The following is a 57671-nucleotide window of genomic DNA, read 5'->3' as shown; positions in this document are numbered from 1 at the left end:
GGGTCAGCGAGGTCTATTCGGTGGCCGGCAACGTCGACCTGATCGCCATCGTGCGGGTGGCGAAGTTCGACGACATCGCCGAGGTCATCGCGGGGCGGATCTCCAAGACGCCGGGGGTCATCAACACCGAGTCGCACATCGCGTTCCGGGCCTATTCCAAGCACGACCTGGAGGACGCGTTCGCGATCGGTCTGCCGGACGCCGACTGAAGCTTCAGCCCGGCGGTCGCGCTGCGGCCTTGAGCGGCTGCTGCCTCGCGGCTCTGTCGTACAAGAAAAGAAAGAAAGCCCGCCGCAATGCTGCGGCGGGCTTTCCTGTGACCGTGCTCAGCGCCCGGACTTGATCTCCTCGCGCTTCTCGGCGGTGACCGCCGGCGAGACCGGGATCTCGGCCGGCTTCTCGACCGGGAAGAAGAAACCCTTGACCGCGGGCGCGAGGGCACCGAGGCGGTTCATCTTCTTCGGTACGACCCAGCCGGCGTACTCGAGCGGGATCGGGTGGCCGTGGTCGTCGACCGGGCCGAGCGGCTGGTGGACCTCGACGAACTGCCCGTTCGGCAGCCGCTTGATGATGCCGGTCTCCACACCGTGCGCCAGCACCTGGCGGTCGTGCTGCTGCAGACCGAGGCAGATCCGGACGGAGATGTAGTAGGCCAGCGGCGGCAGGATCAGCAGGCCGATCCGGCCGGCCCAGGTCATCGCGTTGAGGCTGATGTGGAACTTGTCGGCGATGACGTCGTTGCCGCCGGAGATGGTGGCGATGAAGAAGAACGTGAACGCCATCATGCCGATGCCGACCCGCTCCGGGTTGTCTCGGGGGCGTTCCAGCAGGTGGTGGGTGCGCTTGTCCTTCAGCTTGCGGGCTTCCAGCCATGGGTACGCCATCGGCAGCGTGAACAGCGCGCCGAGACCCACCACGGCCGGCCAGAACATCGGCGGGATGCTGTAGCCGTTGCCGATCGGGATGTAGATCTGCCAGTTCGGCATGAGCCGGACCAGGCCGTCCATGAACATGACATAGAAGTCCGGCTGGCTCGCCGAGGAGACCTCGGCCGCCCGGTACGGCCCGAAGAGCCAGATCGGGTTGATCTGGAACATGCCGGCCATCAGGGCGATGACCCCGAAGACGGCCATGAAGAAGCCGCCCTGCTTCATCGCGTAGCGCGGGAACATCCGCTCGCCGACCACGTTCTCGTTGGTCCGCAGCGGGCCGGGCCACTGGGTGTGCTTCTGCTTGAAGACGATGCCCAGGTGCGCGGCGATCAGGGCGAGCAGCAGGCCCGGGATCAGCAGCACGTGCGCGATGTAGAACCGGCCGATGATCAGCTCGCCGGGGAACTCGCCGCCGAAGATCGAGGCGGACAGCCAGGTGCCGATGACCGGCAGGGTCAGCATGATCGCCGAGGCGATGCGGAGACCGGTGCCGGAGAGGCCGTCGTCGGGGAGCGAGTAACCGGTGAAGCCGGCGAAGAAGCCGAGCAGGAAGAGCACGATGCCGATGACCCAGTTGATCTCACGCGGCTTGCGGAACGCGCCGGTGAAGAAGATGCGGGCCATGTGCACGATGATCGACGCCATGAACAGCAGCGCCGCCCAGTGGTGCATCTGCCGCATGAAGAGGCCGCCACGGACCTCGAACGACAGGTGCAGAGACGACTCGTACGCCGCGGACATCCAGGTGCCGCGCAGTGCGAGGTAGGAACCGTCGTACTGCACCTCCTTCATCGACGGGTCGAAGAAGAGGGTGAGGAACACACCGGTGAGCAGCAGGACGATGAACGAGAACAGGGCGATTTCGCCGAGCAGGAACGACCAGTGGTCCGGGAAGACCTTGTTCAGCAGGCCGCGCAGCGGGGTGGCGGCCTGGAACCGGTCGTCGGCCCCCTTGGCGAAATTCTTGGGGGCCTCAGCGAGGTCCAGCTTTCGGCGCTTCACGGCCGCTCCCAGAAGTCAGGTCCGACGGTGTCGCGGAAGTCGGACGCTGCCACAAAGAAACCTTCCTCGTCCACTGTAAGCGGCAGCATCGGCAGACGCCGAGTCGCGGGCCCGAAGACCGGCTGCGCATTGTCGAGGATGAGGAACTGCGACTGGTGGCACGGGCAGAGCAGACGGTTGGTCTGCTGCTCGTAGAGGCTGGCCGGGCAACCGGCGTGCGTGCAGATCTTGGAGTACGCGACGTAGTCGCCCCACATCGAACCCTTGTTGCGCGGGTCGGCGTCGGCGTTCGCCCGGGTGACCGCAGCGTCGTCGGAGCGCAGGTGGATCAGCAGCGTCGGGGAGTCGGCGTGGATGTTGGTGGCGCCGTGCGGAACGCCCGGGAACACCGTCATCTGACCACCGGTGCTCACGTCGTCGGGCCGGATCGGGCTGCCGTCCTCACGGGTCAGCCGGACCAGCTCGCCGCCGTTGGTGCCGGGATTCCAGGCGGTGTTGTACATCATCGGGAACTCGCCCTTGTGCGGGTCCTCGATGAGGCCACCGACCAGCGGCGCGGCGACGGCCAGACCGAGCGGCGCCATGCCCAGCGCGATCGCGCCCTTGAGCAGCGGCCGGCGCTGCACGCCGAGCTCGTCAGCCACGTAGATCATGGTCTGACCGGTGATCAGCCGCTCCTCGTCGGAGGACGGGTCACCGTGCCGCTGCTGGATCGAGAGCTCGTGCGGCAGCAGCTTCTTGGCCCAGGCGAGGATCGCGAAGCCGAGCGTGAGCAGGCCGATGCCGAGCGACACACCGAGCAACGGGGTGTAGTAGTCGCTCAGCGAGTGGCCGAGCTCGAACTCCCACGGCCACCAGATGTAGAAGCCCAGGAAGGCCAGCGTGGCGGCCCCGGAGATCAGGAACAGCAGGGCGATGTTGCGGACGACCCGCTTCTCCGCCTTGGAGTTCTGCCCGTGGAACTGCGACTCGTACGTGACGATCTCGATGTCGTCGCGCCGCAGGCCTTCCTTGACGATGTCGAATCGTGTCAGGTGCGGGTCGTTCACGTCGACCGGCTCGGCGCCGGCCTCGCCCGCGTGGTGGTGCACAGCCGTCATGACTTCCCCGCAATCCAGAGCGACGTGAAGACGAGGATCGTGATGCCCACCAGGAAGATGGCCACACCCTCGGTCGACGGGCCGTACCGGCCCAGGTTGAACAGGCCGCCCGGGTCCTTGTCCTCCTGGAGCTGGGTCTCGATGTAGGTGATGATCTGGCGCTTCTGCTCCGGCGTCAGCTGGTTGTCGCCGAAGACCGGCATGTTCTGCGGGCCGCTCAGCATGGCCGCGTAGATCTCCCGGGCGGTCGGGTCGTGCAGCGCCGGGGCGAACTTGCCGGACGACAGGGCGCCGCCACCGCCACCGAAGCCGTGGCAGGAGGTGCAGTTGACCCGGAACAGCTCGCCACCACGGGCCAGCGCGTCGGGGTCTTCCTCGAGGTCGACGGTGAGCGGACCGTCCGGAATCTCCGGACCGCCACCGATCTCCTGCACATACTGCGCGAGCTGCCGGGTCTGGTCGTCGTTGAACTGCGGCGCCTTCTCCTCCGCCTGGGCCTCCTGGCGGGTCATCGGCATGCGGCCGGTGCTCACCTGGAACTCGACGGAGGCGGCGCCGACGCCGATCAGGCTGGGGCCGCGGTCCTCGACACCCTGGCCACCCGTGCCGTGGCAGGAGATGCAGCTGTTGTCGAAGAGCGCCTTGCCCTCCTGCGCGGCCGCGGAGAGTTGCACGTCCTCGTCGGCGAAGGCGCCCGGCGTGAAGGCGGTGTAGACGCCTCCGGCCAGAGCAAGCGCCGCGAGCATGCGGACCGCGGCGCCGAGCCGGCGGCGTGTCCGGCTGGGCGCGGAGCGTCGCCGGGAGAACACCCGGGCACGCCTGCGGGCGGGGGTGTCAGAAGTCATGGGTTATGTCCCTCTGGTTTCTTGTTGCGATCCTCGCCGTTGGCGCGCTTACTGAAGCCAATAGATCATGGCGAACAGGGCGATCCAGACCACGTCCACGAAGTGCCAGTAGTAGGACACGACGATCGCCGATGTCGCCTGGGCGGGCGTGAACCTGCCCATGGTCGTTCGGATCATGTAGATGATGAAGGCGATCAGGCCGCCGGTCACGTGCAGACCGTGGAACCCGGTCGTCAGGTAGAACATGGAGCCGTACCCGTCGCCGTTGATCTTGACGCCGTGGTGGACCAGCTCGCGGTACTCGTTCACCTGGCCCAGCACGAAGATCAGGCCCATCACGAAGGTGATCGCGAACCAGCGCCGCAGCGCGAACACGTCACCCTTCTCCGCGGCGAAGACACCCAGCTGGCAGGTCACCGACGAGAGAACCAGGATCACCGTGAAGGTGGTGGCGTACGGAATGTTCAGTGCCTCGGTGTGCTTCTCCCACTGCTCGGGCGCTGCCGCCCGGATGGAGAAGTACATGGCGAACAATGCCGCGAAGAACATGAGCTCGCTGGAGAGCCACACGATGGTCCCGACGCTGACCATGTTCGGTCGGGTCAGCGAGTGGATCCGGCTCTTGTCGATGGCTGCCGCTGTCACGGCCTCATTATTCATCCGAACCAGGCCCAAGGTCCCCCGGGGTCCCCAATCCGGCACTGTGACCGCCCCGGAATATTCTGTGACCAGCTGGTAGGCCTAGCCTCGAGTGGTGCGACCTACCGAATTGCCCACACTGGCGGCCTCTGGCGGGGATACTGGACTTCCGCCGTTCACCCCGGCGGCGATCTTCACCGAGTTCCATGTGGTGAGCCTGATCGCGCTGGGGTTGCTGGTCTCGGCAGCGCTGTATCTGTACGGCGTGCACCGTCTGCAGCGGCGTGGCGACCACTGGCCTCCGGGCCGGACCGTGGCGTTCGTCGCGGGTGGACTCGGCTCCATCGCGGCGGTGACGGTCACCGGCATCGAGCGGTACGACACCACCCTCATCTCGGTGCACATGGTCCAGCACATGGTGCTCTCGATGATCGGCCCGATCTTCCTGGCCCTCGGCGCACCGACCACTCTGGCCCTGCGCGTCCTGCAGCCGGCCCCGCGCAAGGTCCTGCTCGCCGTCCTGCACAGCCGGTACGTCCGGGTGCTGACGTTTCCGCTGGTCGCGTTCGCCATCTTCGTGGCGAACCCGTTCGTCCTCTACTTCACGGACCTGTACCGGCAGACCCTCGAGCACGTCTGGCTGCACGAGTTCATCCACTTCCACTTCATCGTCACCGGATGCCTCTTCTTCTGGCCGCTGCTGGGCCTCGACCCGCTGCCGAACCGCTGGCCGTACCCGGGACGCGCGCTGCTGATGGTGCTCTCCGTGCCGTTCCACACGGTCCTCGGCCTGACGATCATGCAGCAGGAGCAGCTGCTCGGCGGTGATTGGTACCCGAACCTCGGCTTGAGCTGGCTGGATCCGGCGGCGGACCAGGTCACCGCGGGCGGCATCCTGTGGGCCGGCGGCGAGATCGTCAGCGTCACGATGCTGGGCATCCTGGTGGTGCAGTGGGTGCGCCAGTCCGAGCGGGAGGCCAAGCGGATCGACCGGGCCCTGGACCGGCAGGAGGCCGAGGCCGCGGCGGCCGCCGCGGCCAAGATCACAAGCCCCGGGGAGGCCGCGCGCCCGGGCCCCGACGCCGGATAACGGATTCGGTACGATCCTCAGGACCTACGACGTGAGGCGGCACACATGAGCGACGCGGCGACGCCGACCCAGTACACCGTTCTGCTCTACAGCGACGACGCCGCCGTGCGAGACCGGATCCGGCTCGCCATCGGCCCGCGTCCCGCTGCTGATCTCAAGGTCGAGTTCGCCGACGCCGCCTCCTGGGAGGACTGCCGCCGGCTGCTCGACGAGTACGAGATCGACCTGATGGTCCTCGACGGCGAGGCCACCCCGGCCGGGGGTCTCGGTCTCGCCCGCCAGGCCAAGGACGAGTATCTGACCCCACCGCCCACCTGCGTGGTCATCGCCCGTGCCGCCGACCGCTGGCTGGCGGCGTACGCCCAGGTCGACGCCACCCTGCTGGCCCCGCTGGACCCGGTGACCACCGGCCAGACCGTGGCCGGCCTGCTGCGCGCGCGCCGGGCCGGCGCCATCCCGCTGGGCACCCAGGGCACCCCCGCCCGCTGACCCCCTTTCGACGAGAGGCTCCCACCATGGGCGCGCGTACCTGGCCGAACCTGACGAGTGCCCTGCTGCGCGGCGAGGAGCTCGCCACCGCGGACACCGCCTGGGCCATGGGCGAGATCATGGCCGGCAACGCGACCCCGGCGCAGATCGCCGGCTTCGCGGTGGCGATGCGCGCCAAGGGCGAGACGCCCGCCGAGCTGGCCGGCCTGGTGGAGGCGATGCTCGCCAACGCCACGCTGGTGACGCTGCCGGAGGAGACCCGCAACCGCGCGGTCGACGTGGTGGGCACCGGCGGGGACCGGGCGAACACGGTGAACATCTCGACGATGGCGGCGGTCGTCACGGCCGCCGCCGGGGTCACCGTGGTGAAGCACGGCAACCGTTCGGCCTCGTCCACCACCGGCACCGCCGACCTGCTGGAGCACTTCGGCATCCCGCTGGACCTGGGGCCGGCCGGGGTGGCCCGGACGGTCGAGGAGGCCGGGATCGGCTTCTGCTTCGCGGCCCGCTACCACCCGGGCATGCGGCACGCCGCGGTGACCCGGCGTGAGCTGGGCGTCCCGACGTTCTTCAACATGCTCGGCCCGCTGACCAACCCGGCCCGGCCCACCTCGGCCGCGGTCGGCTGCTTCGAGCCGCGGATGGCACCGGTGATGGCCGAGGTCTTCGCCCAGCGCGGCGACTCGGCGCTGGTGATGCGCGGCGAGGACGGGCTGGACGAGTTCACCACCGCCGCGCCGACCCGGGTCTGGGTGGCCCGCCAGGGCAAGGTGGAGGAGCTGCTGATCGACTCGGTGGAGCTGGGCCTCCCCCGGAGCGCGCCGGACGCGCTGCGCGGCGGGGACGCGGCCTTCAACGCGGACGTGGCCCGGCGGACCTTCGCCGGCGAGACCGGCCCGGTGCGGGACGCGGTGGTGCTCAACGCGGCGGCCGCCTTCGCCGCGCAGAGCGGCTTCCCCGGCGACATCATGGACACGCTGCGGGCCGGAATAGCCAAGGCCCAGGAGACGATCGACTCCGGTGCCGTGACGGCTCAGCTGGAGCGCTGGGTGGCCGCAGCGCAGGCTGCCAAGGCCGCCGAGTAAGCAAAAAACCCGCCAACACGCCGAAGGCAATGCCCGACAACGTCCGATTTACGTGGCAGCGTCACTGTCTGAGAGACATTCGGGTAAATCCACCTTCCGGCGAAGGAGACACCCGTGCCAGAACGTGAACTGCGCTGTGTCATCTGCGACGGCGACATGCTCTTCGAGGTCCCGCCCTGCGGCGACGGCCACGACGAGTGTCCCGAACTCGTCTGCACCCGCTGCGGTGCGGCCGAGGTGGTGGCGCCGATCGTCGTACATCTCTGGTTGAAGCCGGACGGCGGCCGGCGCCGCGTGGCGCCGCAACAACGCCGCGCCGCCTGACAAGCACGAAGCCCGCCTCCCCTCGGGGGATGCGGGCTTCGTCGCGTCAGATACTCAATGCTCGGCGGTGTGCCGTGTGCCGCTGTAGTACTCGAACAGCAGGCCGCAGGACGCGAAGATCACGCAGATCAGGCCGAACGCGAGCAGCCACCACATCCAGAACACCAGGCCGATGCCGGCCACCGACGCGGCCAGCGCGATACCGAACGGCCAGTAGCTGCCCGGGCTGAAGAAGCCGACCTCGCCGGCGCCCTCAGCGATCTCGCCGTCCTCCCGGTCCTCCGGCCGCAGGTCGATGCGGCGGGCGACGAACCAGAAGAAGCCACCGCACATCGCGCACAGCAGGCCGGAGAGGATCAGGGCCACGGTGCCGACCCACTCGACGCCGCCCTGATATCCGTCCGCATCGGTGCCGGAGATGTTGGCGCTGCCGGCCGTGTAGAAGCCGTAGACGGTGGCCGCGCCGAAGAGGAACACGGCGACGCCGAGGAAGATCTTGTATTCGGTCCGCACGTCGTGGCTCCTACTTCCCTGCGGCTTGGTTCTCGGGCTGGTTCCAGCTGCTCGACTGGCGCCGGGTGTCGAACGGCTGCGTGGTCGTCGCGTACGCCTGGTCGCCGGTGAAACCGATGGCTTCCATGGCCTGCTGCGTCGACGCGCCGTCCACCTTGGCCTTGAGGAAGGTGTCGAACCTGTCCGGCGAGACCACGACCAGCTCGAAGTTCATGAACGCGTGGTAGGTGCCGCACAGCTCGGCGCACCGGCCGACGTAGCGGCCCTCACGGTCGAGAGTGACCTCGAAGACGTTGCGGACGCTGCCCGGGAAGACGTCCCGCTTGAACAGCATCTCCGGCACCCAGAACGAGTGGATGACGTCGGCGCTGGTCTCCTCGAAGCGGATCTTCTCGCCGACCGGCAGGACCAGCAGCGGGATCACGTCCGAGGAGCCGACGGTCGACGCGACCGTCCCGGCCTCGCGGCCCATGCCGTCCTGGTAGTTGAACTGCCAGTTCCACTTGAAAGCGACGACCTCGACGACCTGGTCCGGGTTCTTCGACAGCTTGTCGACACTGGTCTGCACGATCGCGGTGTAGTAGAAGAGCACCGCGACGATCAGGACCGGCGTGACCGTGTAGAGGATCTCCATCGGCATGTTGAACCGGGTCTGCACGGGCAGCTCTTCGCCACGCTTGCGATACCGGATGATGCACCAGAAGATCAGGCCCCACACTCCGAAGCCGACCACCAGGGCCGCGATCGTCGCCGCGATCCACAGGTCGTACATCTCGTGGGCCTGCAGCGTGATGCCCCGGCCGGGCCAGCCGAAGTGCCCGAAGGCGCTGCCCCAGTCCTCAACCGAACAACCCGTCAGCAGCGTCAGCAGCGTCGCACCGCCGAGACCCAGCCCGGCCGCCCGGCCTACTGCCCGCGGCCGTGTGGCCGAACTCCTTGCGCCCACCTGCTTCTGCCTCCTTAGCAGCGCCGCCTGCCCCCAAAACCGGACACCTGGCGGCAAGGCTCACCGACGGTCGCACACTACTCGACCAAGCCCGAGCAGCCCGTCACCGGGGGGCTCTCGCCGGCCTACGACGAAACACCCGGACAACCGGACGATACCGTTCCCTGTGTGGATTACACAGGCGATCCGGCCGGGGCGACGGTTTACCTGGACGCCGCGAGCGCGGCTCCACTGCATCCGGTGGCCCGGGAAGCCCTGCTCGCGTCCCTTGCGGACGGCTGGGCGGACCCGGCACGTCTCTACGCGGCCGGGCGGCGGGCCCAGCAGCTGCACGAGGCAGCCACCGCGGTGGTTGCGGAGATCCTGGGCGTACGCGCGGACGAGCTCAGTTTCTGGCCATCCGGTACGGCCGCCGCGCAGGCCGCCGTGCTGGGCGGCCTGGCCGGGCGCAAACGGGCCGGCCGCACCCTGGTCCACTCGGCGATCGAACACTCCGCCGTCCTGCACGCCGCCCGCACGGCTGAGGCCACTGAGGTCGGTGTGGACCAGCGGGGCCGGCTCGACCTGGACGGCTGGGCGGCAGCGGTCGCGGTGCCCGGGGTGGCCCTGGCCAGCCTGATCAGCGCCAGTCACGAGGCTGGAACGGTCCAACCGGTGGCCGCCGCTGCCGCGCACTGCGCGGAGGCGGGGGTGCCGCTCTTCGTGGACGCCGCGCAGACGGTGGGGCGGATGCCCGCACCCCCGGGTTGGTCTCTGCTGAGCGCCAGCGCGCACAAGTGGGGTGGCCCGCCGGGGGTCGGCGTGCTGGTGATCCGCAAAAGTGTGCGGTGGATCTCCCCGTACCCGCAGGATGATTCTTATCGCCCGCGCCCGCAGGGCGCGCCGGACCTGCCGGCGATCGTCGCCGCGGCGGCCTCGCTGCGTGCCGTCACGGCCGAGGCCGAGGCCGAGGCGGTCCGGCTGAGCGCGCTGGTCGACCGGATCCGCGAGCGGGTGGCGGCGACCGTGCCGGACGTCGAGATCGTCGGCGACCCGGTCGACCGGCTGCCGCACCTGGTCACGTTCAGCTGCCTGTACGTGGACGGCGAGGCGCTGCTGCACGCCCTGGACCGGCACGGGTTCGCGGTCTCGTCCGGATCCTCGTGCACCTCGTCCACGCTGCGCCCCAGCCACGTCCTGGAGGCGATGGGGGTGCTGAGCCACGGCAACGTCCGGGTCTCGCTGCACCGCGGCACCACCGGGGCGGAGGTGGACCGGTTCCTCGCGGTCCTGCCCGAGGTGGTCGCCGGGATCCGGAAGGAGGCCGGGTTCTGATCACCCTGGACTGTCTCGGTCAGCGCTGCCCGCTGCCGGTGATCAAGCTGGCCAAGGCCGTCCCGGGGGTGGCGGTCGGCGAGATCGTCCGGGTGCTCGCGGACGACCCGGCCGCGGCCAACGACATTCCCGCCTGGTGCCGCATGAAGGGGCAGGAGTTCGTCGCCGGCCACGGCCACACGTTCGACGTCCGCAGGATCACGTGAGGTAACTGAGCACCTGCGGGACGGGTTCCTTGGCCAGGAACGTGTCGACGACCAGGCGCGGCCCTAGGTAGGGCTCGTACTCGGCCTGGCGTTCCAGGACGCGCACCCAGTCCGGGATGCCCTCGTGGTCGCGGGACGCGTACCGGGCCTCGACGCGGCGGCGGTGCTCGGCGTCGTCGCCACAGATCACCTCGACCACGCGCAGCGGCACCTGCATCCGCTCGGCCAGGTCGATCCAGAGCTCGCGGGCCGCCCGCACCGGGTTGACCGCGTCGATGATCACGTGATGGCCGATCCGCAGCTGCTCCTCGGCGAGCGCGGCGACCACCCCGTAGGCGGCGTAGCCGGGACGTGGCTCGTGCACCCCGTACCGCTGCATCGTGAAGTCGACGGTGTCGACGGCCAGGACCGCCGCGGGCAGCTCAGCGGCGACCTGGCCGGCGAGGGTGCTCTTGCCGACGCCGGGCAGGCCGGCGAAAACCGCGAGAACCATGCTGTGCGTCAGGCCGGGAGGAACGGCGCGATCTCGGCAGCGGCCTCATCCCCGTACGCGGTGGCGAGGCGCTTCGTGAAGTCGGCGGGCCGGATGTCGTACTCCTGGGTGCCGACGGTCTCCAGGACCAGGGCGGCGACCAGCGAACCCACCTGCGCGGAACGCTCCAGGCTCAGGCCCCAGGAGACACCGGCGAAGAAACCGGCCCGGAAGCCGTCGCCGACGCCGGTCGGGTCCTCACCGATCACGCCCGGGATGACCGGCACGTGGATCCGCCCGATCTCCCGCCCGGTGATCTCCACGCCGTCCTTGCCGAGCGTGGTGACCCGGACCTTCACCTGGTCCAGCACCTGCTCCGAGGTGAGGCCGGCCTTGGTCTCCAGCAGGGAGCGCTCGTACTCGTTGGTGAGCAGGTACTCCGCGCCGCTGATCAGGCTCAGCACGTCGGAGCCGTCCATCCGGGCGAGCTGCTGCGAGGGGTCGGCGGCGAACGCGTACCCCCGGGTGCGGCACTCCTCGGAGTGCCGGATCATCGCGGCCGGGTCGTTGGCCCCGACCAGCACCAGGTCCAGCCCGCCGGAGCGCTCGTTGACCGGGGCGAGCTCGATGTTGCGGGCCTCGGCCATCGCGCCGGCGTAGAACGAGGCGATCTGATTCAGGTCGTCGTCGGTGGTGCAGACGAACCGGGCGGTGTGCGCCACGTCGCTGATGTGCACCGAGTCGCAGTCCACCCCGTGCCGCTCGAGCCAGGACCGGTAGTCGGCGAAGTCGGCGCCGACCGCGCCGACCAGGATCGGCCGCAGACCCAGCTTGCCCATCCCGAAGGCGATGTTGGGAGCCACGCCACCGCGCCGGACCACCAGGTCGTCGACGAGGAACGACAGCGAGACCTTGTGCAGCTGGTCGGCGATGAGCTGCTCGGCGAACTTGCCGGGGAAGTGCATCAGGTGGTCGGTGGCGATCGAGCCGGTGACGGCGATCTTCATTTCGGCCCTCGGGGTCGGGGAACAGGGGGCGTTACGGCTTGAGACTACCGGTCGGTTACAGCAGGCAGGCCGCCCCGTTTAACGGGACGGCCTGTCTGGAAGTTGCTGCGACTCAGTGGAACGAGTCACCACACGCGCAGGAGTTCTGCGCGTTCGGGTTGTCGATGGTGAAGCCCTGAGCGTCGATCCGGTCGGCGAAGTCGATGGTGGCACCCGCGAGGTAAGGCGCGGACATCCGGTCCACCACGACCTCGACACCACCGAAGTCGGACACCACGTCGCCGTCGAGCGAACGCTCGTCGAAGAACAGCTGGTAGCGCAGGCCGGAGCAGCCACCGGGCTGTACGGCGATGCGCAGGCGCAGGTCGTCGCGCCCTTCCTGCTCGATCAGGGCCTTGACCTTCACCGCGGCGACGTCGGTGAGGATGACGCCGGTCGGGGCGGTCGCCTCGGTCGACTCGGTGTGCGCTTCAGTGGTCACTAGGTATCTCCCTGCCAGGTGCGGTCATGTGCCGTACAGGCCAACGCTAACCCCAATCCTCAGGATTCCCAATCCGGGGGAAGTACAGATCACCTGCTCCACTGCTCAGCCAGTCCACGGGCTAGTTCCCGCAGGCCGCGAGCGGGTTCGGCGAGCGCCTTCTCGACCGAACCGAAATGTTCGACGAGGGTGTGCGTCTCGGTCACCCCGGCGGCCGCGGCCTCCCGGTAGCCGGTCTCGTTGCGCCCGGCGAGCACCACGCACGGCAGACCACGGTCGCGGGCGCCGGCCGCGATCCCGGCCACCACCTTGCCGCGCAGCGACTGGTGGTCGAAGGACCCTTCGCCGGTGATCACCAGGTCGGCTGTGTCCAGCTCGGCGTCCAGCCCGATCAAATTCGTGACCAGGTTGATACCCGAGGTCACCCGGCCACCGAGAGCGATCAGCGCGGCGCCGATCCCGCCGGCTGCGCCGCCACCCGGCACCGAGGCCAGGTCGCTGATTCCGAACGCCTTCTCCAGGACGCCGGCGAAGTGCTCCAGCGCGGCGTCCAACCGCAGAACCTGCTCGCGCGAGGCGCCCTTCTGCGGGCCGAAGACGTTACTGGCGCCGTGCAGGCCGGTCAGCGGATTGTCCACGTCCGTCGCCGCGACCAGCCGGACCTGCCGCAGCTGGGGCACGCCGGCCATGGCGGTCGCGGTGATCAGGGCGCCTCCGCCGTACGGCAGCGCGTACCCGGCCGCGTCGACCGGGCCGGCGCCGAGGGCGGCGAGCATCCCGGCGCCGGCGTCGTTCACCGCTGAACCGCCGAGGCCGACGACGATCTCGCCCGCGCCCGATTCGACCGCCGCGGCGACAAGCAGGCCTAGGCCGTACGAAGAAGTGGTTTCCGGGTTGCGCTCCTGGAGCGTCAGCAGGTGCAGGCCGCAGGCCTGGGCGCTCTCCACGTAGGCGGTCCCGCCGGCCAGCAGGATCTCCCCCTGCGCGGGCCGGCCCAACGGGTCGGTGGTGGCCACCGGGATCCGGCGGCCGTCCAGCGCGGTGGCCAGGACCTCGACGAAGCCGGGACCACCGTCGGCGAGCGGGCGCTGGACCAGCACGTCATCGGGGACGGACCAGCCGTCGGCGACAGCCTGGGCGACAGCGGGGGCGGAGAGGGTGCCGGCGAACTTGTCCGGACAGATCAGTACGCGCACCCCGCGAGTGTGGCAGCCCACTTTCCGGGGCGCAGCTACCGTCCCAGCCCTTGTGCGACGATGGCGGGCGTGACGTCGACCTGGACCGAACCCTCGAACACCCCGCTCAGCCTGCTGCTGCTGGGCAAGGGCACCGACCCGGCGAGCGAGCGGGGCGTGGACTGCCCCGGCGATCTGCCCGCACCCAGCGACCCGGACCTGGTGGCCCGGGCGACGGCTGCCAAGGCGGCCCTCGGCTCCCGGGTGTTCGTGCTCGGACACCACTACCAGCGCGACGAGGTCATCCAGTTCGCCGATGTCACCGGCGACTCGTTCAAGCTGGCCCAGCAGGCCGCGGCCCGGCCGGACGCGGAGTTCATCGTCTTCTGCGGCGTGCACTTCATGGCCGAGAGCGCGGACATCCTGACCACGCCGTCGCAGCGCGTCATCCTCCCCGACCTGGCGGCCGGCTGCTCGATGGCCGACATGGCGGTGCTCGGGCAGGTGGAGACGGCCTGGGAGCACTTCGAGGACCTGGGCATCGCGAACGACATCGTCCCGGTGACGTACATGAACTCCTCCGCCGACATCAAGGGCTTCGTCGGCCGCAACAAGGGCGTGGTCTGCACCTCGTCGAACGCGAAGCGGGCCCTGACCTGGTCGTTCGAGCAGGGTTCGAAGGTGTTCTTCCTGCCCGACCAGCACCTGGGCCGCAACACCGCGGTGCTCGAGATGGGCTTCGAGCTGGACGACTGCGTGCTCTACGACCCGCACAAGCCGAACGGCGGGCTCACCGACGAGGAGCTGCGCAACGCCCGGATGATCCTGTGGCGCGGACACTGCTCGGTGCACGGCCGGTTCACCCTCGACAGCGTCCGTGAGGTCCGCGAGCGGGTGCCGGGCGTCAACGTCCTGGTGCACCCGGAGTGCCGGCACGACGTGGTCCGGGCCGCCGACTACGTCGGCTCCACCGAATACATCATCAAGGCCCTGGACGCCGCGCCGTCCGGTTCGGCCTGGGCGGTCGGGACAGAGCTCAATCTGGTACGCCGGCTCGCGCTCGCCCACCCCGACAAGCAGATCATGTTCCTCGACCGGACGGTCTGTTACTGCTCGACGATGAACCGGATCGACCTGCCCCACCTGGTCTGGGCGCTGGAGGAACTGGTCGCCGGCCGCGTGCCGAACGTCATCACCGTCGACGAGAAGACCGCGCACGAGGCCCGGGTCGCGCTCGACCAGATGCTCGCCCTGCCGTAACTCTGTGTAGTCAGTTGAATCCATCCGCTCGGAGGATTCTTTAAGACTGCCTTAGTCATGACCCTTTGACGGCGTTTCACGCCTCGCCACGGCTGCCGTGGTTGTCACTCAGCGCTATGCTTCCCCGGTTGCAGAATCGGGTACCCCCGCCCGCGCTCTGCTTATCCGATCACCGGGCGTCCCGCGCCCGCCGGCTGGAGGTTACGTTGACCGACGATGTCCTGATCGTGCACGGCGGTACGCCGCTGCAGGGTCAGATCCGCGTCCGTGGCGCCAAGAACCTCGTCTCCAAGGCGATGGTCGCCGCCCTGCTGGGCGAGTCACCGAGCCGCTTGTTCGACGTTCCGCGCATCCGCGACGTCGAGGTCGTCCGTGGTCTGCTCGAGCTGCACGGGGTGAAGGTCTCCGACGGCGCCGAGGACGGCGAACTGGTGATGGACCCCACGAACGTGGAGTCCGCCAGCACCGACGAGATCAACGTGCACGCCGGCTCCAGCCGCATCCCGATCCTGCTCTGCGGCCCGCTGCTGCACCGGCTCGGCCACGCGTTCATCCCGGACCTCGGCGGCTGCCACATCGGCCCGCGGCCCATCGACTTCCACATCAAGGCGCTGCGCGAGTTCGGCGCGGTCGTCGACAAGTCGCCCGAGGGCATGCACCTGAGCGCTCCGAACGGGCTGCACGGCGCCAAGCTGGAACTGCCGTACCCGAGCGTCGGCGCCACCGAGCAGGTGCTGCTCACCGCGGTCCGCGCGGAGGGCGTCACCGAGCTGCGCAACGCGGCCATCGAGCCGGAGATCATCGACCTGATCTGCGTGCTGCAGAAGATGGGCGCGATCATCACGGTGCACACCGACCGGGTCATCGAGATCCAGGGCGTGCCCCGGCTGTACGGCTACGAGCACAAGCCGATCCCGGACCGCATCGAGGCGGCCAGTTGGGCCGCCGCCGCGCTCGCCACCCGTGGCGAGATCGAGGTCGTCGGCGCCCGCCAGGCCGACATGATGACGTTCCTGAACGTGTTCCGCTCCATCGGCGGCGAACTGAAGATCACCGACGACCGGGTGGCCCGCGACGGCGTGACCGGCGCCGAGGGCGGCATCAAGTTCTGGCACCCGGGCGGCGAGCTCAACGCCGTGGCCCTGGAGACCGACGTGCACCCCGGCTTCATGACCGACTGGCAGCAGCCGCTGGTGGTCGCCCTGACCCAGGCACGCGGCATCTCGATCATGCACGAGACCGTGTACGAGCAGCGGCTCGGCTACACCGACGCGCTCAACCAGATGGGCGCCACCATCCAGGTCTACCGGGACTGCCTCGGCGGCACCCCGTGCCGGTTCGGCCGCCGCAACTTCATGCACTCCGCGGTGATCGCCGGTCCGTCCAAGCTGCACGCCGCCGACCTGGTCATCCCCGACCTGCGGGCCGGTTTCGCGCACCTGATCGCGGCGCTCGCCGCCGAAGGCACCTCGCGGGTCTACGGCGTCGACCTGATCAAGCGCGGCTACGAGGACTTCGAGGCCAAGCTGGCCGCTCTGGGCGCCCACGTCGAGCGTCCCTGACGGTTTTCCCGCCGTTTCCCGCGGCAACTTTGTCTCGATCAACGGCGCGGTGTGTGGTGCACCGCGCCGTTTGGCTACGCTCGTTGCGTGTCCCCGCTGTTTCGCCGCAAGCCAGCCGATCTCGTCGAAGACGCCACCTCCTCGGTCGACCAGGAGGTGACCCCCACCACGCCCCGGCCCAAGAGCTACACACCCAGCAAGAAAGAGCTGGGTGTGGTCACTCCGAAACGGGTCAGCACCGGTCGCCGCGTGCAGGATCCCGCGCCGGCCAACCGCAAGGAGGCGTACAAGCAGCTCCGCGCCCGGCAGCGGGAGGAGCGCGCCGAGGCCGCCGAGGGCATGCGCAACGGTGACGAGCGTTACCTGCTGGCCCGCGACCGGGGCCCGGAGCGTTCCCTGGTCCGCGACATCGTCGACTCCCGCCGCACAGTCGGCTCCTGGTTCATCGGCGGCGCGGTGATCGTGCTGATCGGCTCGTCGGTGCCGAACCCGACGATTCAGTACATCAGCACGCTGATCTGGGCCTTCCTGGCGCTCGCCGTGCTGCTCGACAGCATTCTGATCGCTCGCAAGATCAAGCGGCTGGTCAAGGAGCGTTTCCCGGAGACCGGGCAGCGGATGGGGTCGCTCTATCTGTACGGGATCATGCGCGGCCTGACCTTCCGCCGGATGCGCGTCCCGAAGCCGAAGGTCGACCTCGGCACCAAGGTCTGACCTCTTCGCCGTCCGCGAAACAGCCCTGCCCGTCAGCCCGTTCCCCGCGGCTGACGGGCAGTGTCGTCTCAACCACTCCGTAGCAGCCCCCGCGGTCAACTGCAGTGCCCGGCTGACCGCCAGGGTCGCTTCCGGCCGCGCGAGGCAGCACTGGGCGTCAGCCCACACCCCTCGGCTGACCGCGAGCGTCCCTTCCCGCCGCAGGAAGCAGCACTGGACGTCAGCCCACACCCCCCGGCTGACCGCGAGCGTCCCTTCCCGCCGCAGGAAGCAGCACTGGACGTCAGCCCACACCCCCCGGCTGACCGCGACAGTCCCTTCCCGCCGCAGGAAGCAGCACTGGACGTCAGCCCACACCCCCCGGCTGACCGCGACAGTCCCTTCCCGCCGCAGGAAGCAGCACTGGACGTCAGCCCACACCCCCCGGCTGACCGCGACAGTCCCTTCCCGCCGCGGGAAGCAGCACTGGGCGTCAGCCCACACCCCCCGGCTGACCGCGAGCGTCCTTTCCGGCCGAGGGAAGCAGCACTGGGCGTCAGCCCGCGCTGTGGGCGGGGCGCGGTCAGGGGATGCCGGCGAGGCGGAGTAGCGCGGCTACGACGGCTGCGGCGATGACGACCACGACGAAGGGGGCCCGGCGCCAGGCCAGCAGGGCTCCGACCAGGACGCCGGCCGGGCGGGCCACGCCGGCGAACTCGGTGCCGGCCATCAGAGCGGCGGTTCCGGCCAGGGCGGCGAGGAGTGCGGCGGCTGCCATCGGCAGAAGGCGCTGCAGGGAGTCGGAGAGCTCCAGGCGGTCGCGGAGCACCACACCGCTGAGCCGCATGGCGTAGGTGCCGACGGCCAGGGCCAGGATCGCGGTGATCAGCATCGGGTCTCCTCTACGACGGAACCGGGCCCCGCCTGCGACGGCGCGGATGCGGATCCGGCCGCGGCAGCCGACGGATCCACAGCGGCCAACTGATCCGCGGTGGCACGCGGAGCTGCGGCGGCAGGCGGAGCCGCGGCGGCAGGCGGAGCCGCGGCGGCACGCGGAGCAGCGGCGGCACGCGGAGCAGCGGCGGGTGGAGCAGCGGGTGGGCGGCGCCGGGGGCGGACCAGCGCGAGCAGGCCGAGCAGGGCGCAGAGGACTGGCAGGCCGGCCGGGAGGAGCGGGGTGAGCAGGACTGCGATGGCTGCTCCGAGGAGGGCTACCCGGCGGGTGTCGCGGTCGCGCAGGGACGGCAGGATCAGGGCGATCAGGCCGGCCGGGAAGGCGGCGTCGAGGCCGAAGGCGTTCGGGTCGCCGGTGGCGCCGCCGAGGAGGACGCCGAGGACTACGCCGGTGTTCCAGGTTACGAAGAGGGTGGCGCCGACCAGCCAGTAGATGCGGCGGCGCTGGGCGGGGTCGGGTGCGGCGAGGGCGAACGCCACGGTTTCGTCGGTCATCAGGTGGCTGCCGATCAGCCGGTCCCGCCAGCGGGGGCCGATGGTGTCGGCCACGGCCAGGCCGAACGGGAGGTGCCGGGCGTTCAGCAGCAGGCCGGCGAGGACGGCGGCGAGCGGGTTGCCGGCGGCGAGCAGGCCGACGGCCAGGAACTGGGCGCCGCCCGCGAAGATCAGGACCGACATTGCGACGGGAACCCAGCTGGGTAGGCCGTACGCAATGGTGATGGCGCCGAAGGAAGCGCCCACCGCGAGTGTCGCTGCGGCCAGCGCGCCCACGTCCCGCAGTGTTCGTTTTAACGTCCCCATGGTTCGTTATGATGAACACGAACCCGAGCGTTCGTCAAACCGAACGAAGTGACCGATGGAGCGAACATGCATCAGCCGGCACCGCCGCTGGCCGTCATCGCCGCCGCCCTGCGCCGCGAGCGCGAACGCGCCGGGATCTCGCTGACCGAGCTGGCCCGGCGCGCCGGCCTGGCCAAATCGACGCTGTCCCAGCTGGAGGCGGGCACCGGCAACCCGAGCATCGAGACGCTGTGGGCGCTGGGGGTTGCGCTCGGCATCCCGTTCAGCCGGTTGATCGAGCCGCCGCCCTCACCGGTACGCGTCATCCGCGCCGACGAGGGCACGATGCTGCGCGCCGACCGCGCCGATTTCGTGGCGAAACTCCTCGCCACCGGCGCGCCGCACACCCGGCGCGACATCTACCTGATGGAGCTGGAGCCGGGCGAGCCCCGCGAGGCCGAGGCGCACATCCCGGGCAGCGTGGAGCACATCGTGGTGGGTTCGGGCCGGATCCGCACCGGCCCGGTGGACGAGGCGGTCGAGGTGGGACCGGGCGACTACGTGACCTTCCCCGGGGACGTCCCGCACCGGTACGAGGCGCTGGAACCGGCCTGGGCAGTGCTGATCATGGAGCATCGGTAGTGCGGTAGAGCTTGGCCACGACGTCCTCGATGTCCGGTTCGAGCAACGACAGGTCCCGGACCGGCACCGCCGCGACCAGACCCGCCACCGCCGCTCCGGCCGCCACCGAGTCCAGCGCGAACGTCACCCGGTGCCGTTCCGCCTCGACCGCGACCAGGGAGGCGCCGGGCAGCTCGAACCCGGCCGGCAAGGGTTGTTCGAGATCGACGACGAGGCTGCGGCGCGACCCGTACCGGGCATGCAGTGCCTCGATCGTCCCGTCGTGCACCACCCGGCCGTGGTCGATCACCACGAGCCGTTCGCACAGGCGCTCGATGTCGGCCAGGTCGTGCGTGGTCAGCACCAGGGTGACGTCGCCGGTCCCGCCCAGCTCGGCCAGGAACGAGCGGACCGCCTGCTTGCTCACCACGTCCAGGCCGATGGTGGGCTCGTCCAGGAACAGCACCTCGGGCCCGTGCAGCAGCGCGGCGGTCAGTTCGCCGCGCATCCGCTGCCCGAGCGAGAGCTGCCGCACCGGGGTGTCCAGGAACTCGTCCAGGTCGAGCAGGTCCCGGCAGCGGCGCAGCCGGGTCTCGTGCTCGGCGGCCGGCACCCGGTAGATGTGCCGCAGCAGCCGGAACGACTCGGCGAGCGGCAGATCCCACCAGAGTTGCGAGCGCTGTCCGAAAACGACCCCGATTCGCAACGCCAGCCTGGTGCGCTGCGGCACCGGGGTGAGCCCGCACACCGAGACCTCGCCACTGGACGGTGTCAGCACGCCGGTGAGCATCTTCAGCGTGGTGGATTTGCCCGCGCCGTTCGGGCCGATGTAGCCGACCATCTCCCCCGGTTCGATGGTGAGACTCACCCCGTCCACCGCCGCCACCGTCCGCTTCTCCCGGCGGAGGCGGCCGGCTTTCACCCGTACCGTGAAGTCTTTGCGCAGCTCACGCATCTGGATCATGAACCTGTACTCCGATATTGACGGATGCCGGCGCGCCATACGCCGGCGGCGACAGCCGCCGCGGCCAATGCGATCAAGGGTGAGACATAGCCGGCCCAGGCCGGCAGGCCGAGCGGATCGGGCCGGCCCAGCAGCGCCAGCGCCGGCTGGTAGGCGACAAAGGCGAACCCGAGGGCGTACGCGAAGAGCGCACGGAACCAACCGCCATAAACCGTGACCGGGTACGCGGTGAAATCGCGCCCGCCATAGGTGAAAGCGCTGCCGACCTGACCGGAATCGACCCACCAGAACGCCAGGCTCGCACTGATCACGAAGATCGAACCGAAGAAGACGCAGGCCGCGAGCGGAGCGGCCACGATGAGCAGAAGCCGGGCGGGCGTCCAGTCGATCTCATTCACCGCGACCGCGCCGCCCAGCACCACGAAGCCGAACAGCACCCGCAACGCCTTGCGCAGCGGCATGTCCATCAGCAGCAACTGGGGCAGCGCGGGCAGCGGCCGGACCAGCACCGCGTCCAGGGTGCCGGTACGCACGTAGTTCTTCAGCCCGTCCACGTTGCCGACCAGCATGTCGGCCAGCGCGAACCCGGCCGAGCTGAGGCCGACCACCAGCACCGCCTCGCGCAGGCTGAACCCGCCGATCTCGGGAGTGGCCCGGAACAGCACGAACACCGTGATCACGTCGAAGACCGTGGCGCCCATGTTGCCGATCACCTCGACCAGGAACGACGTGCGGTAGGACGTCACCGAACGGAACTGGGCGCCGGCCAGGGCCGCGTACGCCCGTACCTCACCCACCCTGGACCACCAGGCGCCGCTCGGCCCGGCGCTGCACCAGCGCGGCCAGCGCCAGCATCACCACCACCCACACCGCCTGCAACCCGACCAGACCGGCCTGCAGGGCCGGCCCGTCCCGCTCGGAGATCACGTCCAGCGGCGTCTGCAGGAGGCTCGGCAGCGGCGTCGCCACCGTGAGCGCCACAGTGAGCTCGGCGGGCAGCAGGCGCAACGGGAAGTAGAGGCCACCCAGCACCCCGGAACCCAGGGTCCACAGCATGATCGGGCCGCGGGCGTCCTGCAGCCAGTACGCCGAGGCGTTCACCAGGTACCGGCAGCCGAAACAGATCATCACCGCGAACAGGATGGAAAGCGCGAAAAGCGGGACGGTCTGCCAGCGGGTCGGCGTGTGCAGCGGGAAGAAGATCGCCCCGGCGACCAGCGGCGGACCGAACCGGGTGAGCATGCCGTGCAGTGCCCGGCCCAGGTCAGCGGCGAGGTAACTGGTCACCGGAGAGACCGGACGTAACAGGTCGGCCGCGATGTCGCCGGTGCGGATCCGGTCGGCCAGCTCGGTCCAGCCCCAGATCCCGATCACGCTCAGTAGGCCCTGACCCACCCAGACGTACGTCGCGAGCTGTTCCGGGTCGTATCCGGCCGGTTCGTGCCCGGCCGCGCCCTCAGCCACGGCGAGCAGCACGTAACAGCGCAGGAAGCCGAACACGATGTTGGTGAACGTTCCGGCTATGGTGGCTTGCCGGTAGGTCGTGTACCGCCGGAAACCCGACCCGATCAGCGCACCGAAAGTAGTGGCGGAGCCGCGGAACGGACCGTTTCGAGAGATCGTCAGCACCCTGGCGTCGATCCGGTCCACGCCGTTAATCTCCTTCCGAAACCCTCGCGACGGAGCCGGGCGACTCTACCCGGGTCCCCGGCCGGACGCGGCTCAATTTTGACAAGGTGGAGTTCGCCGTGACGGAGCGTTGCCAATCGCCGGGCAGCCCGCTGGGTGCCCGATGAACGGTTGGAGCTCCCGGCCGGGCGCGGACAGCTGGGATGACGAGCCAGCCTGGGTGTACGAGATCACCTGGGAGTGGCAGCCCCTGCCTGGCCAGCGCTATCCCGGCGACCCGGGCCAGCGCAAAGCGGTGCACACACCGGTGTACGAGGCGTCCCGGGGCAGTGCTGCGCCGGTCAGCGCGGCGCCGGTCGACGACTCCGGTCGCGGCCGCGGGCGTGCTGTCGTGGCCGGCGCGCCGGTTTCGCCGCCGCCCCGGTCCGACGTCCCGCGCGTTTCGCCGCCGCCCCGGTCCGACGTCCCGCGCGTTTCGCCGCCGCCCCGCGACGAGCCGTCCTGGAATCGTCCGGTCGGCATGAACGACCACGTCGGCCAGAACGCCCCGGAGCAGCGGCGCGGGTCCGCGCCGGTCTACGGCGGGTCGGCCCGGCCGGTTCCGCCCGGGCACGCGCAGGTGCCGGGTCACCAGAATCCGCCCGCAGGGCGGGTTCCACAGCAGGGGTACGGTGCTCGCCCGGTCTCGCCCGCGCCTGCCCCCGAGTCTCCGCAGCAGGGTGGATCGTGGCCGCCGCCGCAGGGGCAGACTCCCCCGGGCCGGCACGGTCGCCCGATAGCACCCGGAGCGGCGGTGGGGTACGTGCCCGGACGAGAGCCGGAGCCCGGATACCAAGGTCGTCGTCAGGCACCTGAGCAGCAGATTCCCCGGCAGGGTCCGGATGGGCGGCCGATGCCACCCGCGGGAGCGGCGTACGGCAGTGCCCGTCCGGCGCCGCCCGGGGCGTTCCCGGCGTACGCCGATGAGCGTCGCCCTGATGCGCCGTTCAATCTTCGCCCGGCGCCGCCGGAGCGGGTTGCTCCGCCTACGGCCCGGCCGGCGCCGCAGCCGACCCGGGTGACCCCGCAGCATCCAGCCAACCCGCCGGCGCCGGTCTATCCGGTCTCGGGGAGCGCGCCCGGCTACCACTCGGCGTCGGGGAACGCGCCGGTGTCCGGGAGCGCGTCTGTCTACGGTTCGCCGGCCAGCCAGGCCGGTGTGGCACCGGTCTCGGGCAGCGCACCCGGTTATGAATCGGCCGGGGTTGCGCCTGCTTCGGCGGGCGCGCCCGTCCACGACCCGGCCGGCGCCCCGCCTGCCTCTGCGGGCGCATCCGGCTACGGCCCGGCCGGCGTCGCGCCCACTTCCGCGGGCCCGGCCGGCGTCGCGTCTTCCTCCACGGGCGCGCCTGGCTACGGCCCGGCTGGGGTCGGGCCGGTCTCTGCCGGCGCGCCCCCATTCGGTCCGGGCAGTGCTGCTGCGCCGTTTGTGCAGCACACGGGTGTTTCGCCGGTGTCCGGGCCCGGTGTTTCGGCCTCGGTCTCGGGGCCAGCCGTCGGCGCGTCGAACTTCGGTCCGGCTGGGACCGAGCCCGCCCGGGACGAGCCCGGGGCGTGGCCTGTCGACCAGCCCGGGGCGTGGCCTGTCGACGAGCACACCGGCGAGCCGACCCGTCCGCTCGACCCCCGGCGTGCCGGTCACGCCGCGGAACCGGCACAGGCGCGTGCGGCAGACCCGGCCACGGCTCCGGGTCCGGCTCCGGGTTCGGCGCCGGCTCCTGAGGAACAGACCCGGCCCCTGGACCCGCGCCGCGCAGGGCCGGAGAGCAATGGGGACTCAAACCAGCACACGTACGGATCACCGGCCGAACCGGTCACGGCGGTTCCGTTCGGTCGCGAGGCGGCGGGCTTCGTCCAGGACGAGTCGTTCGCCCCGATCACCGGAGCGCCGTACGGTGCGGGCGAGCCGGCAGCCGGGACGTATGCCGGCGCCGTTACCGCTGAGACGGATGCCACTCCGGCGAGCGGACTTCCCGTTGTCGGCGAGAACGCCATCCCTGCGACCGGGGTCCCGGTTGGCGGCACCGAGGAGGCGAGCCCGGAGACCGAGGAGTCGCACGGGCTGGGCTGGCTGCTGTCGATGAGCGGGCTGGGCGCGACCACCCCGGTACCGGAGGCCGAGGCCGAGCCGGAACCCGAGGTGACGGTTGTCCAGCCACAGGGCTGGTTCGCCCCGAACGTCGATGCTGACGAGGAAGCGGAATCCGCCGCCCCCGATGAGGCTGCGAAGTCTCCGAATTCGGTTGAAGAAGCGCACCCTGCCACCTCGGAGGAGTCTGCGGATTCCGCACCCTCCGCTGAGGAAGCACAGCCCGCCACCTCGGATGAGCCGGCGGAAAACGTGGCCTTCGCTGAGGAAGCGCAGTCTGCTGCTTCACCCGAAGCTGCCCAATCCGCACCCGCGGTTGAGGAGGTCCAGCCCACCACCTGGGATGAGACCGCTGAGTCCGCCACTCGGGATGCGGCCGCAGACTCCGCAACCTGGGATGCGGCCGTAAAGTCCGCAACTTGGGATGCGGCCGCAGAGTCGACCACCTCGGTCGAGGAGGCGCAGCCCGCCACGTCGGCTGAGCCGGCAGATCTTGCTTTCTCGGATGAGGCTGCGGCCCCCGGCCGTGATCTCGGTGCCGAGGCCGGGCCTGGCGGTTCGGTCGGTGAGGAACTCCCGGTTTCGAGTGCCGGGACCGAATCCTCCGGCGCCGCGGGCGCTGAGAACCTCGCCTGGGCTGAGAACCTCGCATGGTCGGACGGCGCTACGGTGGCCGGCGCGGTCGACTCGGCTTCGCCCGAGACCGCGACCAGCACGCCGCCAACTCGGGCTGAATCCGGCATTTCCGGAATAGGCGAGGCTTGGGATGGGCAGAAGGCCGATGAAACGCCGGCTGACCTGCTAACCGACGCCAATACGGCCTCGCTTGCAGAAGACAGCCCCGCCGACGCGGCCAAGGACAGCGCAGCCGAGCCGGCCGAAGACCGCGGAACCGAGGCGGCCGAAGACCGCGCGCCCGAGCCGGCTGAAGACCGTGCAGCCGAGGCGGCTGAAGACCGCGCGCCCGAGCCGGCTGAAGACCGCGCAGCCGAGGCGGCCGAAGACCGCGCGCCCGAGCCGGCCGAAGACCGCGCAGCCGAGGCGGCCGAGGACAGCGCGGTCGAACCGGCAGACATCGCGGATGCCCCGCTGACTGCCGACACCTGGGCTGAACACGAGATTCCCGCTGCCAGCACCTCGGCCGAGCTTGCCGAGGTTGCGGATGCCTCGCCGACCGCGGACACCTGGGCTGATCACGACGCTCCCGGCGCCAACATCTCGGCCGAGCTCGGCGAGACTGCGGATGTCCGGCCGACCGCCGACGCCTGGCCTGATCACAACGCCTTCGATGCCGATGCCTCTGTCGAGCCGGCGGACGTTGCGGATGTTCCGCCGATCGCCACCTCGGCTGACGGTCGGCCCGCGGAGGCGGTTGACCAGCAGTTCTCGGACCTGGTTGTGCCAGCTCCAGCCGCCGGCGCAACGTGGGATGAAAGTCCGGCGCTCGCACCGGAGACTGCCTCGGATGTAGCCCTGCCGGAGACTGACGTCTCCCACGCGGGGACCGTCGGGCTGCCTGAGTATGGCTTCGGCTCCGCGGACAACGGCCAAGCGCCGACAATCGCTGACGTCGACGAGTCGGCTGAGGCCGGGACGCACGCGCCAGTCGAGGTATTCGCGCCGGTCAGTGAGGTGCCCGGGTTCGATGTCGGGGCTCCGGAAGACACGGACTTCGCTGAACTGGCGCCTCTCCCGGACGAAGAGACCCCGGATCACAGGGATCTCAGCGAGGCGGAAGCTGAGCTGAGCGCACCGCCGGCCGATTTGGCCGAGCAGGCGGTTGTTACGGGTCTGGCCGAAACGGCTGAGGAGCCGGGCGCGCCGGAGGCGGCAGCCGCCGTGGCCGAACCACAGGCGGCCGCGGTGGAGACAGCGGCAGAGCCGGAAGCGGATGCTGCGAGCACTGCGATTCGCAGCGAGCCCGCAGCCGCCGTGGTCAAGGCTGCGGAAGACGCCGAGACAGAGCCGGCCGCGACGGAGCAGAACGCTGCTCAGCCGGAGACGACGTCGGTCGCGACAGAGCAGAACGCTGCTCAGCCGGAGACGACGTCGGTCGCGACGGAGCAGAGCGCTGCACTGCCCGAAACGGCCGCGGTGGTGGCCGCAGCCGGCGGAGTGAGCGGTGGGCAGGCTGCTCGGGCCGGTGGCGGAGAGACCGATTCCGGTCAGCGACCGAGCGCGTACGCCGTACCAAGAAAAATTCGGCGTGGGGACCCGGCGGAGATTCTGGCCGCCCTGCCCTGGGCTTTTGATCCGGCGACCCTGCGTGAGCAGGTCGCCGAGCCGGACCGGCTCTGGGACCTGGTGGACCGGCTGACCGACCGGCTGGAGTTCGCCGAGCGTGACACCGTGCGCGCCGCGCTGCTGGGCCTTCGGGCGGTGGCCTCGCGGGTCCTCGGTGAGTTGGACGACGCGCTCGCCGATGCGCGGGCCGCGCTGCGGCATGCGGAGGCTGCCGGGGAGCTGCGACCGGTTTCGATCGCGCGGGCCCGGCTGGCGCACGTGCTGCAGTGGCGGGGGCAGTTCGCTGAGGCGGATCGGCTCTACGAGGAGGCGGATTCGCCGGAACTGCCGTCGGGAGTGCGGGCCGGGATCCGGGAGCTGGCCGGGCGGTCGGCGTTCGAGCAGGGACGTTTCCTGGAGGCGGTCAACCACTTCGAGCGTGCGCTGAATGTGCGCGAGGGTGAGGATCCGGAGCTGGTGGAGCGCATCGAGCTGGCGCTCGATGAGATCACCCGGCGGACCGGGGACGGTGGCTGGGGTCCGTATCCGCGTGGCCGGGAGGAGGTGCTCGAGCTGCCTGCGGCGCCGATGCCGCTGCGCGACGACGGCACGAACCTCTGGGGGTACGCCGCCGCAGTCGACCCCCAGTTCGCGGAGGCGCAGCCGTTCTCCGAGGGTGTGGCGTGGGTCCGCCGACCGGATTCGGCAGCGTGGGAACTGATCGACCGGACCGGCACAGTGCTGATCGACTCGGAGTCCGGCTACCGTGCGGTCGACCGGTTCGCCGAGGGGATCGCCTGGGTGGCCCGCGACGCCGGTGGCTGGTTCGCGATCGACCGGGAGAACCAGGTGGTGGTGCCCGGCGGGTTCGAGGCCGCGCTGCCGTTCCGGCGTGGGATGGCGCTGACCCGCGCGCACGGCGTGTGGGGTGCGATCGACCGGCAGGGCAAGATCGCCGTGCCGCGGCGGTACCAGCGGTTCGCGACCGTGCTGTACGCGGGCGGGGCCGTGGAGGGGTTCACCGACGAGGGTCTGGCGGTGTTCCAGGAGCACGGTCTGTTCGGGGTGCTGGACCGGGCCGGACGGCAGCTGGTGCCACCGGCGTACTCCGCTGTGGTGATCCATCCGTCGGCATTCCTGGTCAGCGACGCCACCGGGGCCTGGGGCGCGCTGGACCGCCGGGGTGAGCCGCTGGTCGACGTCGTCCACCGGGAGCAGGCCGACGCCGCTGCCGAGGCCGGCCGGCTGGTTCCGGAGGCGCGCCCGCTGCTGTAGGTGCGGTTAGGGTCGGGGGATGGAGCACCGTCATCTCGGCCGTTCCGGCCTGCTGGTCAGCGAACTCGCCTACGGCAACTGGATCACCCACGGATCGCAGGTCGAGGAGGAGGCCGCCGCCGCGTGCGTGCGTGCGGCCCTCGACGCCGGCATCACCACATTCGACACCGCCGACGTGTACGCCGGCACCCGCGCGGAGGAGGTGCTGGGCCGCGCGCTGCACGGCGAGCGCCGCGAAGGCCTGGAGATCTTCACGAAGGTCTACTGGCCGACCGGCCCTGGTCCGAACGACCGCGGCCTGTCCCGCAAGCACATCCTGGAGTCGATCAACGGCTCGCTGCGCCGCCTGGGCACCGACTACGTCGACCTCTACCAGGCACACCGCTACGACGTCTCGACGCCGCTCGAGGAGACGATGGAGGCGTTCGCCGACGTCGTGCGCAGCGGCAAGGCCCTCTACATCGGCGTCTCCGAGTGGAGTGCTGAGCAGATCCGGGCGGCCAAGCCGCTCGCCGACGAGCTGCGGATCCGCCTGGTGTCGAACCAGCCGCAGTATTCGATGCTGTGGCGGGTCATCGAGGCCGAGGTCGTGCCGGCCTCGGTCGAGCTGGGTCTCGGCCAGATCGTATGGTCGCCGCTCGCGCAGGGCGTGCTGACCGGAAAGTATCAGGCGGGCCAGCAGCCGCCGGCCGGCTCGCGGGCCACCGACGACAAGTCCGGCGCCGGTTTCATCGCCCGCTGGCTCGAGGACGACGTGCTGAACACGGTGGCCCGGCTCAAGCCGCTCGCCGAGCAGGCCGGCCTCACCATGGCGCAGCTCGGCGTGGCCTGGGTGCTGCAGAACCCGAACGTCTCCGCGGCGATCATCGGCGCGTCCCGGCCGGAGCAGGTGCACGACAACGTCAAGGCGTCCGGCGTGAAACTCGACGACGGGCTGCTGAAGGCGATCGACGAGATCGTGGACCCGGTCGTGATCCGCGACCCGTCGCTCACCACGAGCCCTTCGAAGCGGCCGTAACTGTCTTCCAGGGGGCCTCGCGGCCCCCTGGAAGGTCAACTCCAGAAACGCATCAATTCGAATCCGTACGCGTAAAGCCACGGCGGAACGTTGATGATTTCTGCCAGAGCATTCACGAACCGATAGAAGTAGTCCCCGACCTGCGTCTGCCAGAGCAGCAGGAACAGCACCAGGAAGCCCCACGGCGCGGCGAGGTTCCACGCCCGCTGGTAGGCGGGGCTGAAGAACGGCGAGATGATGCCGCCGCCGTCCAGACCCGGCACCGGCAGCAGGTTCAGCACGCTCGCGGTCACCTGCAGGAACGCGAGCAGGGCCAGCGCCGCCCAGAACTCGATGTGATCGGCGCTGCTCAGGGTGTACCGCCCGGAGACCGACTCGGTCAGCTCCGGCGCCATCCCGGCCAGGAACGGGATCGCCACGATCAGCGCGAGCACCACGTTGGTGAGCGGGCCGGCCGCGCTGATCAGCGAGTCCTTGATCTTGCTCCGGATGTACCGGTGGTCGACCCAGACGGCGCCGCCGGGCAGGCCGATGCCGCCGAGGATGACCACGATCACAGGCAGCACGATGGAGAGCAGCGGGTGCGTGTACTTGAGCGGGTTGAGGCGTAGGTAGCCCCGGTCGGCCACGGTCAGGTCACCGGAGAAGTAACCGGTCAGCGCGTGCGCGTACTCGTGCAGACAGAGCGAGACGATCCAGCCCGAGATGACGAACAGGAAGACGTCGATCTTGACGTTGCCGAAGCGGGTCCACGTCATGACCCCGCTCACCACGAACACCGCCACGATGCCGACGAAGACCGGGCTCGGCACGAAGGCATTGCGCGGTGTACGCGTGTAGACCGGTTCGTAGGTCACGTCATTCCGCCGATTGCAGGCTCATCTGATAGTCGACCCGGTCGTCCTCGACCAGCACGACCGTGTTCACCCCGGCGGACTGCAGATTCCGCCACTCCTGCCCGATCCAGGACTCCGCGTCCGCCTGGCTGCTGAACGTCTCGGCCGGCCCGTCGACAGGCTTACCGTCGACGTCCTCGTACCGCCAACTCCACGGCATTGAGCCGCCCCCTCACGTCGTCCGTCGGTGGGCTTCCACCCTACGGCGTCGGCATGTGCGACCCGGCTCTAAGGTACGGGGCATGTCCGAAGATCGGTGGAACACGGTCCTGGTGCTCGGCGGAATCCGCTCCGGCAAATCCGCGTTCGCCGAATCCCTGGTGGCTGACGCGCCCGCGGTGCGCTACGTGGCCACCGCGGTCGGCGGCGAGGACGACCCCGAATGGCTCGCGCGGATCGAGGCGCACCAGCGGCGCCGGCCACAATCCTGGTCGACCGAGGAGACCGGCGCCGACCCGGCCCGGCTCACCGCGCTGCTGACCGAGGCGAAACCGGACGACACGCTGCTCGTCGACGACCTCGGCGGCTGGGTGGCGGCGGTGCTGAATCCGGCCCGCCAGCCCAACGACGACGAGGCCGACGTGGCGGCGCTGGCCGCGGCGGTACGAGCCTGCGCGGCCCGGGTGGTGCTGGTCAGCCCGGAGGTGGGGCTCTCACTGGTGCCGGTCACGCCGGTCGGGCGGGCCTTCGCGGATGCCCTGGGTACGACGAACCAGGCGCTCGCCGAAGCCTGCGACGGTGTCGTGCTGGTGGTGGCCGGGCAGTCCACCTGGCTCAAGCGAGTCACTGCTCCGGCGCTCGACCGGCCGGAGTCCGCGGCAGCGCCGGATAAGCGGCCGGCGGTCCTCTCGCCTGCGCCGCCCGCGGTCGGCGCTCCCCCACCGCCGCCGGTGCTCACCCCTGCTTCGGCCCCCGCCCCCGAGTCGAGCGCAGCACCGGCCTTCGCCCCTGCCGAGCCGACCGTCGTCGCGCCGGCGGCGCCGCCCCTGATTCCGCCGGTTGCGCCGGCCGCGGCCGGCGCATCGGCAACGGTTCCGCCCGCGGAAACGGACGCTGAGCCCGACACGCAGGCTGGACCGGCCACGCAGGCTGGACCGGCCACGCAGGCTGGACCGGCCACGCAGGCTGGACCGGCCACGCAGGCTGAACCGGCCACGGACGCTGGGCCGGACATGCAGGCTGCCCCCGGGCTGGCTGCTGCGCTCGGCGAGGCGACCATGACCCTGCCGCTGGTCGCCTCCGGGCTCACCGAGATCAAGCCCGGCATGGACCTGCCGATGCCGAGCAGCGAAGCCGGCCCGAGCGCCCGCGAGCGCCTGGCCGGCATCGACCTGCCCGGCGCCGGGGTCGGCGCGCTCGGCGAGGCGATCGAATTCGCCGCCTCCACGCAGGACACCACGACGCCGCGGCCCTGGTCGTCGGTGCGGGTCGTGCTGATCGCGGGCCGGCACGGCGGCGGCGCCGCGGCCGGCACGGATCCCTTCGATGTGGAACGCCGGATCATCGAGGCCGAGGTGGGCACCGGGCTGCTGGGCCGGCTGGCCGGGCAGGCGGGCGCGGACATCGCCGTGCTGCGCGCCGCCGACGCGGGCGCCATGGAGGACGGCCCGGTCACCGACGAGGCAACCGTCGAAGCCGCGATGCGGGAAGGCTGGAAGCTCGCCGACGCCGCCGCCGACGCGGGCCGGGACGCCATCGTGCTGGCCGGTCTCGGCACCGGCGTGGAAGCGGTCGCCACCGCGGTGCTCGCCGCCACGACCGCGGCCGAGGCGGTCGCGGTGCTGCCCCGGGTGCTGCTGCCCGGCGGCCGGTTCGACGATCACGCCTGGATGGTGCGCTGCGCAGCGGTACGCGACGCCCTGCACCGCATCCGCCAGGAGCCCCGCGGCGCCACCGACATCCTGCGCGAGCTGGGCGGCCCGGACCTGGCCGTGGCCACCGGCCTGCTGCTCGGCGCCGCCGCCCGCCGGCTCCCGGTGCTGCTGGACGGCCCGTTCGGCATCGCCGCCGGCCTGGTCGCCCGGGATCTGGCCGCGCAGACCCGGCACTGGTGCCTGCTGCCGGAGGCGGGCACGCTCGCCCTGGTCAAGCAGGGCGCCGACGTACTCGGCCTGACACCGGTCCTGGAGATCGGCCTGGACCTCGGCGAAGGCGCAAACGCCCTGACCGTCCTCCCGGTGCTGACCACCGCCATCGGCCTGGCCGCGGCCCTGCCGGTGCACCCAGCGCTGCTGGCCGAGCACGGCGACAGCGGCCTGTCAGACGACACACCGGACGAGCACACGAACGCCGGCGCCGCAGCCGACGAGACCGCGAACGACCGGACCACGGACGACCGGACCACGGACGGCCGGGCCAGCGACGGCCGGGACGCGGATGGCCGGGACGCAGACCGGGCCGAGCCGGACGAACGTGCGGGTGCTTGACGGGCTTCGTCTGGCGGTCACCACGCTGACCGTCCTGCCGCTGCGGGCCGGCCGGATCGACCGGTCGGCTGCCGCCGTCGCCATGACGGTGGCCCCGGCGGTCGGCGTGCTGCTCGGCCTGGTTCTGGCGGGCCTGCTCGAGGGCCTCCGGGCGGCCGGTTCACCCGCGCTGGTCTCGGCCGCGGTCACGGTCGCCGCGGGCGCGCTGCTGACCCGCGGCCTGCACCTCGACGGCCTCGCCGACACCGTGGACGCTTTCGGCTCCTACCGCACCGGCCCTGCCGCCCTAGAAATCATGAAAAAACCAGACATCGGGCCGTTCGGGGTCGCGGCTCTAGCCGTGACCGTGCTGACTCAGGCGGCCGCCATCACCGAGGTGGGCCCGTGGGCGCTGGTAACAGCCTGGGCGACCGGACGCCTCGCGCTCACGATCGCCTGCCGCCGAGGCGTGCCGGCAGCCCGCCCCGACGGCCTGGGCGCCATGGTCGCCTCGACAGTCCCGCTCGGGGCCGTGCTGGTGGCCGCGACCGCCGTAGCCGCCCTAGCGGCAACTGCGGTGCCGGGCCGCCCGTGGCAGGGGCCGGCCGCCGTCGCCGGCGCACTGTTCGCCGTGGTCCTGCTGCTACGCCACGCGGTACGCCGTTTCGGCGGCCTGACCGGCGACGTGCTGGGCGCCGCCGTCGAAACCGCCACCACGGTCACCCTGGTCGCCCTCACCCTCGGCTGACCCGGGAGAGCTGGGCCGTCAGCGGACCGACGGGGTGACGAACGGGGGCTTCGTGATGCGGGCCTCGATGCGGCGGCCGCGGATGTCGACCTGGACCGGGTCGCCGTCGGCGAGGCCGGCCGCGGTGTCGATCAGGGCCAGGGCGATACCCACCTTCTTCGTCGGCGAGAAGGTGCCACTGGTCGTTTCGCCGACGAGCGCGTCCCCGGCGTACACCTGCATGTGACCTCGCGGGATGCCGCGCCCGGTGAGTTCCAGCCCGCGCAGCTGGCGCCGGGGGCCGGCGGCCTTCTCGGCCAGCAGTGCGTCGCGGCCCCAGAAGGCCGGCTTGTCCCAGCCCACCGCCCAGCCGGAGCGGGCCTGCACCGGGCTGATCTCCAGGGACAGGTCCTGGCCGTGCAGCGGGTAGCCCATCTCGGTGCGCAGCGTGTCCCGCGCGCCGAGCCCGCACGGCCGGGCGCCGGCCTCAATGATCGCGTCCCAGACGGCGCCCGCGTCGTCCCAGCCGGCGACCAGTTCGTAGCCGTGCTCGCCGGTGTACCCGGTGCGGCAGACGATCAGCTCGGCGCCCCAGAACGCGGCGGTCGCGAACGACATGTAACCGTGGTCGGTGGGCAGGCCCAACTTGCCCAGCAGCGAGGCCGACTGCGGGCCCTGGACGGCCAGGACCGCGTAGGACCGGTGCTCGCCGGTGACGGTGATCCCCTCGGGAGCGGCCTCGGTCAGGCGGCGGACCACCTCGGCCGTGTTCGCCGCGTTCGGGATCAGGAAGACGTGGTCGTCGGCGTGCAGATAGGCGATCAGGTCGTCGACCACGCCACCGGAGGAGTCGCAGCAGAGCGTGTACTGCGCCTTCCCGGGGGCGATCCGGCCCAGGTCGTTGGTGAGGCAGGAGTTCACGAAGTCCGCCGCCCCGGCGCCCCGGACCCGCGCCTTGCCCAGGTGCGACACGTCGAAGACGCCGGCCGCCTCGCGTACCGCCGCGTGCTCGCGCAGGACGCCGCCGCCCGCGTACTCCAGCGGCATCTCCCAGCCGCCGAAGGCGGCGAATTTCGCGCCCAGCGCGACGTGGCGATCATGCAGCGGAGAACGGAGAAGTTCGGCAGACATGAGACTCAACTTACCGGTGGTCTTGCACCTGGTTAGAGTCGCGGGGACAACACCTCTTTCCCAACAGCCGGGAGCGCACTTACCCGTGGCCTCCCGGCCCGGACGTCCCGGAGTGCCCGAGTGACCCAGCCCAGCCTCAGCCTGGTCGACACCGACCCGGCCGAATTGGCGGTCGATGCCATCGTCATCGGCCTGCACAGCCAGCCCGAGGAGGACGGCGCGCTGCTGCCGGCCGCCGGCGCCGAGAGCATCGCCGCGGCTTTCGACGGCAAGCTGACCGCGACGCTGGCCCTGCTCGGCGCGAGCGGCGCCCCGGGCGAGGTGACCAAGCTCGCCACGCTCGGCACGATCTCCGCGCCGCTGCTCGTGGCGGTGGGGCTCGGCAACGAGCCGACCGGCCCGGCCCCGGAGCTGGAGACGCTGCGCCGGGGCGCCGGCGCCGCGGTCCGCGCGCTGGCCGGCAGTTCCACGGTGGCGCTGGCCCTGCCGCTGCCGGACGACCAGGACGCGGCCTCGGCGCTGCGCGCGGTGCTCGAGGGTGCGCTGCTCGGCTCGTACCGGTTCGCCGGTTACAAGTCGAAGCCGCAGAAGGGCCGCCGCGACCCGGTCGGCGCTCTGCAGCTGCACGTGCCCGATGCGGCCGACCCGGCGGTCACCGCCGAGCTGCGGCGCGCCGAGGTGGTCTCCCGCTCGGTCCGGCTGACCCGGGACTGGGTCAACATGCCGCCGAACGAGCTGCGCCCGGCCGGCTTCGCCGACCTGGTCGCCGAGGCGGCCGGCGAGGCCGGGCTCGGCGTCGAGGTGCTGGACTTCGAGCAGCTCAAGGCCGGTGGCTACGGCGGCATCGTGGCGGTCGGGCAGGGCTCGGAGGCGCCGCCGCGGCTGGTCAAGCTGACCTACACGCCGGAGGGCGTGGCGAACCCGAAGCGGGTGGCGCTGGTCGGCAAGGGCATCACGTTCGACACCGGTGGCGTCAGCATCAAGCCGGCCGCCGGCATGTGGGAGATGAAGTCCGACATGGCCGGCGCGGCCGCGGTCGCCGCCACGCTGCTCGCGGTCGCCGCGCTGAAGCCGGGCGTCGCAGTCTCCGGTTACCTGGCGATCGCCGAGAACATGCCGTCCGGGTCGGCGTACCGCCCGGGCGACGTGATCACCATGTTCAACGGCAAGCGGGTCGAGGTGTTCAACACCGACGCCGAGGGCCGGATGGTGCTCGGCGACGCGATGGCCCGGGCCTGCGCGGACGGCACCGACTACCTGTTCGAGACGTCCACGCTGACCGGCGGCCAGGTGGTCGCGCTCGGCAAGCGGATCGCCGGCCTGATGGGCTCGGACGAGGCCACCGCGCTGGTCGAGGCGGCCGGCACCGCTGTCGGTGAGCCGGCCTGGCGGATGCCGCTGCCGGACGACGTCCGCAAGGGCATGGAGTCGGAGATCGCCGACATCTGCCAGACCAACTCCAGCCTGGACCGGGCCGGGCACATGCTGCAGGGCGGCGTCTTCCTGCGGGAGTTCGTGTCCGAAGGGGTCGAGTGGGCGCACATCGACATCGCCGGCCCCAGCTACCACAGCGGTGAGGCCAACGGTTACTGGACGAAGGGCGGCACCGGCGTTCCGGTGCGGACCTTCCTCAAGCTGATCGACGACCTGGCCTGAGCACGGAGGCGCCGCCGGCCTGGCTCGAAACGTCAGGCCGGGCGGCGCCGCTGCCGTTCGTTGTAGTCGCGCATCCGCTGCGGATAACCCATCAGCTTCACGTCGTAGATCGGCAGCGACATCTGATGCGCGAAACGGCGCGCGATCTCAGGTGATTCAATGCGTCGCCTGGTCCACTCGCCGTCGTGTGCCACGAGCAACAGCGTGGTCTCGGTCACTGTCGTCTGTGGCTCGATGAATCCCTCGACTCCCCGCCGGGAGCGGATGAATTGCGTAAGATGCTCGAGATCGGCCTGGTCAACCCGCCGTCCACTGGGCCCGGCCGACCGGGGGCGCCGCCGAAACCAAGCCACTGCCTCTCCTCACGTTCCTTTGGAGGAAGGGTAGCGCTCGATGGAGGAAGGGTAGCGCTCGATGGCGCGAGGGTACGAAGGCACGACGTGTCATGGGGCACCTGGCTGCATTGACCGGCTCAAGAAGTGACAAGATGTCGGTGACGGGACTGTGACCGTTTCCATTGTGTGACCCACATGGCGACGATGCGACTACTGGAGTCAACGTGAGCCAGCCCAACGGCGGAACCTTCGACATCGTCATCCTCGGCGCCGGCAGCGGTGGTTATGCGGCCGCGCTCCGTGCGGCCGAGCTGAACCTCTCGGTCGCCCTGATCGACAAGGCGGAGCTGGGCGGCACGTGCCTGCACCGCGGCTGCATCCCGACCAAGGCGCTGCTGCACGCGGCCGAGATCGCCGACCAGACCCGCGAGAGCGAGCAGTTCGGCATCAAGGCGGACCTGGTCGGCATCGACATGGCCGGGGTCAACGCCTACAAGGACGGCGTGGTCGGCCGCCTCTACAAGGGTCTGACCGGTCTCCTCACGCACAACAAGAACATCACCGTGGTCAACGGCGCCGGCAAGCTGGTCAGCAAGGACACCGTCGAGGTCGACGGCCAGCGCTACACCGGCCGCAACGTCATCCTGGCCACCGGCTCCTACTCCCGCTCGCTGCCCGGCCTGGAGGTCGACGGCAAGCGGGTCCTGACCAGTGAGCACGCCCTGGTTCTGGACCGCGTCCCGTCCTCCGCGATCGTGCTCGGCGGCGGCGTCATCGGCGTCGAGTTCGCCAGCGTGTGGAAGTCGTTCGGCGCCGACGTGACCATCATCGAGGCCCTGCCCCGCCTGGTCGCCGCCGAGGACGAGGACATCTCGAAGCAGGTCGAGCGCGCCTTCCGCAAGCGGAAGATCAACTTCAAGGTCGGCAAGCCGTTCGAGAAGGTCGAGAACACCGAGAACGGTGTGCGGGTGACCATCGCCGGTGGCGAGACCCTCGAGGCCGAGGTGCTGCTGGTCGCGGTCGGCCGTGGCCCGACCACCGCCAATTTGGGGTACGAGGAGCAGGGCGTCACCCTCGACCGGGGCTTCGTGATCACGAACGAGCGCCTGCACACCGGCGTCGGCAACATCTACGCCGTCGGCGACATCGTCCCCGGCCTGCAGCTCGCGCACCGGGGCTTCCAGCAGGGCATCTTCGTCGCCGAGGAGATCGCCGGGCTGAACCCGGCCGTGATCGACGAGGCCGGCATCCCGCGGGTCACCTACTCCGACCCCGAGGTCGCCTCGATGGGCTTCACCGAGGCGAAGGCCAAGGAGAAGTACGGGGCGGACAAGGTCTCGACCTACAACTACAACCTCGGCGGCAACGGCAAGAGCCAGATCCTCAAGACCGCGGGCTTCATCAAGCTGGTCCGGGTGAACGAGGGTCCGGTCGTCGGTCTCCACATGGTCGGGGCGCGGGTCGGCGAACTCGTCGGCGAGGCCCAGCTGATCTACAACTGGGAGGCCTTCCCGGAGGAGGTCGCCCAGCTCGTACACGCCCACCCGACGCAGAACGAGGCGCTGGGCGAGGCCTTCCTCGCGCTCGCGGGTAAGCCCCTGCACGCGCACAGCTGAGTCCGATCGTCACTGCGTTAAGGAGTTTGGGGAAAAATGCCGGTATCGGTAACCATGCCGCGGCTGGGTGAGAGCGTCACCGAGGGCACCGTCACGCGCTGGCTGAAGCAGGAGGGCGAGCGCGTCGAGGCCGACGAGCCGCTGCTCGAGGTCTCCACCGACAAGGTCGACACCGAGATTCCGTCGCCGGCCGCGGGCGTGCTCTCCCGGATCGTGGTCGGCGAGGACGAGACGGCCGAGGTCGGCAGCGAGCTGGCCGTCATCGCCGGGGACGGGGAGGACGCCGGTTCCGCCGCGTCCGCGCCGGCCCAGGAGGAGCAGGCCGAGGAGCCCGAGCCGGAGCCCGCCGCACTGAACACCCCGTCGACCGAGAAGCCGGTCGAGGAGGAGGCCCCGGCGCCGCAGACCGCGGCGCCGAGCGGCAACGCCGAGGGCACCGCGGTGAAGATGCCGGCGCTCGGTGAGAGCGTCACCGAGGGCACCGTCACCCGCTGGCTCAAGCAGGTCGGCGAGGAGGTCGAGGTCGACGAGCCGCTGCTCGAGGTCTCCACCGACAAGGTCGACACCGAGATCCCGTCGCCGGTCGCCGGCACCGTCCTGGAGATCAAGGTCGCCGAGGACGAGACCGCGGACGTCGGCGCCGAGCTGGCCATCATCGGCGCCGCGGGCAGCGCGCCGGCTCCCGCCCAGGAGGCCCCGAAGCAGGAGGCTCCGAAGCAGGAGGCCCCCAAGGAGGAGCCGAAGCAGGAGGCCCCCAAGCAGGAGGCCCCGGCTCAGCCCGCCCCGCAGCCGCGGATCGAGTCGGCGCCCGCGCCGAACGTGTCCGGCGAGTCGTACGGGACCCCGTCACCCGCTGCGGAGACGAAGCAGCCGGCCGCGGAGACCAAGCAGCCCGCGCCCGCCCAGCCCGCCGCCCCGGCCGCCGAGACGGTCAAGGCGAACGGCGCCGGCGACGCCGGGTACGTGACGCCGCTGGTCCGCAAGCTCGCGGCGGAGAAGGGCGTGGACCTGTCCTCGCTCACCGGCACCGGCGTCGGTGGCCGCATCCGCAAGCAGGACGTGCTGGACGCCGCTGAGAAGGCAGCCGCGGCAAAGGCTCCCGCGGCTGCTCCGGCCGGCGCACCGGCGCAGAAGGCGGCCCCGGCGAAGGCCGAGCCGAGCCCGCTGCGCGGCCGCACCGAGAAGCTCACCCGCATCCGGGCCACCATCGCCCGGCGCATGGTCGAGTCGCTGCAGATCTCGGCGCAGCTCACCACGGTCGTCGAGGTGGACGTCACCAAGATCGCCAACCTGCGGAACAAGGCGAAGGCCGACTTCCAGGCCAAGCACGGCGTGAAGCTCACCTTCCTGCCGTTCTTCGCCCTGGCCACGGTCGAGGCGCTGCAGCAGCACCCGGTCGTCAACTCGTCGATCGACGTCGAGGCCGGCACCGTCACCTACCACGGTTCCGAGCACCTCGGCATCGCGGTGGACGCGCCGAAGGGCCTGGTCGTCCCGGTCCTCAAGGACGCCGGTGACCTGAACCTGGCCGGCCTGGCCAAGCGGATCGCGGACGTCGCGGAGCGGACCCGGAACAACAAGATCGGTCCGGACGAGCTGGGCGGCGGCACGTTCACGCTGACCAACACCGGAAGCCGGGGCGCGCTCTTCGACACCCCGATCATCAACCAGCCGCAGGTCGGCATCCTCGGTCTCGGCGCGGTCGTCAAGCGCCCGGTGATCGTGAACGACCCGGAGCTGGGCGAGATCATCGCGCCGCGGTCGATGGTCTACCTGGCGCTCAGCTACGACCACCGGATCGTGGACGGCGCCGACGCGGCACGCTTCCTGGCAACGCTCAAGGAGCGGCTGGAAGGCGGCCACTTCGAGGCGGAGCTCGGTCTGTAACCGATCCGATTCGACCGAACCGGGGGTGCACCGCAAGGTGTGCCCCCGGTTTGTTTTGCACAACGAGTTTCTCGGGAAAGAATCGGGTCATGCGGATCGTCATGGCCGGGGCCTCAGGGTTCCTCGGCACCCGGCTCACGGACCGGCTGCGCGACAGCGGCCACCGCGTCACCCGACTGGTACGCCGTCCTGCCGCGGCCCCCGACGAGGCCACCTGGGAGCCGGCGCAGGGCCGGCTCGACCCGGCGGTGCTCTCCGGCGCCGACGCGGTGATCAACCTGGCCGGTGCGAACATCGGTGACCACCGCTGGACCGCCCGCTACAAGCGGGTGCTGCGGGCCAGCCGGATCGACACCACCGACACCATCGCGCGGATGCTTCGCCAGCTGCCCGAGGACGAGCGACCGCGGACGCTGCTGCAGTCCTCCGCCGTCGGGTGGTACGGCGACACCGGCGACAAGGCCGTCACCGAGGAGTCCTCGGCCGGCACCACCTTCCTGGCCGACCTCTGCCGGGTCTGGGAGGCCGCCGCCCGCCCCGCCGAGGACGCCGGCACCCGCGTGGTGCTGCTGCGCACCGCGCCGACGATCGACGCCTCGGGTTCGCTGCTCAAGCCGCTGCTGCTGCCGTTCAAGCTGGGCGCCGGGGCACGGATCGGCGGCGGCCGCCAGTGGATGGCCTGGATCGCCCTCGCCGACTGGCTGAACGCCGCCGAGTTCCTCCTGGAGCGGGAGGACATCAGCGGCCCGGTCAACCTGGTCTCGCCTCAGCCGGTGACCAACCTCGACTTCACCAAGGCGCTGGCCCGTGAGCTGCACCGGCCCGCCCTGCTCGCGATCCCCGGCCCGGCTCTGGACCTGGTGCTCGGCGAGCTGGCCGGCGAGGCGCAGCGCAGTCAGCGGGTGCTGCCCGGGGTGCTGTCGGGCGCCGGGTTCGCGTGGGCGTACCCCGGAATGGATGCCGCGCTGGCGGCGGCGCTGCGGCCGGAACCAGTGATGGCTCCGTGAGTCCGCGCGGGCACTTGCTAACCTGCGCCTGATGTCAGTCGCCGCCCCCGCCTCCGCCGCCTCCACGGATCCACCCTCCGCATCGGCGGCCGCGCCGCCCCGGGAGCGGCCGTGGCGTGCCCATCTGACCGTCGCGCTGATCGCCCTGGGCCTGGCCGTCTACGTGACGAACGGGCTGTGGCGCGACCCCTACCAGCACGTTCTCTCCGACAACGTCGGGGATCAGGCGTGGTTCGAGTGGCTGCTGGCCTACGGCGTGCACTTCCTGACCACCGGGTCGGATCCGTATTTCGCCGAGATGATGAATGCCCCGCTCGGGGTCAACCTGGCGGCGAACACGTCGATCACGGTGTACACCGTGCTTTTCGCCCCGTTGACCCATCTGGCCGGGCCGCAGGTCAGCTTCGTGACCATCCTCACGCTGAACCTCGCCGGGTCCGCCTTCGCGTGGTATCTGTTCCTGCGCCGCTGGCTGGTTCGCAGCCCGTTCGCGGCCGGGCTGGCCGGCCTCTTCTGCGGGTTCGCGCCCGGCTTCATCTCGCACGCCAACGGCCACCTGAACTGGACCGCCGGGTGGATCGCCCCGCTCGTGCTGTGGCGGGTGCTGAAACTGCGGGAGCCGGGCCGCTGGCTGCGCAACGGCCTGATCCTGGGCCTGCTGCTCGCGATGGGCTTCTCGATCGCGCCGGAGGGCCTGTTCTACACCGCGCTGGCCTGCGGGGTGTTCCTCGGCGTGTGGTCGCTCGCCCGGCCGGTCCGCGACGAGGCCCGCGAGGCGCTGCCGACCGTGCTGCGCGCGCTGGGCGTGACCGCGGTGGTCGCCGGGTCGCTGCTGGCCTACCCGCTCTACATGCACTTCGCCGGGCCGCTGACATTCACCGGCACCGGCTTCAACCAGCGGTACTTCGTCGAGGACACCGCGGCCTACCTGTCGTACCCCAGCCGGTCGGTGGCGGCGCTCTTCGGATTCGGTTCGGACCTGGGACCCAACCGGACCGAGGAGACGTCCTACTTCGGCGTACCCCTGCTGTTGCTCCTGGGTGTCGCTCTGCGGCTGCTCTGGCAGCGGGCCGACCCCGGACGGCGCGCGACCCTTCGCGCGGTCGCCGTGACCGGCCTGTTCTTCCTGGTCCTGTCCTGGGGCCCGCGGCTGAACTGGGGTGGCGTGGAGCTGGACATCATGCTCCCCTACGCGGTTCTCGCCCACCTGCCGCTCTTCGACTCGGCGCTGCCGCTGCGTTTCGCGCTGGCCCTGGTCGGCGTCTTCGGCATCCTGCTGGCGCTGCTCGTCGAGCAGATGCTGGACCGCCGGGTCACCCCGGTCACGATGCAGATCTGGCTGGGCGCGGGCATCGTGGTCAGCCTGCTGCCGATCTTCCCGCTGCCGGTACGCCACCAGGAACGCGCCCCCGAGCCGGACTTCATCGCCAACGGCACCTGGCAGCGGTACGTCTCCGACAACGGTGTCCTCACCGCGCTCCCGTTCGCGCTCAATGTGCACGCCGACGGGCAGCGCTGGCAGGCGTACACGATGGCTCGCGGCGGCCCGCAGTTCCGCATCCCGGACGGCTACTTCCTCGGCCCGCAAACCCACAGTGAGGACGGCCTGAAGCTGACCGGCCGGATCGGCGCGCCACCCCGGCCGACCGACTGGCTGTTCACCCGCGCCGCCCTGTACGGCTACGTCGCCCAGCTCACCAACGCCGACCGGGCGCAGGCCCGCCTGGACCTGCAGTACTGGGGTGTCGAGACGGTGTTCCTCGCCGACCAGATCACCGGCTCGGACCACAAGATCCTGTTCCGGGAGGCGGTCGAGGCCACCGCGATCGACCTGTTCGGCGAGCCGGAGCGGGTCGACGACGTGCTGGTGTGGCGCATCCGGCCCGGAGTGGACCCGGTCGACCGGTGAGTACGCTTGCGGCTGTGACTACTGATGTGCTGACCGTCCTCCGACCCGGCCTGGTCGACTACGTCGAGGCCTGGGAAGAGCAGAAGCGCGTGCACTCCGCTGTCGCCGACGGTTCCCGGCCGGACACCATCCTGCTGCTGGAGCACCCGAGCGTCTTCACCGCCGGCAAGCGCACCGAGCCGGCCGACCGTCCGTTCGACGGCACCCCGGTCGTCGACGTCGACCGGGGCGGCAAGATCACCTGGCACGGGCCGGGGCAGCTGGTCGGCTACCCGATCATCAAGCTGCCGGACCCGGTCGACGTGGTGGCGTACGTTCGGCGTACCGAACAGTTGTTGATCGATGTCTGTGCCGAATTCGGCGTGGTGGCCGAGCGGGTCGAGGGCCGCAGCGGCGCCTGGATCCGGGCGACCGACGGCGGCCTGGACCGCAAGATCGCCCAGATCGGGATCCGGGTGTCGCGCGGGGTGACGCTGCACGGCTTCGCCCTGAACTGCGACTGCGACCTGGCGAATTTCGACCGGTTCGTGCCCTGCGGCATCCGGGACGCGGCGGTCACCTCGCTCAGCGCCGAGCTGGGCCGGCCGGTGCCGGTCGCCGAGGTGCTGCCGGTGGTCGAGCGACACCTGCCGACGCTCCTCTGATGGCCGCCCTCTACCGCGATCCGCGCGACAAGCGCGTGTTCGTGCCCAAGCAGGGCGGCGGGCTGGCGCTGAACTTCGGGCACCCGGTGGCCTGGGCGATCCTGGTCTGCACGACGATCGTGCCGTTCCTGATCGTCGCCGTGGTCACGCTCATGGTGATTCTCTAGGGATCTCCCACAGCGTGAACGACTCGCCCGACGTCCGGCAGCCGAGGAACCGGTCGTAGGTGACACAGGCGAACGGGATGACGCTCGACAGGTTGCCGATCAGCTCGCCGGACCGCAGGCGGGTGACCCGGGTCTGCCCTTCGTGGGCCCGCAGCATCAGGTCGCCGGCGCGCATCCCGTGGCCGAGGTGGCGGGTCACCCGGCCGGTCGCCGGGTCGAGCAGGACGGTGGTCCCGTCCTGGGCGGAGGCCACCCCGTCGGCGTACGAGATCCAGCGCACCGCCTGCCACCGGACCTGACCGCCGGCCGGGTCGACACCCATCACGCCCTGCCGGTCGCTCACACAGATCAGGCCGGCACAGGCCTGCACCTCGTACGGGATGGCGGCCTCGGTCTCCCACGCCGTGGCCAGGTCGGAGAGGCGCACCGCAAGCAGCGACGATCCCTTGAACAGGTAGACGAGGTCACCGACGATCGACACCACCGGCCGGTCGCCGTCGGGGAACACGTCGAGCGTGCGAGAAGCCAGTCGCCGACCGTCGGTGATGTCCCGGACGGCTGCCCGGCCGTCGAAATCCATGGTGAACAGGTAGCGCCCGGTCGCGTCCCGGTCGGCGAAGTCGGCGAGGCCGGGGCTCGACCAGAGGGACCGTCCCGACTCCAGGTCGACGAGGGTGGTGGAGCCGTCCTCGTCGTCGTACTCGCTGTAGACCGCCTGTCCCCCGACGACCGTGGTCAGGGACGCCGTCGCGTGCCACCGCAGGGCGCCACTGCGGGCGTCGAGCACGGTGAGCTCCTCCAGTGTCTCGGCCACCAGAACGCTGCCTTCCCGGGCCAGCCGCACCTCGCCGCTGGGCGCCTCCACCCGGGCGGTCCACCGGGAGCCGGCCGGGGTGATCGGGACGGCGCTGATCTCGACCTGGTCCGCGTCGTCACCGGGCAGGGCGCGGGCGGTGAAGAGTTGCGTGCCGGCCACCAGGGCGGTCACGAAGACGCCCTGCAGGACGGCAACTGTCCGCAGGACCTCGACCGGACGCGGTGCCGCCGCGCCGCCGAGCAACAGCAGCAGCGACGCGGCGAGCAACGCGGGCAGCCAGTGCTCCCGCCGCCCGGGTGCCGGCGGGCGGGCGGCGGGAGCGACATCGAGGTCGATCAGCACCGGCACCACTGTAGGACTACGGGGCGATCCGGTTCAGGTCCCTGGGGAAGGCGGTGGTTTCGCGTACGTTGGCCGCGCCGGTCAGCCGGGCCACGAACCGTTCCAGCCCGATCGCCCAGCCCCCGTGCGGGGGCATCCCGTACCGGAAACCGTCGAGGTAACCCCGATACGGCTCCAGGTCGTCGAGGACGGCGGCGTAGTCCTCGTACCGGTGCAGCCGCTGCCCGCCCGTAACGATCTCCAGGCCGCGGAAGAGCAGGTCGAACCCGTTCGAGTACTCCGGGTTCGCCGGGTCCGGATGCGTGTAGAACGGCCGCTTGCGCATCGGATAGCCGGTCACGAAGACGAACTCCGACCCGTGCTCACGCCGCGCCCACTCCCCCAGCGCCCGCTCGTGGGCCGGCGCCAGGTCCGGCTCGTCCGCCGGGGCGCCGGCGATCCGCAGCGCCTCGGTGAAATGCACGGCCGGGATCTCCGCGGGCACGTCCGGGCACGTGAAGCCGGTGCGCTCGGTGACCTCCCCCAGCATCCCGGCGATGGTCCGGGTCAGCGCCGTCATCACGTCCCGGTGGTCGGCGATGAAGCCCATCTCGGCGTCCAGCGACGTGTACTGCGCCAGGTGCCGCGCGGTGTCGCTCGGCTCGGCCCGGAACACCGGCCCGACCTCGAAGACCCGCTCGAAGACGCCGACCATCAGCTGCTTGTAGAACTGCGGCGACTGCGCCAGATAGCCGGGCCGCCCGAAATAGTCCAGCTTGAAGACGTTCGCGCCGGACTCGGTCGCCGACTCCACGATCTTCGGCGTCTGGATCTCGACGAACCGCTGCTCCTCCAGGGACTTCCGGAAACCCGCGGTCACCGCGGCGGCGATCCGCAGGTTCGCCGCCCGGCTCGGATGCCGCAGGGCCAGAGCAGCGTGGTCCAGCTGGGCAGGCAGACCCGCGCCCAGCGCGGGCCGATGCAGTTCAAACGGCAGGGGTACGCCCACAGCACTCAAAACACGGATGTCCGGGCCGGTCAGCTCGACGCCGCCGGGTGCCTGCGGGTTGGGGGTGACCACGGCGTGTACCTCGACGACGCTCTCCTCGGTCAGCCTCTCGAGCTGCTCCCGGGTCGACGGGTCGGTGACGACGACCTGGCTGAGCCCCTCGGCGTCGCGGACGATCAGGAAGGCCACCGACTTGAGCAGACGGCGACGATGGATCCAGCCGGCGATCGTGACCTTCTCGTGCACGTGCTCGGACAGTCGGGCGGAGAGGATGCGTTGCATAACTCGTACCTCCTCTGGTTTGCAACGCGGCCCCAGGGAGGTGCGGGCGAGCGGGATCCTCGCGGTACCACCGCACCTTCACGCTTTTTTGGAAAGCGCCTCTTTGCACTGCTTGGCTCCGGGTTGTCTTCACGCTCCGGCGCTCGGGCCACCCTCACAGCTGCCGGTGGCTCTCTCGGCCGGCGGATCGGAGCGTTACTTGTTCCCATCAATGCCGTGGCGGTGAGGTTAGCAACTTGCGTCCCGGTGTGCACAAGATTTGCGGGCGCGCCGGTGAGTGCACTCACACCCTGCGTCAGGTTCGGTCCGGGCGGGCGTATCTTTCAGGTTGTGACTATTGCTCCCGAGGGCCGCCGCATGCTGCGCATCGAGGCGCGCAACGCCGAAACTCCCATCGAGCGGAAGCCGCCGTGGATCAAAGTCAAGGCGAAGATGGGCCCCGAGTACACGCAGATGCGTGGCCTCGTGCAGAAGGAAGGCCTGCACACGGTCTGCCAGGAGGCCGGCTGCCCCAACATCTACGAGTGTTGGGAAGACCGGGAGGCGACCTTCCTGATCGGCGGTGACCAGTGCACCCGCCGCTGCGACTTCTGCCAGATCGACACCGGCAAGCCGGCCGAGTTCGACGCCGACGAGCCGCGCCGGGTCGGCGAGTCCGTCGCCACCATGGGCCTGCGCTACGCCACGGTCACCGGCGTCGCCCGTGACGACCTGCCCGACGGCGGCGCCTGGCTCTACGCGGAGACCGTCCGCCAGATCCACAAGCTGCAGCCCGGCTGCGGCGTGGAGCTGCTCATCCCGGACTTCAACGCCGACCCCGAGCAGCTCGCCGAGGTCTTCGGCGCCAAGCCCGAGGTGCTCGCGCACAACGTCGAGACCGTCCCGCGGATCTTCAAGCGGATCCGGCCCGGTTTCCGTTACGAGCGTTCCCTCGACGTGATCACCCAGGCTCGCGCGGCCGGCCTGGTCACCAAGAGCAACCTGATCCTCGGCATGGGCGAGGAGCGGTCGGAGATCTCCGCCGCCCTCCGCGACCTGCACGCGGCCGGCTGCGAGCTGATCACCATCACGCAGTACCTCCGGCCGACCCCGCGCCACCACCCGGTGGAGCGCTGGGTCAAGCCGGAGGAGTTCGTCGAGCTGCGCGAGGAGGCCGAGGAGATCGGCTTCGCCGGCGTGATGAGCGGCCCGCTGGTCCGCTCGTCGTACCGGGCCGGTCGCCTCTACCGCCAGGCCCTCGACGCCCGCGGCTGACGCTTTCTGCCGTGCCCGGGCCGCTTCTGCCGGCCCGGGCACTGCCGTGTTCAGGGCTGGTGGATCAACGGCCGCGGCGGGGTGGGCATGTTCGCCCCGATGAAGAAGCTGGTGTGCGGCGGCTGGTTGTACGCGGTGTTCTGCCAGGCCAGCGCCACCCGGTACATCGAGTCCTGCAACAGCGTGGTGATCCGCCGGTCGGTTGGCGTCGCGGTGCTGTAGATGCGCAGCGCGGTGTTGTCCGAGGTCGGCCAGATCACCTCCTCACGCCAATCGCCGAGGATGTCGCCGGACAGCGACGGCGTGGCCTTGGTGCCGTTGTTGGAGTGCACGCCGGAGGCGGTGAGCAGCCGGGTGTCGCCACCGGTGCCGTACTTGTCGATGCGGGTGGCGTCGAGCAGTTCCCGCACCGGATCGGCGTCCCACCAGGCCAGGAAGTTCGCTGAGCTGGGCTTGCGGCCGACCGTGGCACCGGCGGTGTTGCGGATCTGGCTGTCGGCGGACGACCAGGATTCCGCTCCCGGGCTGCCGGCCCAGACGTCGCCGGAGACGCCACGGCCGTTGTCACCGGCGGCCGCGGTCTGCCAGAGGATCTGACCGGTACGCGCATCCGCCATCCACGAGGCCGGCTGGCTGCTGTTCTCGTCGACCTTGTAGAGCTCCAGCCCGGGCCGGGCGGGGTCCAGGTCACCGGCGTGCATCGCGTCGCCGTGGCCCTTGCCGGTGTTCCACAGCCGGCCGCCGTTGTCGTCGACGGCCATCGCGCCGTAGAGGATCTCGTCCCGGCCGTCGGCGTCGACGTCTCCGACGGACAGGTTGTGGTTGCCCTGCCCGGCGTACGAGCTGTTGCCCGAGGCGTTGCTGTCGAACGTCCAGCGGCGGGTCAGCGCGCCGTTGCGGAAGTCCCAGGCGGCGATCACGGACCGGGTGTAGTAGCCGCGGGCCATGATGATGCTCGGCCGCTTGCCGTCCAGGTAGGCGGTGGCTGCCAGGAACCGGTCCACCCGGTTGCCGTACGAGTCTCCCCAGCTGCTCACCGTGCCGCGCGGCGGGTCGTAGTTGGCGGTGGCCAGCGCCGCACCGGTCCGGCCGCTGAACACGGTGAGGAACTCCGGGCCGGAGAGGACGTAGCCGTCGGCGTTGCGGTAGTCGGCGCTCGCGTTGCCGATCACCTGGCCGGTGCCGGACACCGTCGCGTCGGCGGTCTTCATCGCCACCTCGGCGGCGCCGTCACCGTCGTAGTCGTACGCCTGGAACTGGGTGTAGTGCGCCCCGGCCCGGATGTTGCGGCCCAGGTCGATCCGCCACAGCCGGGTCCCGTTCAACCGGTACGCGTCGACGTACACCACGTCGGTCACGCCGGCCTGGGAGTTGTCCTTGGCGTTCAGCGGCTCCCACTTCAGGATGATCTCGAGCTGCCCGTCGCCGTCGAGGTCGGCCACGGTGGCGTCGTTCGCGGCGTACCGGGAACTGCTCGGATTCTGGACCGGCACATCGAGGTAACCGGCCGGGAATTGCAGCGCGGCAGCCGAGGCGGGCTGCTCGGCGCCGTTGACCACGGCCCGCACCGTGTACGCCGAGCCGGCCGCGGCTCCGGCGTCGAGGTAGTTCGTCGAGCCGGTGATCGGCGCGGAGTTCACCCTGGTCGCGCCACGGTAGACGTTGAAGCCCACGTCCGCCGGGTCGGATGCGAGCCACCGCCAGCTCACCAGGTTGCCGGAGCCGGACCGCACGCTCACCAGCCCCCGGTCGAGTCGTTCCATCTGCCGGCCTTCGCCGGACTGAGGCGGGTTGGAGGACGGCGGTCCACTTGTCGGAGCTACATCTCCGGTGCACGCCGTGCCGTTCAGGGTGAACGACGTGGGTGACGGGTTCGTGCTGGTGAACGCGCCGTTGAAGCCGATCTCGACCCGGCCGTTCGTCGCGATGGCCGCGTTGTACCCGGCGTCGCGGACCGAGACCTGGGCGCCGGCCTGCGTGTGGGTGCCGTTCCACAGTTGAGTGATCGTCTGACCGGCGCCGAACCCGAATCCGAGGGTCCAGCCGTTGATCGGGTCACCGAGGTTGTCGACGGTGATGGTGGCGCCGAAGCCGCCCTGCCACTGGTTGGTCACCGCGTACGTCACGCGGCATCCGGCCGCCGCACTGGCGTCGACGGCCACGAGCACGACCGCGGCTGCCGAGGCGGCGACGGCAGCGGCTGTCGCCACCACGGGTCTCAATCGGGACATCACGGGCCTCCTTGGGGATCGGGGGAATCGCGCCGTCCCGGTCAGCGCTTGGCATCCCGAGGTTGAAAGCTTTCAATCTCCCGGTAACCACCCTGACGTCCGGCGCGACCCGAAACCTACTGATGCCCTTCGATGCCTACAAGGCGCTTCGCATCATTTGGGAGCGCTCCCAAATCGGACTGAGGCATCGAGTAGATTGCATGGGGTGACCACGGGAGACCGCCGCCGCAACGGCATTCGTGAGGTCGCCGCCACGGCCGGCGTGTCGATCGGCACCGTCTCCAACGTGCTGAACCATCCCGGCGTCGTGGCCGCCGGCACCCGGGCGCGGGTCGAGCAGGTGATGCAGGAACTCGGGTTCGTGCGCAACGGGATGGCCCGCCAACTCCGGGAGGGACGCGCCGCCACGGCCGGGACGCTGGTGCTGGACATCGCCAACCCGTTCTTCACCGAGACCGCGCGCGGGATCGAGGACCGCCTCGCCGAGGCCGGATGCATGCTCACCCTGTGCAGCACCGACCAGCAGCCGGACCGGGAGGCGCGTTACCTGCACATGCTGGAGGAGCAGGGCGTCCGCGGCATCCTGGTGACCCCGACCCGGCTGGACATCGAGTCCCTGCTGGCGATGCAGCGTCGCGGCGTACCCATCGTGCTTCTGGACTGCCCCAGCCCCACCGCGGAGATCTGCTCGGTAGCCATCGACGACATCCGCGGCGGCGAACTGGCCGCAGCTCATCTGATCGCCCGCGGCCACCGCCGGGTGATGTTCCTGAACGGCCCACCCCACGTCCAGCAATGCACCGCCCGCAGCCGGGGCGCGCACAACGCCTTCCAGAAGGCCGGCCTGGACCCGGCGCAGCACCTGTTCGAGGTCGCGCTGCCGCGCGCCAGCACCGACCGCGCCGAAGCCGTCCTGGAACAGACGCTGGCACTCCCCGACCAGCCAACCGCCATCATGTGCGTCAGCGACATCGTGGCGCTCGGCGTCATGCGCTCCTTACGCAAGCGCGGCCTCAAGGTGCCCGACGACATCGCCGTCGTCGGCTACGACGACGTGCCTTTCGCGGCCGAGCTGGCCACGTCGCTCACCACCATCCGGCAGCCGACTTACGACCTCGGCCGCGCCGCCGCAACCCTGCTCCTGACCGACGCCGACCCTACGGCGTCGGACGGGCATCAGCAGCTGACGTACCAGCCGGAACTCATCGTGCGCGAGTCCGCCTAACCGACAGCCGCGACGGTCAGCCGATCCCGGCCGGGCCAGCTGGTTCCGGCCACCAGACACTCAGGCCCGCCAGACACTCAGGCCCGCCAGACACTCAGGCCCGCCAGACACTCGGGCCCGCCAGCCACTTGCGCCCGCCACCCAATCAGGCCCGCCAGGCACTCGAGCCCGCCAGCCGCTCGGGTCCGCCAGCCACTCCGGGCCGGCATTCGTAGACCCCTGCATCCGTTCCGAGCTCGATCAGTAAGTCCGCGGCCACGACAGGTCCGGTCGGCCATTTCCCGCCCGGCCAGTCAACTCACGGTCCGGCCACCGGCCTCTCCCGGCACTGCCAGCCACGTTCCGCTGGTCACCCCGGTCTGGTCAGCCACTGCGGGCCGCGGCCAGCCGCTGGCGGTCGATCAGCCGCTGTCGGCCGCCCATCTGGCGTCGGCCGCTCAGCTGGCGTCGGCCGCTCAGCTGGCGTCGGCCGCCCATCTGACGTCGGCCGCTCAGCTGGCGTCGGCCGCCCAACCACTGCGGGCCCCCAATCACTGCGGGCTCGGGGTCCAAACTCTCCGGCCAAGTTGCCACGGTTCCCCAGGCTCGGACCGCTTCCGGAACGCTACTTCTTGCCCTTCTTAGCCTTCTTACCCTTCTTGTCTTTCTTTCCGGAACCGGAGCCCGAACCAGAACCGGAGCCCGACTCGGCCCCCTGCGGAACCAGCGTCGGCATCATCAGCCGCCCGAAGATCATCACGAGGGGTGCGACCCAAGCCCACCAGGGCACGCTCGATCCCGGACCAAACAACACATCGACAACCTGGTAAGCCACATCAAGGGCGTTATCCATCATCGGCCTCCGAGGGGAGAAAGGCACATGCCGGACAGTGCAACTTCCACACCGGAAGTCGGCCCCCAATATCGGAGCCCACCCGTCTCCTCTTAGCCTTTCCACCCACCAAGCACCCAGCCGTGTACCCGCCGAGCAGTGGTAGCGGCTGAGTCCACGATGATGGCGAAGGCCCACGCAGCGACGGCGGAGGTAGGGGCAGCGGCTGAGGCCGAGGTTGGCAGAGGCCGAGGCAGCAGCGAAGGCTGAGGCCGGCAGAGGCCGAGGCAGCTGCGAAGGCTGAGGCCCTGACGGCGGAATCGGAAGCAGTGGTCGGCCGCCGAACCCGAGACGGCAGCCGACGCCCGAGACGGCGGCTGAGGCCAAGACAGCGGCTGAGGCCAAGACGGCGGCTGAGGCCAAGGCAGTGGCGACGAAAGCTAACGCAGTAGCGGCGAAGGCAGTGGCGGGAGCGCCAGTCCCACACGCCCGCCCCACTCGATCAGCAGATCTTGGGCTCCCGACCACATCCCGCGGTGGCCAAAAGCCCAAGATCTACCAACGGCGAAACCACCGCGGCAGCCCAGCACCAACCCACTCAAGGGGCTTCAGAAACAACTCCAGCCTCAACAAACAGCGTCAGAACAACAGCCAGCACACGCGGCCGCAGCGCACCAAGCGCCTATCAACAAGATCGCCCCGACTCCGGCCAGACGCTGCTCGACGTCGATCTAGACCGGGTCAGGAACGGGCCTGGAATGGGCCTGGAATAGGCCCATTCCGAACCCGCGCCGCTACTCGTTCAGCAAGCCCAACCGATGCGCAACCGCCGCAGCCTCCACCCGATTACTCACCGAAAGCTTCGCAATGATCCGCGAAACATGCACACTCGCCGTCTTAGGCGAAATGAACAACCGCTGAGCGATCCGGCTGTTGCTCTGCCCCTCAGCCACCAACCGCAGCACCTCCCGCTCCCGGGCAGTAAGCACCTCAGTCCCAGCCGCAACCGCTGACCCCCGCACCCCCAGACGTCGGGCCAGCACCTCCGCAGCCTCGATCAGCGGAACAGCACCCAGGCTGGTGGCAATGGCCATCGACTCAGCGATCGCCTCCCCCGCCGCCGCCCGGTCGGCAGCGACCGCCTCGGCGAACCCGAGCAGGACCACCGCCAGCTGATAGGGCTGCCCATCAACCCGCCAAGCCTCGACCGCCGCCCGCCACCGCTCTGCTCCGCCGTCGAGCAGCGCAGCGATCTCGGCCGCGCAGGCGCGCTCAGCCGGATAGCGCTGGGGGAGCTCGGCCGCGAGCGCACGGATCTCCGGGCCGGGAAGGACCCGGGCCGCGGCGGTGAGCAACGCCCACCCATAACGAGGCCGCTCCCGGATCCCCCGATCCTGCACGGCGGTCCGTGCGATGTTCCGGGCGGCGGCCTCGTCTCCCGCGGCCCGGCTCGCCAGGATCCGCAACTCCAGCAGTGACACCCGCGTCTCCGCGGTGAGGAACGGTTTGCCGAGAAACCCTGTCCCGCGGCTGACCAGCGCGTCCGCCCCCTCATGTCCGCGGGCGAGCCGGATCCGGGCGCGCAGGCGCAGCCACGGGACGGCCAGGGTGCCGGGCGGGTCCTGCCGGGCCGCCGCGGCGAGCAGGGCGTCGGCCTCGTCCCACCGGCCCAGCGCCATCAGCGCCTCGGCATGGTTGGCCAGCAGGTAGACGCCCGTCGTCCGGCTGACACCGACCCGGTCCGCGTGCGGCACACCCTCGGCGGCGGCCGCCGCGGACTCCTGGTAGTCCCCCAGCTCGAAGAGCGAGTCGGAGATGTTGACCAGGCCGTGCGCGAAGCTCTGCAGGTCACCGGAGGCCCGCGCCCGCTCCACCGCCCGCCACATCATCGGCAGCGCCTCCTCGGCGGGGAGCCGCCCGCCGCAGGCCTTGCCGAAGATGATCTCCGCACTCACCTGCGCGGCGTCGTCGCCCAGGTCGGCGGCGGCGTCCTTGACCTCCTGCGCGATCCGGCCGGCCACGTCGCCGTCGATGCCGGACCACACGTAGGCCACGTCACCGAGCAGTCGCAGCCAGGCCTGGTCGCGCGGGACCGTGCCGAGCAACCTGTACGCCTCGTGGGCCTCCGCCGACCCGTCGCTCTTGCCCGCGTTGCGCAGCAGTTTGGCCCGCCGGATCAGCAGCCGGGCCGCCCGCAGCGGCTCCGCGTCGCAGTCCAGGTCGCCGAGCGCCGCCCGGGTCAGACTGAGCGCCCGCATGTGCTCACCGGAGTCGATCGCGGCGAGCGCCGCCTCCTCCAGCAGGTCGAAGTGTGTGGTGTCGAGCAGGGTGGCCGCGTCAGGCACCTGCTCCCAGAGCTCGAGCACCCGGTCGAGCAGACGGGCCTGCTCCGCATACGCATACCGTCGGCCGGCGTCGTCGGCGGCACGCCGGGCGGTGACCAGCGCACGCGGATGGTCGTGGGCGGCGTGCCAGTGGTGGGCGATCTCGACGGGCGCCCGGTCGGTGCCGATCAGGTGCGGCTCGGCCTCGATCGCCTCCGCGAACCGGGCGTGCAGGCGGGCGTGCTCGCCGGGCAGCAGGTCGTCGTGCACCGCCTCGCGAACCAGCGCGTGCCGGAACTCGTAGCCCCCGTCGGGGTCGACCACGATCAACTGAGCGGTGACGGCGGCCCGCAGCGCGGACTCGAGGGCCGCGTCGTCCACCCCGGCGACTCGGACCAGCAGGTCGTGACCGAAGCTGGTGCCGCCCACCGCGGCCACCCGCAGCACCCGCTGCGCGGCGTCGGGCAGCAGGTCGACCCGGGAGAGCAGCAGGTCGCGCAGGGTCTCCGGAATGTCGCCGCAGCGCGGATCACCGGAGCCGGCGAACTGCTCGATGAAGAACGGAATGCCCTGCGCCCGCTCGCTGACCGCATCGACAGTCCGCACGTCGGGCTCGGCGCCGAGCAGGTGGCCCAGCAGCTCAGCCGTGCCGTCACGGTCGAGGCGGTCGACCTCGAGCCGCTGCACACCGCGAACCCGCTCCAGCTCGGCCAGGAACGGCCGCAACGGGTGCCCGCGGTGCAACTCGTCGGTGCGGAAGGTGGCGAGCAGCAACAGGTTGGGCACCCGGGCCGCGCGCAGCAGGAAACCGATCAGGTCACGGGTCGACCGGTCGGCCCAGTGCAGGTCCTCGATCACCAGGACCACCGGCTGGTCTTCGCCGAGCCGGGCGAACAGCGACCCGACCAGGTCGAACAGGTGACCGCGGCGGGCCTCGCCGAACTCCGGCGGCCCCAGCTCGGGCAGCAACCGGGCGAACTCCGCCTCGCGCCCGTCGAAGACGGCCCGGCCCTCCCGCCGGACCAGCTCGCGCAGCGCGGCCGCGAACGGCGCGAAGGGCAGGCCCTCCTCACCGAGCTCCAGGCACTGGCCGGTGAGCACCCGAACCGGCTCACCGGCCAGCGACCGGCCGAACTCCTCGACGAGCCGCGTCTTGCCGACCCCCGCCTCGCCGCCGACCAGCACGGCCGACAGCTCCGCCCCGCGGACCCGTTTCAGCGCCTCGTGCAGCGTGGCCAGGTCGGCCTCCCGGCCGACCAGAACCGTGCTGTGGGCGCTCACCGTCATGAGGTCGAGCATGCCACGCGGGTACGACAGAATTTCCGGCCCGATCACGATGCGAAACGGCGTGCCGGACGGGCCGCCCGGCGTATCGTCGGCCACCGTCCGGCGCGGCGTTCGCGCCGGGAGGAGGCCTGCCGGGCACGCCGGTCGTCGTCGGCCTGGCGGATCAGTTCGTCGGTGTGCGACTGGATCAGCTCGAGCTGGAACTCGGGGCTGGTGAAGGGGATCATTTCGGTGCTCCTCGCGAATCGTTCGGCTCTTGCACCGATGACTCTTCGCGCGAAGGCGGCACCCGGGCATCGGGAGACTGCCTTACTTCGAGGACTCCTGAGGTCCCCGGGACGCCGTAAGGTACCTGAGCCCCACTACACTTTGCGGCTATGGCAAAACCCCAGGAGAAGGTGTCGTTCCGCGAGCGCCTGAAGCAGATCGGCCAGGTGTTCGCGTTCACGGCGAAGCAGGACAAGTGGTTCGTCCCGCTGGTCATCGCGGCGGTGGCGATCCCGGTGGCGCTCACCGTGCTGGCCGTGCTCCTGGGCTGGGGCCTGCTCTGGATCCCGGTCGGCATCCTGTTCACGCTGCTGGCCGTGCTGATCGTGCTCAACCTGCGGTCCAACACCGCGATGATGAACGTGGCGGAGGGCCAGCCCGGCGCCGCCGCCTCCCTGATGGAGAACATGCGCGGCGACTGGCGGGTGCGTGCCGCGGCCAGCTCCACCACGCAGTTCGACATGGTGCACGTGGTGATCGGCCGGCCCGGCGTCATCCTCCTCGCCGAGGGCGACCCGCAGCGCGTCCGCGGCCTGCTCGGCCAGGAGAAGAAGCGCCTCTCCAAGGTCATCGGCAACGCGCCGCTCTACGACTACGTGATCGGCTCCGAGGAGGGCCAGCTCCCGGTCCGCAAGCTGCGTTCCACGATGCTGCGCCTGCCGCGCAACCTCACCGGCAAGGACGTCAATGCCCTCGACAAACGCCTCGGCGCGCTGATGTCACGCCCGCAGATGCCGAAGGGCGCGATCCCCAAGAACATGCGGCCCAGCAAGGGCGCGTTCCGCCAGCAGCGCCCCCGCTGACAACCCAGGTGGGGTACGAGCTACACCTCCCCCGCCGAATCAGCCCGTCCCGCCCGCGCCCGGCACGCTGGGTGCCGGGTCGAGGCCGAAACGCCGCCGCCGGGCTTAAGCACGTCCCGGCCTTGACGAGCCGGCGCCGCACCGCGGCGCCGGCTCGTGCCATGTCACCGGAGTTCATCGACGGGTACCTCCATGATCTGCGCGGAGCGATAGCCTCGGGTCTACGCCCTTCCGGCTCGCACGCGCGAAGGAGTCCCGCTCGTGGTCAGCACCTTGGCGGTCCCCGGCACCTATCCGACGCTGCGTGACGCTCTGGAGGTCGCACCCGACGGCGCGGTCGTGACCCTGGCGCCCGGCACCTACCAGGAGCGGATCGAGCTGGGCAGCCGCCGGCTGACCGTGCGCGCGGCCGGCGATCCGGGCTCGGCGATCGTGGACGCGACCGGGCTGGACGGGCCGGCGCTGGCGATGACCGCGGGCGAGGTCGCCGTCGAAGGTCTGGCGCTGGTCTCCGGCGACTATCCGGCGGTCACCGTGGCCGGCGGCCGGTTGCGGCTGCGCAGGTGCGAGCTCTCCGCGGGGTACGGCGCGGGCGTCCAGGCCAGCGACGGCGCCGTGGTCGACGCCGGCGAGGTCCGGGTGATCCGCGGCCAGCACGGTTTCGTCTTCTCCGACGCCGGCGGGACGGTCGAGGCCAGCGAGGTCCGCGGGGTCACCGACGACGGGGTGATCGTGCGGCTCGGCGCCGATCCGACCCTGCGCGGCACCACCGTGGCCGAGTGCGGCTATCGGGGGATCTACATCTACCAGTCCGGCCGTCCGACGATCGAGCGCTGCGACGTCTCCGGCACCGGCGACGCGGGCATCGTCGTGGCGCACGGCAGCACCCCGCGCATCGTGGAGACCTGGGTGCACCAGACGGCGGGCTCCGGCATCGTGATCGGGCCAGGCTGCACCGCCGTCGTCGAGCAGTGCCGGGTCGAGCAGACCGCCGACCCGGCCGTCCACGTCGACCCGTCCGCGCAGGCCACGGTCACGTTGAGCGAGAGCGGCGGTCTCCCCCAGGCCGGTGTCGCGGCCGCCACCGCGCAGGACGCCGCCGAGGTGGAGCGGCTGCTGACCGAACTGGACTCGATGATCGGCCTGGCCGGCGTGAAAGGCGAGGTCCGCGCGCTGATCGACGAGATCCAGGTGAACGAGTGGCGGCGCAGCGCCGGCCTGTCCGTGGGCGCGGTCAGCCACCATCTGATCTTCACCGGCGCTCCCGGCACCGGTAAGACGACCGTCGCCCGCATCTACGGCCAGTTGCTGAAGGCGCTGGGCGTGCTGCCGAACGGCCGGTTCCGCGAGGTCTCCCGGCGCGACCTCGTCGGGCAGTACATCGGGCACACCGCGGAGAAGACCACCTCGGTCTTCGAGGACGCGATGGGCGGCGTGCTCTTCATCGACGAGGCGTACACGTTGGCCCGGGCCGGCGGCGCCGCGGCAGACTTCGGCCAGGAGGCCATCGACACCCTGGTCAAGCTCATGGAGGACCACCGTGACCAGGTCGCCGTGATCGTGGCCGGCTACACCAAGGAGATGGCCGACTTCCTGGACGCCAACTCCGGCCTGGCCTCCCGCTTCGCCAAGACCATGGAGTTCGAGAACTACGGCCCCGACGAACTGGTGATGATCGCCGATCGCATCGCCCGCAACGACGACTACGTCTTCGCCGCCGGCCTCTCCGCGGCCCTGCACGAACATTTCTCCCGGCTCGAACGGGATCGCAACTTCGGCAACGCCCGCGAGGCCCGCAAGCTGCTGGAAGGCATGCGCAAGGCCCAGTCCGGCCGCCTCCGCGCGATGGGCAGAATGCCCAGCCGAGACGACCTGCGAACCCTGATGCTCGACGACCTGCGAGCGGTGGTCCGGTGACGCAACTAGAGTGGGT

General features: G+C 70.8%; 51 protein-coding genes (1 of these 51 running past the window's edge). 26 read left to right on the top strand and 25 right to left on the bottom strand.

All coding sequences use genetic code 11. The annotated features are described in order from the left end of the window. Positions 1 to 209 carry the 3' portion of an Lrp/AsnC family transcriptional regulator gene (locus OHA21_RS47615; protein WP_328466948.1) on the top strand. Its footprint begins 79 nt before the window's first position, so only the last 209 of its 288 coding nucleotides appear in the window; the start codon falls outside the window, past its left edge; the stop codon is at positions 207 to 209. Positions 210 to 326: 117 nt separating this feature from the next. Here the strand turns inward: OHA21_RS47615 and qcrB are convergent, their stop codons facing one another. The 4 genes from qcrB to ctaE are packed head-to-tail and all read right to left on the bottom strand — an operon-like array spanning position 327 to position 4524. Beyond that, the gene (gene qcrB / locus OHA21_RS47610) at positions 327 to 1934 is read right to left on the bottom strand and encodes a cytochrome bc1 complex cytochrome b subunit (RefSeq protein ID WP_328466946.1); all 1608 of its coding nucleotides are present in this window, start codon (positions 1932 to 1934) and stop codon (positions 327 to 329) included. Beyond that, a complete protein-coding gene (qcrA, locus tag OHA21_RS47605; RefSeq protein ID WP_328466944.1) occupies positions 1931 to 3034 on the bottom strand; it encodes a cytochrome bc1 complex Rieske iron-sulfur subunit in 1104 nt (367 codons plus the stop codon). Before qcrA ends, qcrB begins: the two co-directional genes overlap by 4 nt. Further along, positions 3031 to 3879, bottom strand: a complete 849-nt coding sequence (gene qcrC, locus OHA21_RS47600; RefSeq protein ID WP_328466942.1) for a cytochrome bc1 complex diheme cytochrome c subunit — start codon at positions 3877 to 3879, stop codon at positions 3031 to 3033. Before qcrC ends, qcrA begins: the two co-directional genes overlap by 4 nt. Before the next feature lie 48 nt (positions 3880 to 3927). Continuing rightward, positions 3928 to 4524, bottom strand: coding sequence for an aa3-type cytochrome oxidase subunit III (ctaE, locus tag OHA21_RS47595; RefSeq protein WP_328466939.1), 597 nt, complete (start codon positions 4522 to 4524; stop codon positions 3928 to 3930). A 109-nt stretch (positions 4525 to 4633) separates the two neighbouring features. On the opposite strand from ctaE, the gene OHA21_RS47590 reads away from it, so the two are divergent. The 4 genes from OHA21_RS47590 (at position 4634) to OHA21_RS47575 (ending at position 7506) form a co-directional block, all read left to right on the top strand. Then, positions 4634 to 5608, top strand: a complete 975-nt coding sequence (locus OHA21_RS47590; RefSeq protein ID WP_442875029.1) for a cytochrome c oxidase assembly protein — start codon at positions 4634 to 4636, stop codon at positions 5606 to 5608. 45 nt (positions 5609 to 5653) lie between these two features. Further along, positions 5654 to 6097, top strand: coding sequence for a hypothetical protein (locus OHA21_RS47585; protein WP_328466935.1), 444 nt, complete (start codon positions 5654 to 5656; stop codon positions 6095 to 6097). A 26-nt stretch (positions 6098 to 6123) separates the two neighbouring features. Further along, positions 6124 to 7182: an anthranilate phosphoribosyltransferase gene (gene trpD / locus OHA21_RS47580; protein ID WP_328466933.1), complete on the top strand. Its 1059-nt coding sequence runs from the start codon at positions 6124 to 6126 to the stop codon at positions 7180 to 7182. Positions 7183 to 7296: 114 nt separating this feature from the next. Then, positions 7297 to 7506 (top strand): hypothetical protein, encoded by a 210-nt coding sequence (locus OHA21_RS47575; RefSeq protein WP_328466931.1) that lies wholly within the window; start codon positions 7297 to 7299, stop codon positions 7504 to 7506. 54 nt (positions 7507 to 7560) lie between these two features. On the opposite strand, the gene OHA21_RS47570 is transcribed toward OHA21_RS47575, so the two are convergent. Then, positions 7561 to 8019 (bottom strand): cytochrome c oxidase subunit 4, encoded by a 459-nt coding sequence (locus OHA21_RS47570; protein ID WP_328466929.1) that lies wholly within the window; start codon positions 8017 to 8019, stop codon positions 7561 to 7563. 10 nt (positions 8020 to 8029) lie between these two features. Continuing rightward, complete coding sequence (gene ctaC, locus OHA21_RS47565; protein ID WP_328466927.1) at positions 8030 to 8965, bottom strand: aa3-type cytochrome oxidase subunit II; 936 nt, start codon at positions 8963 to 8965, stop codon at positions 8030 to 8032. 168 nt (positions 8966 to 9133) lie between these two features. On the opposite strand from ctaC, the gene OHA21_RS47560 reads away from it, so the two are divergent. Beyond that, positions 9134 to 10279, top strand: coding sequence for a cysteine desulfurase family protein (locus OHA21_RS47560; protein WP_328466925.1), 1146 nt, complete (start codon positions 9134 to 9136; stop codon positions 10277 to 10279). Then, positions 10276 to 10485, top strand: coding sequence for a sulfurtransferase TusA family protein (locus OHA21_RS47555; protein WP_328478970.1), 210 nt, complete (start codon positions 10276 to 10278; stop codon positions 10483 to 10485). The genes OHA21_RS47560 and OHA21_RS47555 overlap by 4 nt, the downstream gene beginning before the upstream one ends. On the opposite strand, the gene OHA21_RS47550 is transcribed toward OHA21_RS47555, so the two are convergent. The 4 genes from OHA21_RS47550 to OHA21_RS47535 all read right to left on the bottom strand — a co-directional run bounded on the left by OHA21_RS47550 (position 10478) and on the right by OHA21_RS47535 (position 13641). Then, the gene (locus OHA21_RS47550; protein WP_328466923.1) at positions 10478 to 10978 is read right to left on the bottom strand and encodes an AAA family ATPase; all 501 of its coding nucleotides are present in this window, start codon (positions 10976 to 10978) and stop codon (positions 10478 to 10480) included. The genes OHA21_RS47555 and OHA21_RS47550 overlap by 8 nt on opposite strands. 8 nt (positions 10979 to 10986) lie before the next feature. Then, a complete protein-coding gene (locus OHA21_RS47545) occupies positions 10987 to 11964 on the bottom strand; it encodes a carbohydrate kinase family protein (RefSeq protein WP_328466921.1) in 978 nt (325 codons plus the stop codon). A 112-nt stretch (positions 11965 to 12076) separates the two neighbouring features. Next, positions 12077 to 12445, bottom strand: coding sequence for an iron-sulfur cluster insertion protein ErpA (erpA, locus tag OHA21_RS47540; RefSeq protein ID WP_328466919.1), 369 nt, complete (start codon positions 12443 to 12445; stop codon positions 12077 to 12079). A gap of 89 nt (positions 12446 to 12534) precedes the next feature. Continuing rightward, complete coding sequence (locus OHA21_RS47535; RefSeq protein WP_328466917.1) at positions 12535 to 13641, bottom strand: glycerate kinase family protein; 1107 nt, start codon at positions 13639 to 13641, stop codon at positions 12535 to 12537. Positions 13642 to 13701: 60 nt separating this feature from the next. Between OHA21_RS47535 and nadA the strand changes: the two genes are divergently transcribed. The 3 genes from nadA (at position 13702) to OHA21_RS47520 (ending at position 17156) form a co-directional block, all read left to right on the top strand. Continuing rightward, positions 13702 to 14880, top strand: coding sequence for a quinolinate synthase NadA (gene nadA, locus OHA21_RS47530; protein WP_328466915.1), 1179 nt, complete (start codon positions 13702 to 13704; stop codon positions 14878 to 14880). A gap of 206 nt (positions 14881 to 15086) precedes the next feature. Further along, positions 15087 to 16442 carry a UDP-N-acetylglucosamine 1-carboxyvinyltransferase gene (murA, locus tag OHA21_RS47525; protein WP_328466913.1) on the top strand — a complete coding sequence of 452 codons (1356 nt, stop codon included), beginning with the start codon at positions 15087 to 15089 and terminating at the stop codon, positions 16440 to 16442. A gap of 87 nt (positions 16443 to 16529) precedes the next feature. Further along, a complete protein-coding gene (locus OHA21_RS47520) occupies positions 16530 to 17156 on the top strand; it encodes a DUF3043 domain-containing protein (protein ID WP_328466911.1) in 627 nt (208 codons plus the stop codon). Between the two features lie 562 nt (positions 17157 to 17718). Here OHA21_RS47520 and OHA21_RS47515 read toward each other — a convergent pair. Beyond that, the gene (locus OHA21_RS47515) at positions 17719 to 18027 is read right to left on the bottom strand and encodes an AzlD domain-containing protein (RefSeq protein WP_328466909.1); all 309 of its coding nucleotides are present in this window, start codon (positions 18025 to 18027) and stop codon (positions 17719 to 17721) included. Continuing rightward, positions 18021 to 18890, bottom strand: coding sequence for an AzlC family ABC transporter permease (locus OHA21_RS47510; RefSeq protein WP_328466907.1), 870 nt, complete (start codon positions 18888 to 18890; stop codon positions 18021 to 18023). The genes OHA21_RS47515 and OHA21_RS47510 overlap by 7 nt, the downstream gene beginning before the upstream one ends. A gap of 66 nt (positions 18891 to 18956) precedes the next feature. On the opposite strand from OHA21_RS47510, the gene OHA21_RS47505 reads away from it, so the two are divergent. Next, positions 18957 to 19511, top strand: coding sequence for a helix-turn-helix domain-containing protein (locus OHA21_RS47505; RefSeq protein ID WP_328466905.1), 555 nt, complete (start codon positions 18957 to 18959; stop codon positions 19509 to 19511). Here the strand turns inward: OHA21_RS47505 and OHA21_RS47500 are convergent. Genes OHA21_RS47500 through OHA21_RS47490 form a run of 3 tightly spaced genes read right to left on the bottom strand, consistent with a single transcriptional unit; the run spans position 19495 to position 22095 of the window. Next, the gene (locus tag OHA21_RS47500; RefSeq protein ID WP_328466903.1) at positions 19495 to 20454 is read right to left on the bottom strand and encodes an ABC transporter ATP-binding protein; all 960 of its coding nucleotides are present in this window, start codon (positions 20452 to 20454) and stop codon (positions 19495 to 19497) included. The two genes, OHA21_RS47505 and OHA21_RS47500, sit on opposite strands and share 17 nt — an antisense overlap. After that, entirely contained in the window at positions 20451 to 21251 is an 801-nt protein-coding gene (locus tag OHA21_RS47495; RefSeq protein ID WP_328466901.1) for an ABC transporter permease, read from the bottom strand. The genes OHA21_RS47500 and OHA21_RS47495 overlap by 4 nt, the downstream gene beginning before the upstream one ends. Beyond that, on the bottom strand, positions 21244 to 22095 hold the full coding sequence (locus OHA21_RS47490) for an ABC transporter permease (RefSeq protein WP_328478968.1): 852 nt from the start codon (positions 22093 to 22095) through the stop codon (positions 21244 to 21246). The genes OHA21_RS47495 and OHA21_RS47490 overlap by 8 nt, the downstream gene beginning before the upstream one ends. 2107 nt (positions 22096 to 24202) lie before the next feature. On the opposite strand from OHA21_RS47490, the gene OHA21_RS47485 reads away from it, so the two are divergent. Both OHA21_RS47485 and OHA21_RS47480 read left to right on the top strand, forming a co-directional pair. Continuing rightward, a complete protein-coding gene (locus OHA21_RS47485) occupies positions 24203 to 27709 on the top strand; it encodes a WG repeat-containing protein (protein WP_328466899.1) in 3507 nt (1168 codons plus the stop codon). 19 nt (positions 27710 to 27728) lie between these two features. Further along, entirely contained in the window at positions 27729 to 28727 is a 999-nt protein-coding gene (locus OHA21_RS47480) for an aldo/keto reductase family protein (RefSeq protein ID WP_328466897.1), read from the top strand. A 35-nt stretch (positions 28728 to 28762) separates the two neighbouring features. On the opposite strand, the gene OHA21_RS47475 is transcribed toward OHA21_RS47480, so the two are convergent. Both OHA21_RS47475 and OHA21_RS47470 read right to left on the bottom strand, forming a co-directional pair. Beyond that, positions 28763 to 29584, bottom strand: coding sequence for a site-2 protease family protein (locus OHA21_RS47475; RefSeq protein ID WP_328466895.1), 822 nt, complete (start codon positions 29582 to 29584; stop codon positions 28763 to 28765). A gap of 1 nt (position 29585) precedes the next feature. Next, the gene (locus OHA21_RS47470) at positions 29586 to 29783 is read right to left on the bottom strand and encodes a hypothetical protein (protein WP_328466893.1); all 198 of its coding nucleotides are present in this window, start codon (positions 29781 to 29783) and stop codon (positions 29586 to 29588) included. An 82-nt stretch (positions 29784 to 29865) separates the two neighbouring features. Here OHA21_RS47470 and OHA21_RS47465 point away from each other — a divergent pair, with 82 nt between their 5' ends. Together OHA21_RS47465 and OHA21_RS47460 are read left to right on the top strand one after the other, a co-directional pair. Beyond that, positions 29866 to 32049, top strand: coding sequence for a bifunctional adenosylcobinamide kinase/adenosylcobinamide-phosphate guanylyltransferase (locus tag OHA21_RS47465; RefSeq protein ID WP_328466891.1), 2184 nt, complete (start codon positions 29866 to 29868; stop codon positions 32047 to 32049). Beyond that, the gene (locus OHA21_RS47460) at positions 32000 to 32776 is read left to right on the top strand and encodes an adenosylcobinamide-GDP ribazoletransferase (RefSeq protein ID WP_328466889.1); all 777 of its coding nucleotides are present in this window, start codon (positions 32000 to 32002) and stop codon (positions 32774 to 32776) included. The genes OHA21_RS47465 and OHA21_RS47460 overlap by 50 nt, the downstream gene beginning before the upstream one ends. An 18-nt stretch (positions 32777 to 32794) precedes the next feature. On the opposite strand, the gene gcvT is transcribed toward OHA21_RS47460, so the two are convergent. Continuing rightward, the gene (gene gcvT, locus OHA21_RS47455; RefSeq protein ID WP_328466887.1) at positions 32795 to 33886 is read right to left on the bottom strand and encodes a glycine cleavage system aminomethyltransferase GcvT; all 1092 of its coding nucleotides are present in this window, start codon (positions 33884 to 33886) and stop codon (positions 32795 to 32797) included. A gap of 120 nt (positions 33887 to 34006) precedes the next feature. On the opposite strand from gcvT, the gene OHA21_RS47450 reads away from it, so the two are divergent. Next, positions 34007 to 35542: a leucyl aminopeptidase gene (locus tag OHA21_RS47450; protein WP_328466885.1), complete on the top strand. Its 1536-nt coding sequence runs from the start codon at positions 34007 to 34009 to the stop codon at positions 35540 to 35542. A gap of 32 nt (positions 35543 to 35574) precedes the next feature. Here the strand turns inward: OHA21_RS47450 and OHA21_RS47445 are convergent, their stop codons facing one another. Then, positions 35575 to 35895 carry a hypothetical protein gene (locus OHA21_RS47445; RefSeq protein WP_328466883.1) on the bottom strand — a complete coding sequence of 107 codons (321 nt, stop codon included), beginning with the start codon at positions 35893 to 35895 and terminating at the stop codon, positions 35575 to 35577. Positions 35896 to 36101: 206 nt separating this feature from the next. Between OHA21_RS47445 and lpdA the strand changes: the two genes are divergently transcribed. The 6 genes from lpdA (at position 36102) to OHA21_RS47415 (ending at position 43107) form a co-directional block, all read left to right on the top strand. Then, positions 36102 to 37493 (top strand): dihydrolipoyl dehydrogenase, encoded by a 1392-nt coding sequence (gene lpdA, locus OHA21_RS47440; RefSeq protein ID WP_328466881.1) that lies wholly within the window; start codon positions 36102 to 36104, stop codon positions 37491 to 37493. A gap of 36 nt (positions 37494 to 37529) precedes the next feature. Next, positions 37530 to 39380 (top strand): 2-oxoglutarate dehydrogenase, E2 component, dihydrolipoamide succinyltransferase, encoded by a 1851-nt coding sequence (gene sucB, locus OHA21_RS47435; RefSeq protein ID WP_328466879.1) that lies wholly within the window; start codon positions 37530 to 37532, stop codon positions 39378 to 39380. Between the two features lie 89 nt (positions 39381 to 39469). Continuing rightward, positions 39470 to 40387: a TIGR01777 family oxidoreductase gene (locus OHA21_RS47430; RefSeq protein WP_328466877.1), complete on the top strand. Its 918-nt coding sequence runs from the start codon at positions 39470 to 39472 to the stop codon at positions 40385 to 40387. Between the two features lie 31 nt (positions 40388 to 40418). Beyond that, entirely contained in the window at positions 40419 to 42296 is a 1878-nt protein-coding gene (locus OHA21_RS47425; RefSeq protein ID WP_328466875.1) for a DUF2079 domain-containing protein, read from the top strand. Between the two features lie 14 nt (positions 42297 to 42310). Then, complete coding sequence (lipB, locus tag OHA21_RS47420; RefSeq protein WP_328466873.1) at positions 42311 to 42940, top strand: lipoyl(octanoyl) transferase LipB; 630 nt, start codon at positions 42311 to 42313, stop codon at positions 42938 to 42940. Next, complete coding sequence (locus OHA21_RS47415) at positions 42940 to 43107, top strand: peptide ABC transporter substrate-binding protein (protein WP_328466871.1); 168 nt, start codon at positions 42940 to 42942, stop codon at positions 43105 to 43107. Before lipB ends, OHA21_RS47415 begins: the two co-directional genes overlap by 1 nt. On the opposite strand, the gene OHA21_RS47410 is transcribed toward OHA21_RS47415, so the two are convergent. Then, a complete protein-coding gene (locus OHA21_RS47410; protein ID WP_328466869.1) occupies positions 43091 to 44266 on the bottom strand; it encodes an outer membrane protein assembly factor BamB family protein in 1176 nt (391 codons plus the stop codon). The genes OHA21_RS47415 and OHA21_RS47410 overlap by 17 nt on opposite strands. A 16-nt stretch (positions 44267 to 44282) precedes the next feature. Continuing rightward, on the bottom strand, positions 44283 to 45536 hold the full coding sequence (gene aspS / locus OHA21_RS47405; RefSeq protein ID WP_328466867.1) for an aspartate--tRNA(Asn) ligase: 1254 nt from the start codon (positions 45534 to 45536) through the stop codon (positions 44283 to 44285). 357 nt (positions 45537 to 45893) lie between these two features. Between aspS and lipA the strand changes: the two genes are divergently transcribed. Next, positions 45894 to 46790 (top strand): lipoyl synthase, encoded by an 897-nt coding sequence (lipA, locus tag OHA21_RS47400; RefSeq protein ID WP_328478966.1) that lies wholly within the window; start codon positions 45894 to 45896, stop codon positions 46788 to 46790. A 50-nt stretch (positions 46791 to 46840) separates the two neighbouring features. Here lipA and OHA21_RS47395 read toward each other — a convergent pair whose 3' ends face one another. Continuing rightward, complete coding sequence (locus OHA21_RS47395; RefSeq protein ID WP_328466865.1) at positions 46841 to 49021, bottom strand: rhamnogalacturonan lyase family protein; 2181 nt, start codon at positions 49019 to 49021, stop codon at positions 46841 to 46843. Between the two features lie 205 nt (positions 49022 to 49226). Here OHA21_RS47395 and OHA21_RS47390 point away from each other — a divergent pair, with 205 nt between their 5' ends. Beyond that, positions 49227 to 50246, top strand: coding sequence for a LacI family DNA-binding transcriptional regulator (locus OHA21_RS47390; RefSeq protein WP_328466863.1), 1020 nt, complete (start codon positions 49227 to 49229; stop codon positions 50244 to 50246). A 604-nt stretch (positions 50247 to 50850) separates the two neighbouring features. Here OHA21_RS47390 and OHA21_RS47385 read toward each other — a convergent pair. The 3 genes from OHA21_RS47385 to OHA21_RS47375 form a co-directional block, all read right to left on the bottom strand. Continuing rightward, positions 50851 to 51081, bottom strand: coding sequence for a hypothetical protein (locus OHA21_RS47385; RefSeq protein ID WP_328466861.1), 231 nt, complete (start codon positions 51079 to 51081; stop codon positions 50851 to 50853). 770 nt (positions 51082 to 51851) lie between these two features. After that, positions 51852 to 54668 (bottom strand): helix-turn-helix transcriptional regulator, encoded by a 2817-nt coding sequence (locus tag OHA21_RS47380; protein WP_328466859.1) that lies wholly within the window; start codon positions 54666 to 54668, stop codon positions 51852 to 51854. A gap of 44 nt (positions 54669 to 54712) precedes the next feature. After that, a complete protein-coding gene (locus OHA21_RS47375) occupies positions 54713 to 54895 on the bottom strand; it encodes a hypothetical protein (protein WP_328466857.1) in 183 nt (60 codons plus the stop codon). A gap of 150 nt (positions 54896 to 55045) precedes the next feature. On the opposite strand from OHA21_RS47375, the gene OHA21_RS47370 reads away from it, so the two are divergent. Continuing rightward, positions 55046 to 55738 carry a DUF4191 domain-containing protein gene (locus OHA21_RS47370; RefSeq protein WP_328466855.1) on the top strand — a complete coding sequence of 231 codons (693 nt, stop codon included), beginning with the start codon at positions 55046 to 55048 and terminating at the stop codon, positions 55736 to 55738. Between the two features lie 261 nt (positions 55739 to 55999). Further along, the gene (locus OHA21_RS47365; protein WP_328466853.1) at positions 56000 to 57655 is read left to right on the top strand and encodes an AAA family ATPase; all 1656 of its coding nucleotides are present in this window, start codon (positions 56000 to 56002) and stop codon (positions 57653 to 57655) included. Positions 57656 to 57671: the final 16 nt, after the last annotated feature.

It is taken from the genome of Actinoplanes sp. NBC_00393, from assembly GCF_036053395.1.
Classification (GTDB): Bacteria; Actinomycetota; Actinomycetes; order Mycobacteriales; family Micromonosporaceae; genus Actinoplanes.
Note: the sequence above shows the minus strand (reverse complement) of the source record. Positions and strands in the feature narration are given on the sequence as shown.

Coding starts and splice junctions, on each gene's coding strand:
- qcrA (WP_328466944.1), bottom strand. CDS start 3,034: ATGACGGCTGTGCACCACCACGCGGGCGAGGCCGGCGCCGAGCCGGTC.
- qcrC (WP_328466942.1), bottom strand. CDS start 3,879: ATGACTTCTGACACCCCCGCCCGCAGGCGTGCCCGGGTGTTCTCCCGG.
- OHA21_RS47585 (WP_328466935.1), top strand. CDS start 5,654: ATGAGCGACGCGGCGACGCCGACCCAGTACACCGTTCTGCTCTACAGC.
- trpD (WP_328466933.1), top strand. CDS start 6,124: ATGGGCGCGCGTACCTGGCCGAACCTGACGAGTGCCCTGCTGCGCGGC.
- OHA21_RS47550 (WP_328466923.1), bottom strand. CDS start 10,978: ATGGTTCTCGCGGTTTTCGCCGGCCTGCCCGGCGTCGGCAAGAGCACC.
- OHA21_RS47545 (WP_328466921.1), bottom strand. CDS start 11,964: ATGAAGATCGCCGTCACCGGCTCGATCGCCACCGACCACCTGATGCAC.
- nadA (WP_328466915.1), top strand. CDS start 13,702: ATGGCGGGCGTGACGTCGACCTGGACCGAACCCTCGAACACCCCGCTC.
- OHA21_RS47515 (WP_328466909.1), bottom strand. CDS start 18,027: ATGCTGATCACCGCGATCCTGGCCCTGGCCGTCGGCACCTACGCCATG.
- OHA21_RS47510 (WP_328466907.1), bottom strand. CDS start 18,890: ATGGGGACGTTAAAACGAACACTGCGGGACGTGGGCGCGCTGGCCGCA.
- OHA21_RS47505 (WP_328466905.1), top strand. CDS start 18,957: ATGCATCAGCCGGCACCGCCGCTGGCCGTCATCGCCGCCGCCCTGCGC.
- OHA21_RS47500 (WP_328466903.1), bottom strand. CDS start 20,454: ATGATCCAGATGCGTGAGCTGCGCAAAGACTTCACGGTACGGGTGAAA.
- OHA21_RS47485 (WP_328466899.1), top strand. CDS start 24,203: ATGAGCGGGCTGGGCGCGACCACCCCGGTACCGGAGGCCGAGGCCGAG.
- OHA21_RS47480 (WP_328466897.1), top strand. CDS start 27,729: ATGGAGCACCGTCATCTCGGCCGTTCCGGCCTGCTGGTCAGCGAACTC.
- OHA21_RS47470 (WP_328466893.1), bottom strand. CDS start 29,783: ATGCCGTGGAGTTGGCGGTACGAGGACGTCGACGGTAAGCCTGTCGAC.
- OHA21_RS47465 (WP_328466891.1), top strand. CDS start 29,866: ATGTCCGAAGATCGGTGGAACACGGTCCTGGTGCTCGGCGGAATCCGC.
- OHA21_RS47460 (WP_328466889.1), top strand. CDS start 32,000: ATGGCCGGGACGCAGACCGGGCCGAGCCGGACGAACGTGCGGGTGCTT.
- gcvT (WP_328466887.1), bottom strand. CDS start 33,886: ATGTCTGCCGAACTTCTCCGTTCTCCGCTGCATGATCGCCACGTCGCG.
- sucB (WP_328466879.1), top strand. CDS start 37,530: ATGCCGGTATCGGTAACCATGCCGCGGCTGGGTGAGAGCGTCACCGAG.
- OHA21_RS47430 (WP_328466877.1), top strand. CDS start 39,470: ATGCGGATCGTCATGGCCGGGGCCTCAGGGTTCCTCGGCACCCGGCTC.
- OHA21_RS47425 (WP_328466875.1), top strand. CDS start 40,419: ATGTCAGTCGCCGCCCCCGCCTCCGCCGCCTCCACGGATCCACCCTCC.
- OHA21_RS47415 (WP_328466871.1), top strand. CDS start 42,940: ATGGCCGCCCTCTACCGCGATCCGCGCGACAAGCGCGTGTTCGTGCCC.
- aspS (WP_328466867.1), bottom strand. CDS start 45,536: ATGCAACGCATCCTCTCCGCCCGACTGTCCGAGCACGTGCACGAGAAG.
- lipA (WP_328478966.1), top strand. CDS start 45,894: ATGCTGCGCATCGAGGCGCGCAACGCCGAAACTCCCATCGAGCGGAAG.
- OHA21_RS47395 (WP_328466865.1), bottom strand. CDS start 49,021: ATGTCCCGATTGAGACCCGTGGTGGCGACAGCCGCTGCCGTCGCCGCC.
- OHA21_RS47385 (WP_328466861.1), bottom strand. CDS start 51,081: ATGATGGATAACGCCCTTGATGTGGCTTACCAGGTTGTCGATGTGTTG.
- OHA21_RS47380 (WP_328466859.1), bottom strand. CDS start 54,668: ATGACGGTGAGCGCCCACAGCACGGTTCTGGTCGGCCGGGAGGCCGAC.
- OHA21_RS47375 (WP_328466857.1), bottom strand. CDS start 54,895: ATGATCCCCTTCACCAGCCCCGAGTTCCAGCTCGAGCTGATCCAGTCG.
- OHA21_RS47370 (WP_328466855.1), top strand. CDS start 55,046: ATGGCAAAACCCCAGGAGAAGGTGTCGTTCCGCGAGCGCCTGAAGCAG.